Origin of the sequence: Aestuariimicrobium sp. G57, from assembly GCF_050110855.1 — a bacterium.
GTDB lineage: Bacteria > Actinomycetota > Actinomycetes > Propionibacteriales > Propionibacteriaceae > Aestuariimicrobium.
In genome coordinates, this window is the sequence record NZ_JBNINW010000001.1 from 56,737 (window position 1) to 113,475 (window position 56,739).

Annotated in this window: 50 protein-coding genes (2 of these 50 cut by a window edge); 33 read left to right on the plus strand and 17 right to left on the minus strand. The window is 67.4% G+C overall.

Annotation, left to right across the window (positions count from 1 at the left end; translation table 11 throughout):
* Positions 1 to 571, plus strand: the end of a protein-coding gene (locus ACQCX5_RS00280) for a hypothetical protein (protein ID WP_434540031.1). The gene continues 728 nt to the left of window position 1, outside the view; only the last 571 of its 1,299 coding nucleotides appear in the window; its start codon lies off the left edge, out of view; the stop codon is at positions 569 to 571.
* A gap of 23 nt (positions 572 to 594) precedes the next feature.
* Here ACQCX5_RS00280 and ACQCX5_RS00285 read toward each other — a convergent pair whose 3' ends face one another.
* Both ACQCX5_RS00285 and ACQCX5_RS00290 read right to left on the minus strand, forming a co-directional pair.
* On the minus strand, positions 595 to 1,842 hold the full coding sequence (locus ACQCX5_RS00285; RefSeq protein ID WP_434540032.1) for an MFS transporter: 1,248 nt from the start codon (positions 1,840 to 1,842) through the stop codon (positions 595 to 597).
* Between the two features lie 35 nt (positions 1,843 to 1,877).
* Positions 1,878 to 2,318, minus strand: coding sequence for a MarR family winged helix-turn-helix transcriptional regulator (locus ACQCX5_RS00290; protein ID WP_434540033.1), 441 nt, complete (start codon positions 2,316 to 2,318; stop codon positions 1,878 to 1,880).
* Positions 2,319 to 2,409: 91 nt separating this feature from the next.
* Here ACQCX5_RS00290 and rimO point away from each other — a divergent pair, with 91 nt between their 5' ends.
* The 4 genes from rimO (at position 2,410) to ACQCX5_RS00310 (ending at position 5,358) form a co-directional block, all read left to right on the plus strand.
* Complete coding sequence (gene rimO, locus ACQCX5_RS00295; protein WP_434540034.1) at positions 2,410 to 3,843, plus strand: 30S ribosomal protein S12 methylthiotransferase RimO; 1,434 nt, start codon at positions 2,410 to 2,412, stop codon at positions 3,841 to 3,843.
* Between the two features lie 3 nt (positions 3,844 to 3,846).
* Positions 3,847 to 4,461 (plus strand): CDP-diacylglycerol--glycerol-3-phosphate 3-phosphatidyltransferase, encoded by a 615-nt coding sequence (gene pgsA, locus ACQCX5_RS00300; RefSeq protein WP_434540035.1) that lies wholly within the window; start codon positions 3,847 to 3,849, stop codon positions 4,459 to 4,461.
* A 31-nt stretch (positions 4,462 to 4,492) separates the two neighbouring features.
* Positions 4,493 to 4,975, plus strand: a complete 483-nt coding sequence (locus ACQCX5_RS00305; protein ID WP_434540689.1) for a CinA family protein — start codon at positions 4,493 to 4,495, stop codon at positions 4,973 to 4,975.
* Between the two features lie 113 nt (positions 4,976 to 5,088).
* Entirely contained in the window at positions 5,089 to 5,358 is a 270-nt protein-coding gene (locus ACQCX5_RS00310) for a helix-turn-helix domain-containing protein (protein WP_434540036.1), read from the plus strand.
* Positions 5,359 to 5,456: 98 nt separating this feature from the next.
* Here the strand turns inward: ACQCX5_RS00310 and ACQCX5_RS00315 are convergent, their stop codons facing one another.
* Entirely contained in the window at positions 5,457 to 6,221 is a 765-nt protein-coding gene (locus tag ACQCX5_RS00315; protein ID WP_434540037.1) for a DeoR/GlpR family DNA-binding transcription regulator, read from the minus strand.
* A gap of 176 nt (positions 6,222 to 6,397) precedes the next feature.
* Positions 6,398 to 10,921: a DEAD/DEAH box helicase gene (locus tag ACQCX5_RS00320; RefSeq protein ID WP_434540038.1), complete on the minus strand. Its 4,524-nt coding sequence runs from the start codon at positions 10,919 to 10,921 to the stop codon at positions 6,398 to 6,400.
* Positions 10,922 to 11,008: 87 nt separating this feature from the next.
* Here ACQCX5_RS00320 and ACQCX5_RS00325 point away from each other — a divergent pair, with 87 nt between their 5' ends.
* From ACQCX5_RS00325 to rny, 4 genes are all read left to right on the plus strand, one after another.
* Positions 11,009 to 11,203 carry a DUF3046 domain-containing protein gene (locus tag ACQCX5_RS00325; protein ID WP_434540039.1) on the plus strand — a complete coding sequence of 65 codons (195 nt, stop codon included), beginning with the start codon at positions 11,009 to 11,011 and terminating at the stop codon, positions 11,201 to 11,203.
* A 296-nt stretch (positions 11,204 to 11,499) separates the two neighbouring features.
* Positions 11,500 to 12,558: a recombinase RecA gene (gene recA, locus ACQCX5_RS00330; RefSeq protein WP_434540690.1), complete on the plus strand. Its 1,059-nt coding sequence runs from the start codon at positions 11,500 to 11,502 to the stop codon at positions 12,556 to 12,558.
* A 110-nt stretch (positions 12,559 to 12,668) separates the two neighbouring features.
* A complete protein-coding gene (locus ACQCX5_RS00335; RefSeq protein ID WP_434540691.1) occupies positions 12,669 to 13,127 on the plus strand; it encodes a regulatory protein RecX in 459 nt (152 codons plus the stop codon).
* Between the two features lie 97 nt (positions 13,128 to 13,224).
* Complete coding sequence (gene rny / locus ACQCX5_RS00340; protein ID WP_434540040.1) at positions 13,225 to 14,880, plus strand: ribonuclease Y; 1,656 nt, start codon at positions 13,225 to 13,227, stop codon at positions 14,878 to 14,880.
* A 27-nt stretch (positions 14,881 to 14,907) separates the two neighbouring features.
* On the opposite strand, the gene ACQCX5_RS00345 is transcribed toward rny, so the two are convergent.
* The 4 genes from ACQCX5_RS00345 to ACQCX5_RS00360 form a co-directional block, all read right to left on the minus strand.
* Complete coding sequence (locus tag ACQCX5_RS00345; protein ID WP_434540041.1) at positions 14,908 to 15,795, minus strand: amino acid ABC transporter permease; 888 nt, start codon at positions 15,793 to 15,795, stop codon at positions 14,908 to 14,910.
* On the minus strand, positions 15,792 to 16,484 hold the full coding sequence (locus ACQCX5_RS00350) for an amino acid ABC transporter permease (protein WP_434540042.1): 693 nt from the start codon (positions 16,482 to 16,484) through the stop codon (positions 15,792 to 15,794). Before ACQCX5_RS00350 ends, ACQCX5_RS00345 begins: the two co-directional genes overlap by 4 nt.
* 101 nt (positions 16,485 to 16,585) lie before the next feature.
* Positions 16,586 to 17,401 (minus strand): glutamate ABC transporter substrate-binding protein, encoded by an 816-nt coding sequence (locus ACQCX5_RS00355; RefSeq protein ID WP_434540043.1) that lies wholly within the window; start codon positions 17,399 to 17,401, stop codon positions 16,586 to 16,588.
* Positions 17,402 to 17,485: 84 nt separating this feature from the next.
* Positions 17,486 to 18,313 (minus strand): amino acid ABC transporter ATP-binding protein, encoded by an 828-nt coding sequence (locus ACQCX5_RS00360; protein ID WP_434540044.1) that lies wholly within the window; start codon positions 18,311 to 18,313, stop codon positions 17,486 to 17,488.
* A gap of 126 nt (positions 18,314 to 18,439) precedes the next feature.
* On the opposite strand from ACQCX5_RS00360, the gene miaB reads away from it, so the two are divergent.
* Positions 18,440 to 19,912: a tRNA (N6-isopentenyl adenosine(37)-C2)-methylthiotransferase MiaB gene (miaB, locus tag ACQCX5_RS00365; RefSeq protein ID WP_434540045.1), complete on the plus strand. Its 1,473-nt coding sequence runs from the start codon at positions 18,440 to 18,442 to the stop codon at positions 19,910 to 19,912.
* Positions 19,913 to 19,987: 75 nt separating this feature from the next.
* Here the strand turns inward: miaB and ACQCX5_RS00370 are convergent, their stop codons facing one another.
* Positions 19,988 to 20,200 carry an antitoxin gene (locus ACQCX5_RS00370; RefSeq protein ID WP_434540046.1) on the minus strand — a complete coding sequence of 71 codons (213 nt, stop codon included), beginning with the start codon at positions 20,198 to 20,200 and terminating at the stop codon, positions 19,988 to 19,990.
* 126 nt (positions 20,201 to 20,326) lie between these two features.
* On the opposite strand from ACQCX5_RS00370, the gene miaA reads away from it, so the two are divergent.
* From miaA to ACQCX5_RS00390, 4 genes are all read left to right on the plus strand, one after another.
* Positions 20,327 to 21,250: a tRNA (adenosine(37)-N6)-dimethylallyltransferase MiaA gene (gene miaA, locus ACQCX5_RS00375; protein ID WP_434540047.1), complete on the plus strand. Its 924-nt coding sequence runs from the start codon at positions 20,327 to 20,329 to the stop codon at positions 21,248 to 21,250.
* A 67-nt stretch (positions 21,251 to 21,317) separates the two neighbouring features.
* Positions 21,318 to 22,151, plus strand: coding sequence for a diaminopimelate epimerase (gene dapF, locus ACQCX5_RS00380; RefSeq protein ID WP_434540048.1), 834 nt, complete (start codon positions 21,318 to 21,320; stop codon positions 22,149 to 22,151).
* Between the two features lie 78 nt (positions 22,152 to 22,229).
* Entirely contained in the window at positions 22,230 to 23,753 is a 1,524-nt protein-coding gene (gene hflX, locus ACQCX5_RS00385) for a GTPase HflX (RefSeq protein ID WP_434540049.1), read from the plus strand.
* A 135-nt stretch (positions 23,754 to 23,888) separates the two neighbouring features.
* Complete coding sequence (locus ACQCX5_RS00390) at positions 23,889 to 25,841, plus strand: ATP-dependent DNA helicase (protein ID WP_434540692.1); 1,953 nt, start codon at positions 23,889 to 23,891, stop codon at positions 25,839 to 25,841.
* Positions 25,842 to 25,854: 13 nt separating this feature from the next.
* Here the strand turns inward: ACQCX5_RS00390 and lexA are convergent, their stop codons facing one another.
* Entirely contained in the window at positions 25,855 to 26,703 is an 849-nt protein-coding gene (lexA, locus tag ACQCX5_RS00395; protein WP_434540050.1) for a transcriptional repressor LexA, read from the minus strand.
* Between the two features lie 487 nt (positions 26,704 to 27,190).
* Here lexA and ACQCX5_RS00400 point away from each other — a divergent pair, with 487 nt between their 5' ends.
* A complete protein-coding gene (locus ACQCX5_RS00400; protein ID WP_434540051.1) occupies positions 27,191 to 27,391 on the plus strand; it encodes a hypothetical protein in 201 nt (66 codons plus the stop codon).
* A gap of 104 nt (positions 27,392 to 27,495) precedes the next feature.
* Here the strand turns inward: ACQCX5_RS00400 and ACQCX5_RS00405 are convergent, their stop codons facing one another.
* Complete coding sequence (locus ACQCX5_RS00405) at positions 27,496 to 28,452, minus strand: RDD family protein (protein ID WP_434540052.1); 957 nt, start codon at positions 28,450 to 28,452, stop codon at positions 27,496 to 27,498.
* Between the two features lie 136 nt (positions 28,453 to 28,588).
* On the opposite strand from ACQCX5_RS00405, the gene ACQCX5_RS00410 reads away from it, so the two are divergent.
* The 3 genes from ACQCX5_RS00410 (at position 28,589) to ACQCX5_RS00420 (ending at position 32,690) form a co-directional block, all read left to right on the plus strand.
* Positions 28,589 to 29,020, plus strand: coding sequence for a DUF2752 domain-containing protein (locus tag ACQCX5_RS00410; RefSeq protein ID WP_434540053.1), 432 nt, complete (start codon positions 28,589 to 28,591; stop codon positions 29,018 to 29,020).
* A 221-nt stretch (positions 29,021 to 29,241) separates the two neighbouring features.
* Positions 29,242 to 29,706: a transcriptional regulator NrdR gene (gene nrdR / locus ACQCX5_RS00415; RefSeq protein ID WP_434540054.1), complete on the plus strand. Its 465-nt coding sequence runs from the start codon at positions 29,242 to 29,244 to the stop codon at positions 29,704 to 29,706.
* Positions 29,707 to 29,783: 77 nt separating this feature from the next.
* Positions 29,784 to 32,690: a vitamin B12-dependent ribonucleotide reductase gene (locus ACQCX5_RS00420; RefSeq protein WP_434540055.1), complete on the plus strand. Its 2,907-nt coding sequence runs from the start codon at positions 29,784 to 29,786 to the stop codon at positions 32,688 to 32,690.
* Positions 32,691 to 32,773: 83 nt separating this feature from the next.
* Here the strand turns inward: ACQCX5_RS00420 and ACQCX5_RS00425 are convergent, their stop codons facing one another.
* Entirely contained in the window at positions 32,774 to 33,091 is a 318-nt protein-coding gene (locus tag ACQCX5_RS00425; protein ID WP_434540056.1) for a DUF2853 family protein, read from the minus strand.
* 110 nt (positions 33,092 to 33,201) lie between these two features.
* Entirely contained in the window at positions 33,202 to 33,765 is a 564-nt protein-coding gene (locus tag ACQCX5_RS00430; protein WP_434540057.1) for a DedA family protein, read from the minus strand.
* 98 nt (positions 33,766 to 33,863) lie between these two features.
* On the opposite strand from ACQCX5_RS00430, the gene ACQCX5_RS00435 reads away from it, so the two are divergent.
* The 4 genes from ACQCX5_RS00435 to ACQCX5_RS00450 all read left to right on the plus strand — a co-directional run bounded on the left by ACQCX5_RS00435 (position 33,864) and on the right by ACQCX5_RS00450 (position 37,876).
* Complete coding sequence (locus ACQCX5_RS00435; protein ID WP_434540058.1) at positions 33,864 to 34,796, plus strand: AEC family transporter; 933 nt, start codon at positions 33,864 to 33,866, stop codon at positions 34,794 to 34,796.
* A gap of 662 nt (positions 34,797 to 35,458) precedes the next feature.
* Positions 35,459 to 36,400: a T3SS (YopN, CesT) and YbjN peptide-binding chaperone 1 gene (locus tag ACQCX5_RS00440; protein WP_434540059.1), complete on the plus strand. Its 942-nt coding sequence runs from the start codon at positions 35,459 to 35,461 to the stop codon at positions 36,398 to 36,400.
* A gap of 136 nt (positions 36,401 to 36,536) precedes the next feature.
* Positions 36,537 to 36,977: a pyridoxamine 5'-phosphate oxidase family protein gene (locus tag ACQCX5_RS00445; protein WP_434540060.1), complete on the plus strand. Its 441-nt coding sequence runs from the start codon at positions 36,537 to 36,539 to the stop codon at positions 36,975 to 36,977.
* Positions 36,974 to 37,876 (plus strand): universal stress protein, encoded by a 903-nt coding sequence (locus ACQCX5_RS00450; RefSeq protein WP_434540061.1) that lies wholly within the window; start codon positions 36,974 to 36,976, stop codon positions 37,874 to 37,876. The genes ACQCX5_RS00445 and ACQCX5_RS00450 overlap by 4 nt, the downstream gene beginning before the upstream one ends.
* A gap of 11 nt (positions 37,877 to 37,887) precedes the next feature.
* On the opposite strand, the gene ACQCX5_RS00455 is transcribed toward ACQCX5_RS00450, so the two are convergent.
* Positions 37,888 to 38,880, minus strand: coding sequence for a LacI family DNA-binding transcriptional regulator (locus ACQCX5_RS00455; protein WP_434540062.1), 993 nt, complete (start codon positions 38,878 to 38,880; stop codon positions 37,888 to 37,890).
* Between the two features lie 163 nt (positions 38,881 to 39,043).
* Between ACQCX5_RS00455 and ACQCX5_RS00460 the strand changes: the two genes are divergently transcribed.
* From ACQCX5_RS00460 to ACQCX5_RS00495, 8 genes are all read left to right on the plus strand, one after another.
* Positions 39,044 to 39,874, plus strand: a complete 831-nt coding sequence (locus tag ACQCX5_RS00460; protein WP_434540063.1) for an MBL fold metallo-hydrolase — start codon at positions 39,044 to 39,046, stop codon at positions 39,872 to 39,874.
* A 54-nt stretch (positions 39,875 to 39,928) separates the two neighbouring features.
* On the plus strand, positions 39,929 to 41,239 hold the full coding sequence (locus ACQCX5_RS00465; protein WP_434540064.1) for an extracellular solute-binding protein: 1,311 nt from the start codon (positions 39,929 to 39,931) through the stop codon (positions 41,237 to 41,239).
* Between the two features lie 2 nt (positions 41,240 to 41,241).
* Entirely contained in the window at positions 41,242 to 42,177 is a 936-nt protein-coding gene (locus ACQCX5_RS00470) for a carbohydrate ABC transporter permease (protein WP_434540065.1), read from the plus strand.
* Positions 42,174 to 43,004, plus strand: coding sequence for a carbohydrate ABC transporter permease (locus ACQCX5_RS00475; RefSeq protein ID WP_434540066.1), 831 nt, complete (start codon positions 42,174 to 42,176; stop codon positions 43,002 to 43,004). Before ACQCX5_RS00470 ends, ACQCX5_RS00475 begins: the two co-directional genes overlap by 4 nt.
* Positions 43,001 to 44,065: an ABC transporter ATP-binding protein gene (locus tag ACQCX5_RS00480; protein WP_434540067.1), complete on the plus strand. Its 1,065-nt coding sequence runs from the start codon at positions 43,001 to 43,003 to the stop codon at positions 44,063 to 44,065. The genes ACQCX5_RS00475 and ACQCX5_RS00480 overlap by 4 nt, the downstream gene beginning before the upstream one ends.
* Positions 44,066 to 44,138: 73 nt before the next feature.
* A complete protein-coding gene (gene hrpA / locus ACQCX5_RS00485) occupies positions 44,139 to 48,011 on the plus strand; it encodes an ATP-dependent RNA helicase HrpA (protein WP_434540693.1) in 3,873 nt (1,290 codons plus the stop codon).
* A gap of 97 nt (positions 48,012 to 48,108) precedes the next feature.
* Positions 48,109 to 49,365: a glycosyltransferase gene (locus tag ACQCX5_RS00490; protein ID WP_434540068.1), complete on the plus strand. Its 1,257-nt coding sequence runs from the start codon at positions 48,109 to 48,111 to the stop codon at positions 49,363 to 49,365.
* A 57-nt stretch (positions 49,366 to 49,422) separates the two neighbouring features.
* Positions 49,423 to 50,289 (plus strand): acyl-CoA thioesterase, encoded by an 867-nt coding sequence (locus tag ACQCX5_RS00495; protein WP_434540069.1) that lies wholly within the window; start codon positions 49,423 to 49,425, stop codon positions 50,287 to 50,289.
* 96 nt (positions 50,290 to 50,385) lie between these two features.
* On the opposite strand, the gene ACQCX5_RS00500 is transcribed toward ACQCX5_RS00495, so the two are convergent.
* Positions 50,386 to 51,312: a sigma-70 family RNA polymerase sigma factor gene (locus ACQCX5_RS00500; protein ID WP_434540070.1), complete on the minus strand. Its 927-nt coding sequence runs from the start codon at positions 51,310 to 51,312 to the stop codon at positions 50,386 to 50,388.
* Positions 51,313 to 51,483: 171 nt separating this feature from the next.
* The gene (locus tag ACQCX5_RS00505; RefSeq protein ID WP_434540071.1) at positions 51,484 to 53,667 is read right to left on the minus strand and encodes a S9 family peptidase; all 2,184 of its coding nucleotides are present in this window, start codon (positions 53,665 to 53,667) and stop codon (positions 51,484 to 51,486) included.
* Positions 53,668 to 53,801: 134 nt separating this feature from the next.
* On the opposite strand from ACQCX5_RS00505, the gene ACQCX5_RS00510 reads away from it, so the two are divergent.
* The 3 genes from ACQCX5_RS00510 (at position 53,802) to ACQCX5_RS00520 (ending at position 56,660) form a co-directional block, all read left to right on the plus strand.
* Positions 53,802 to 55,241 (plus strand): RNA polymerase sigma factor, encoded by a 1,440-nt coding sequence (locus ACQCX5_RS00510; RefSeq protein ID WP_434540072.1) that lies wholly within the window; start codon positions 53,802 to 53,804, stop codon positions 55,239 to 55,241.
* Positions 55,242 to 55,444: 203 nt separating this feature from the next.
* Complete coding sequence (locus ACQCX5_RS00515; RefSeq protein ID WP_434540073.1) at positions 55,445 to 55,642, plus strand: DUF7455 domain-containing protein; 198 nt, start codon at positions 55,445 to 55,447, stop codon at positions 55,640 to 55,642.
* Positions 55,643 to 55,748: 106 nt separating this feature from the next.
* Positions 55,749 to 56,660: a polysaccharide pyruvyl transferase family protein gene (locus ACQCX5_RS00520; protein ID WP_434540074.1), complete on the plus strand. Its 912-nt coding sequence runs from the start codon at positions 55,749 to 55,751 to the stop codon at positions 56,658 to 56,660.
* Between the two features lie 10 nt (positions 56,661 to 56,670).
* On the opposite strand, the gene ACQCX5_RS00525 is transcribed toward ACQCX5_RS00520, so the two are convergent.
* Positions 56,671 to 56,739, minus strand: partial view of a GNAT family N-acetyltransferase gene (locus tag ACQCX5_RS00525; protein ID WP_434540075.1) — the 3' portion only. It continues 447 nt past the right edge of the window; the window shows 69 of its 516 coding nt (coding positions 448–516); its start codon lies off the right edge, out of view; it ends in the stop codon at positions 56,671 to 56,673.

The window sequence follows — 56,739 nt, forward strand, 5'->3', positions numbered from 1 at the left end:
CCAGATGGCCCGGGCCGTGAACCCGTGGAACTGGCGCGAGCACCTCGTGCTCGTCACCTCGGGCGTCTCACAGTTCCTGCACCTGGATGCCGGCCAGGGGAGGGTGTGGGGCATGCGGCAGCGGTCGCTGGGGGAGCAGTCGATCGGTGTGGCCCTGATCGACGCCGACACGCCGCCACCCGCCGTCGTGCGGGGACTCAGTTCGGGAGTGGTCACCGAGTGGCCTTCGGGAACTGCCCGTGGGGTGCGGTTCGGCATGCTGGACATCTGGGCCTACCTCACCGACCGGCTGACTGCGGCCTATGACCGGGAGCTGGCCAGCGCCGGGGTGCCCCGGCCCGGGACACCGCAGATCGTGCGCTTCCGCGGCGGCATCCGTGTGTACTGCCTCGAGGGCCCCCAGCAGCCGCGGCCAACACTCGTCCAACCCCGGGATGCCACGGTCGAACTGCGGCGCACCCTCGGGCGTGAGGGGGTGTGGATGGCGCTGGTGGTGGGCCCGGCCGAGGCGACCCCGAGCGTCACGTGGACCGATTCGGACGGACTGGAACGCACGGTGTCGCTGGCCTGAGTTGCTGGCGTGAACCCTGCCGCTCAGGCGTCGCCGACGCTGATCGCCATGGCCTCGTCCGCGGGGGTCTCGACCAGGTGCTGGTCGATGCGGTGCAGGTGGGGACGGTTGACCGCCAGCACGATGCATGAGGCGGCCAGCGCCACGATGGCGACCAGGAACGGTGCAGGGGCACCGAACTGGGCAGCGATCGGGCCGGCCACGCCGGCCGAGACCGCACCGCCCAGGAAGCGGACACCGGAGTATGCCGAGGAGGCGACGCCACGGGGCAGGTCGGTGGCCTCCATGACCGACTCCGTGAAGACGGTGTTCAGCACACCGATGAGCAGGCCACCTGCCGCGATGCCGACGATGAGCACGACGAAATCGTGCACCGAGAGCGCCAACAGTGCCAGGTCAGCGGCGAACAGCACCATGGTGGTGACCAGTACGTTCGTGCGACCGAAACGGGCCATCAGCACAGGGGCGACCAGCACCGAGGTGATGGCGACCGACAGGCCCCAGCCGAAGAAGACGAATCCCAGCTCGCGTGGGCCGATGTGCAGGCCGGCCTCGGCGCCCGCTGCCTCGACGGGGAAGGGGGCATAGGCGAGCAGCGCGAAGAACGCGTAGTTGTAGAACACGGCGGCCATGGCGAGCGTGCGCAGGGCCGGGTGCCTGAGTGCCGAGAAGCTCTGCGTCAGCGTGGCCTGCTGGGCCGGACGAGGGGTGCGGGGCAGCAGGACGGCGATGAGCAGGAACCCGATCGCCATGAGGGCCGCGGTGCCGAAGAATGGCCCACGCCACGAGATGTCACCGAGCAGTCCACCCAGCAGCGGACCGGTGGCCAGGCCCACGCCCATGGCGGCCTCGTACAGCATGATCGCCCCACTGATACCACCGGAGGCCGAACCGACGATGGCCGCGAGCGCGGTCGAGATGAACAGCGCATTGCCCAGGCCCCACCCGGCGCGGAAGCCGATGATCTGGTTGACGGTGTCCGAGCCGCCGGCAGCGGTCGCGAACACCACGATCAGGGCGAGCCCCAGCAGCAGCGTCTTCCTGGCCCCGAGCCGGCTCGAGACCCAGCTGGTGAACAGCATGGCGATGCCGGTGATGACCAGGTAGCTGGTGAACAACAGCATTGCCTGGCTGGGCGAGGCGTCCAGCTCGTTGCTGATGGCGGGCAGGATCGGGTCGACCAGGCCGATGCCCATGAATGCGGTGACGCACGCGAAAGCGACGGCCCAGACGGCCTTGGGTTGTTTCAGGAAGCTGCCGGTGGAGCTCATGTGTTCCTTTCAGCGGGTTGCTGGGGGTGGTGGGGTCAGGCGTGATCGTCCATGAGGGCGGTCAGGATGGTGGTCGCCTCGGCGAGGATGGCGAGTTGCCCGGGCGTCAGGTCGCTGAGCAGCGGTGTGACCACCTCGCTGCCGCGGCGGCGGTGCTGGTGCAGGGCCTCGCGGCCGGCGTCGGTGAGCTCGAGCAGTGAGGCGCGACCGTCGTCCGGGTCGGGACGACGTGCGATCAAGCCGTCGGCGCCCATGCGGCGCAGCAGGGCGGTGGCGGTCGGCTGGCTCACCAGGTCGATGGCGGCGAAGTCGGTCACCCGCAGCGGCTGGTGCTCGTCGAAGATCGCCAGCGCCCGCCAGACGGGCAGTGACGGGGTGTCGATGGTGTCGCTGAACTGGCCGGCGCGCTGTCGCACGAGCCGGTTGAACCGGGCCGTCGCAGTGATCAGCGCGGTGGCAAGGTCGGACGTGGACATGTGACTAGATTACATAGGTAACCTATGTATCGCAATCCCGGGAGGCTGGTCGAGTGGCTCGATGCGGTTCGCAGGGCGCTCGTGGCGCATAATGGTTCAGATGTCCACGCTCACCAACGTCCACCTCGTCACGCTAGGCTGCGCCCGCAACGAGGTCGATTCCGAAGAACTCGCCGCCCGACTCGAGGCAGGCGGGTTCCGCCTTGTTGACGAGGCCGAAGATGCCGATGCCGTGATGGTCAACACCTGCGGCTTCGTCGAACAGGCCAAGAAGGACTCGGTGGACACCCTGCTCGAGGCCGCCGACCTGAAGGACCAGGGTCGCGCCAAGGCCGTCGTGGCGGTGGGTTGTATGGCCGAGCGCTACGGCAGCGAACTGGCCGACTCGATGCCCGAGGCCGATGCGGTGCTCGGCTTCGATTCCTATGCCGACATCGCCGACCGGCTCACGACCATCCTCAATGGTGGCCACCTCGAGGCCCACGCCCCCCGCGACCGGCGCACCCTGCTGCCGATCACCCCGGTGAAACGCCGCGAGGCCGCCGCCGGTGTCGCGGTGCCGGGGCATGCCGACCTGCCGTCGGGGGTGGCCCCGGCCACCGGCCCGCGCACATTGCGCAAGCGGCTGGGCAACAGCCCGTATGCGCCGTTGAAGATCGCTTCCGGTTGTGATCGACGGTGTGCGTTCTGCGCCATCCCGCGGTTCCGCGGGTCGTACCTGTCGCGCACCCCCGACGAGATTGTCGACGAGGCGCGTTGGCTGGTCGACCATGGCGTGCACGAAGTGTTCCTGGTCAGCGAGAACTCCTCGTCCTATGGCAAGGACCTCGGCGACATCCGCCTGCTCGAGAAGCTGCTGGGTGACCTGTCGAAGGTGGACGGGCTGGACTGGATTCGCGTGTCGTACCTGCAGCCTGCCGAGATCCGTCCGACCCTGATCGACGCCATGGTGTCGACCGACAAGGTCGTCCCGTACTTCGACCTGAGCTTCCAGCACGCCTCGGGGCCGCTGCTGCGCCGCATGCGCCGTTTCGGCGACGCGGACTCGTTCCTGGGGCTGGTCGAGCAGATCCGCCGCCAGGTGCCGCACGCCGGCATCCGGTCGAACGTGATCGCCGGGTTCCCCGGTGAGACCGAGCAGGACGTTGACGTGCTGAAGGGGTTCCTGAACGAGGCACGCCTCGACGTCGTGGGCGTGTTCGCATACTCGGATGAGGACCACACCGAGGGGGCGACCATGGACGGGCACCTCGACCAGGAGGTCATCGAAGAGCGTGCCGCAGAACTGTCCGACCTGGCTGCTGAGCTGTGTGCGCAGCGCGCCGAGGACCGGCTGGGTGAGGTGACCACGGTGCTCATCGAGTCCCGCGACGGGGGAGCGGCCGTGGGCCGCGCCGAGTTCCAGGGGCCTGAGGTCGACGGCACGGTCACCATCCCCGACTGTGACGCCGGGGTCGGCGAGTTCGTCATCGCAGCGCTCGTGGACGCCGACGGCGTCGACCTGACCGGCGAACTGGTGGGCTGAGCGATGGCAGACGTGCACCCGGCGGACGATGGGGCCACCAGGCCCAGCCAGTGGAACGTGCCGAACGTGCTCACGGCGATCCGGGTGCTGCTGGTGCCGGTGTTCGCGTGGATGCTGCTGTCGCACCCCCACGACCAGACCTGGCGGTGGTGGACGACGCTGGTGTTCATCGTCGCGATCCTCACCGACTTCGCCGATGGGCGCATCGCCCGCAAGTACAACCTGGTCACGGACTTCGGCAAGCTGTGGGACCCGATCGCCGACAAGGCCTTGACGGGGATGGCCTTCGTCGGGTTGAGCATCATCGGTGAACTGCAGTGGTGGGTGACCGCGATCATCCTCATTCGCGAATGGGGCATCACCTGGCTGCGCCAGTCGCTGCTCAAGTACGACTTCGTGATGGCCGCCAACAAGGGCGGCAAGTTGAAGACGCTGACCCAGTCACTCGCACTCATCCTGTACCTGACGTGGCTGCCGCAGCAGCCCGTCGTGGTGCAGTGGCTCGGCTGGTTGCTCATGGCCGCGGCGTTCGTGCTCACCGTCGTGACCGGACTGGACTACGTACGGGCCGCCCGCAGGCACCGCGCCGCCTGGCGCGCTGAGCACGGTCAGGGCTGAGCCCGCGGTGCCAGCGACGCCGGTGCTGTCGATGGACGACCTCGTCGCGCAGGCCCATCAGGTCGTGGTGGCGCTGGTGGCCCACGGGCAGACGGTCGCAGCCTGTGAATCATTGACCGGTGGACTGGCCGCCGCCGCGCTGACATCGGTGCCCGGCTCATCGGCGACGGTGCGCGGCGCGCTGGTGACCTATGCGACCGAGCTGAAAACCACGCTGGCCGGTGTCGATGAGCAATTGGTCGCACGAGACGGCGTGGTCAGTGAATCAGTGGCGCGCGCCATGGCCGAGGGTTGCCGTGTGCGGCTCGGCTCGTCCATCGGGATGTCGTGCACCGGGGTCGCCGGCCCGGGCCCCCAGGACGGCGCGCCCGCCGGGACGGTCTGGATCGCGGTGGCGGGCAGGAACGGGACAACAGCGCGCCGATTGTCGCTGACGGGCGACCGCGAAGCTGTGCGTCGGGGCACGGTGGCGGCCTTGTTCGACGAGGTGCTGCAGCTGCTGCGCGGCGTCTGAAGCGCGGGGCCCATGAGAGGCGTTTCGCGCGTCGGGAATGGACCGGGCCGGTTCAGCGTTGAGCCGAATGCGTCACGCGTACTCCGGGGTGGCGCAGGAAGAGGGGCGGACGAATGAAGCCTGTACTGGTTCGAGAACTGATTGGTGAAACGCTGCGCGAGGAGCGCTTCGCGCAGGGGCGAACGCTGCGCGATGTCAGCGGCGCCGCGCGGGTGAGCCTTGGCTACCTCTCCGAGGTGGAGCGTGGGCAGAAGGAGGCGTCCAGCGAACTGCTGGCCTCGATCTGCCAGGCGCTCGACGTGCCGCTGTCGTCCCTGCTCATGACGGTGGGCAACAAGCTCGCCGCTGCGGAACTCAAGACGCGCCTCGCGAAGGCAGCCTGATCGCATTCGTGCGCCGTTGAGGCGGACGCACGCGGCCGCACCACGTCGCCCTGATGGGCGCGTCGGGTGCGGCCGTTTTGCGTTGTCGGCGCGGTCGCTCAGGTGATGTCCGGCACGTCGACGACGATGACGTCGACACCCGCATTGCGGATGCGTTGGAGTTCGGCCTCATTGGCGGCCAGCGAATCGGTGATCAGCATGTCGATGTCGGTCAGCTGCGCGAGCCGTGCGAGCGTGACGACGCCGATCTTGGTGCTGTCGGCGACGCAGATGACCCGCTGGGCCCTCTCGATCATCGTGTGGTTCGTACCGGCCTCCACGTCGTCGTGCGTGGTCAGGCCACCCTGCACGCTGACCCCATCGCAGCCGACGATCGCCGTGCCCACGTTGATCTGTCGGAAGGTCGACTCCGTGAGCGATCCGACAAGTTCGAGTGAGGTGGCGCGCAGGATGCCGCCGGCGATGAGCACCCGGTTCTGGCCGTGGGCCGCTGCCTCGATGGCGAGGCCGACCGAGTTGGTGACCAGGGTGAGGTCGCGGCGGTGGTCCAGGGCCCGGAGCACCTCGGTGGTGGTGGTGCCACCGGTCATGGCGAGTGCATGCTTGCCCCGCGGCAACTGCTCGACCGCAACCCTGGCGATCGCCCGTTTGGCGAGCTGGTTGCGCCCGTCGCGCAGGTTCACCGGCAGTTCGCCGCCCGTGGGCAGCGCGGTGGCGCCGCCGTGGGTGCGGACCAGCAGCCCCTGCTCGGCCAGTGTTCCGACGTCGCGGCGGATGGTGGCAGCAGACGCGTGCAGTTCGTGGGCCAGGTCGCGCAGTTGCACGTCCCCACGCTCAGAGACCAGCTGCAGCAATCTCACCATGCGGTGCGAGCGCACGGCGGACGGGGACTGAGGGGAAGGGGTGTCAGGCACTGATGCTCCGGTGAATCAGGTCGGGCGGATGAAGTGATCGTAGTCCGCTCACCCGATGAGTGGAAGCGCTGAACGCATGTTGCTCACTCGTGCACTGCGTCCAGCAATACGCTCAGCCCACCTCGTCAGGCGGTGGGCACCACCCGGTAGCCACGCGGGGTCATCCTGAAGCCGGCCTGTTCGAGCAGCGGGCCGAAGTGCCGGTCGCCCAGCACGTCGACACCGTTCCAGCGTTCGATGCTGATCTGGCTCACCCGGCGCTGGTGCACGCAGTCGGCCAGCGCAGCGAGTGCACGGGCCAACGTGTCCGGGCTCGGGGATTCGAAGCTCAGCAGGGTGTGCGCGCCACGCTCGACGAACAGCACCGGATGGCCATCATGCAGCACGACCAGCGCGCCGGCCTTGCGGCTGGGGCGGTGCCCCGGGGTGGGGGGCCAGGGCAGGGCGGCGCCGTACGGGTTCGCCGGGTCGCAGGCCGCGAGCACCACGGGCGGCTGGGCGGGGTCCGACGGCATGGCCCGCAGCCGGTCGATGGCGCCGGGGAGTGCGAACTGGGCGGCACCGAGCCCGTCGACGATGTGGCCGCGGCGCACGGCGCCCTGGTCTTCCAGCTGCGCCAGCACCCGGTAGGCGGGTTGAAAGCTCGTCCAGAACGGTTCGCTGGTGACGGCACCCCGGGTGAGCACGCCGTGCCGGTGCAGTGCGATGGTCGCCTGTTGCACGGCTTCGACGGTCGCGGTGGCGTCGGGCTGGGATGCGCTGCTCGCTCGTACCAGCGACCAGCGCCCGGGCAGGGTCGGTGCGGCCAGGCGACCCGGACGAGGCAGGCTGCGGCGCTGCATCCGCGGGCGGCGGGGCGAGCGGAGGGCTGGGGCGCCCCGCTGGTTCTGTCCCCGGGTCGACCTGCCCAGTTCGCGCACCGCCTGCAGGCTGTCGGCCGTCACGACGCCACGCCAGACGAGCTCCCACAGGGCGTCAACGTCCTCGCCGGTGGGCAGGCCGTCACACAATTCGGCCAACGACCACGCACCACCGCCGGCCAGCCGGGCGGCGAGCGAGGTGGCCCGCTCGCCCATCGCCGGGGTGTCGGCGTCTGCCGGTGGCAGCACCACCATGTCGGCTGGCCACAGCGCCAGCCACCCGTCGCCAGTGCCGATCGCGCTGGTGCCGCACCAGACCACCTCGCCGCCGGCAATCGCCTGGTCGAGCAGGTGCGGCTGGTAGTCGGCCACGCGGGCAGGCAGCACGAACGACTCGAGCATCGAGGCCGGGATGGGCCACCCCGCGAGCGCATCGACGGTGGCCGCGAGGGCATCGGGCCCAGAGCCCGGTTCGTCCAGCTCATGCCAGCCGATCAGGAAGCGGGCGAGCTGGGGCTGCTCGACCGGCTCGACTTCGGAGCGCAGCAGCGCGAGCGTGCGACGCTTCACCCGGGCCACCACGTCGGGGTGCCACCACGTGTCGTCGAAGACGACCAGGCCGAGTTCGGGCTGCAGGTGCAGGAGTAGCTGGTGTGCTGTGGCAGCAGAGAGTCCCCAGCGTGCGGCGAGGTCGTCGGCACGCACACCGCAGCGGTGGCGCACCTGCCGGGTCACCAGCCGGGCCAGGGCGGCCTGTGCGCCGGGACCGGGGACGTCGCCGTAGCCGGGCGGTGAAGGCACCCCCAACGCGTCGCGCACCAGCCCCAGGTCGTCGACGGTGCAATAGAACTGCTGGGCGGCGATGCGGACAGCTGCCACCCGGCGGGCGGCCAGCAACTCGGCGAGCCAGTGGGTGGCCGCCCCCGGTTCGGCACGCTCGGCGCATTCCTCGGCGGTGAGCGGCCCCAGCGTGCGGACCACGTCCCACAGCTGCTCGGCCGTCGAGGCCCGTGCGCCCTGGGACGTGCGCTGCAGGTCTGCCTCGACCTGGGCGATGGCCGTCGGGTCGAGCAGTGTCTCGGTGCCATCGCGGCCGAGCAGCTCTGCCAGCAACCCGGCATCTACGTTGAGGGCTGCCAGCCGCCGTTCGGCCAGCGGCTGGTCGGTGTCATAGAGGAACTCGCCGACGTAGCCGAACATCAGGTTGCGTGCGAACGGTGAGGGGCGTTCGGTCTCACAGAGCACCACCCGGACGCGCCTGGCGGCGATGGCACCGAGCAGTTCCACGAGGCCTGGCATGTCGAAGACGTCCTCGAGGCATTCGCGCAGCGTCTCGAGGATGATCGGGAAGTCCTGGTGGCGGCTGGCGACCTGGAGCAGCTGGTGGGCGCGTTGACGCTGGCGCCACAGGGGCGTGCGTCGTCCGGGGTCGAGACGGGGCAGCAGCAGGGCGCGAGAGGCGCACTCACGGAAACGGGCGGCAAACAGCGCCGAGCCGTAGACCTCATCAGTGACCAGGGCAGCCACCTGGTCGGGGTCGGCGACCAGCAGTTCGAGCCCGGGCGGGTCATCGAGATCGGGAACGCTGATCACGATGCCGTCGTTCGCAGCCCAGGCCCTGACCTCGGGCCCATAGCGCCCCCGTGCGGTGGCTTCGACGGCCAGGGCCCATGGCGTGAGCACGGCAGCCCCCCAGGGGCAGTGCAGCACCACGCGCCAGTCGCCGAGCTCATCGCGGAACCGCTCGACGACCAGCGTCGAGTCGCTGGGCACCACGCCCGTGGCCCGGCGCTGTTCGGTGAGGTGGGCACGAAGGTTCGTGATGGCGGGTTCATCGAGCAGGGCGAGCGTTTCGCCCACCTCGGCCGGCTCGTGCTGCGCCTCGATGGCTCGCGTGAACGCGCCCATGGCGCGCCCCAGCCCGGACGGTCGCCAGGCCGAATCGCCCTTCCAGAACGGCAGCCGGCCGGGGGCACCTGCCGCGGGGGAGACCAGCACCTGGTGCGGTGTGATGTCCTCGATCCGCCAGCTGGACGTGCCGAGCGTGAACACGTCACCGACCCGCGATTCGTGCACCATTTCTTCGTCGAGTTCACCGACACGCCGCCCGGGGGTGCCCGGCTCGCCGACCAGGAAGACACCGAACAGCCCGCGGTCGGGGATCGTGCCGCCGCTGGTGGTGACGAGGCGACGCGCCCCCGGTCGTGCCCGCAGTTCGTCGGTGGCCCGGTCATGCACGAGCCGGGGTCGCAACTCGGCGAAGTCCTCGCTGGGATAGCGGCCCGTCAGCATGTCGAGCACGGCGTCGAAGACCGGCCGGGTCAGCTCGGCGAAGGCCTGGCAGCGGCGCACCAGGGTGAATGCCGACGTTGCCGTGACGGGGGTGTCGATTGCCATCGATACCAGGTGCTGGGCGAGCACATCGAGCGGGTTGCGCAGTTCGTGGACGGGTTCGATGTGGCCTGCCAGCATTTCGCGGGTGACCACCGCCGACTCGAGCAGGTCACTGCGGTGGGTGGGCAGGATGATGCCCCGTGAGACGGCACCGACCTGGTGGCCCGCGCGCCCGACCCGCTGCAGTGCCGATGAGACCGACGGCGGCGACGCCACCTGCACCACCAGGTCGATGCTGCCCATGTCGATGCCCAGCTCGAGCGACGACGTGGCGACGACGCAGGGCAGCCGTCCGGCCTTGAGGTCACTCTCGATTTCTGTGCGTCGTTCCTTGGACACCGAACCATGGTGGGCGCGGGCGATGACCGGGAAATTGGTGCCCTCGAAGCCTGCCGACGCCCCGGACTGCCCCATGACCCGGGCGGGGGGCGGCACATCACCGGGGTCGTCGGCGCCCAGGTCGATCGCGTGCAACTCGTTGAGGTGCGCCGTCAGCCGCTCGGCCACCCGCCGGGAATTCACAAAGCAGAGCGTGGTGCGGTGGGCCGTGATCAACTCGAACAGCCGTTGCTCGAGGAAGGGCCAGATGGAACGATTCGGGTCGGTCGCGCCATCGTCGGAAGGCAGGCTGAGGTCGGTCATGTCCTCGACGGGCACCTGGACGGACAGCTGCCACTGTTTGGCCGAGCCGGGCTGCAACACCGCCACGTTGCGGCCACCAGCCAGGAAGCGTGCGACTGTCCCGGGCGGGTTGACGGTGGCCGAGAGCCCGATCCGCTGGAATGGTCGACCGACCAGCGCTTCGAGGCGTTCGAGTGACAGTTGCAGGTGCACACCCCGCTTCGTGCCGGCCAGGGCGTGGACCTCGTCGACAATCACCGTCGTGAGCTCGTCGAAAATGGTGTGGGACTGGCTCGACAGCAGCAGGAACAACGACTCGGGTGTGGTGATCAGGATGTCGGGGGGATGTGCCACGAGCTGGCGGCGTTCTGCCGCTGTCGAGTCACCTGAGCGGCTGGCGACGGTGATGCCCGGCGAGGCCACGCCCAACCGTTGCGCGGCGAGCTCGACACCCCGTAGCGGTGCCGTCAGGTTGCGCTGTACATCGCTGGCCAGCGCCTTCAACGGCGAGATGTAGAGCACCTGCACCTTTCGCGCGGCACGTTGGCGGGCCACCTCGACGTCGGGGCGGGTGCTCAACCGGTCGATGCTGGACAGGAACGCGGCGAGGGTCTTGCCCGAGCCGGTGGGTGCGACCAGCAGGCAGTGCTGTCCCTGATCGATGGCACGCCACGCGGACACCTGCGCCTGGGTCGGCGCGTCAAAGGCGTCACTGAACCAGGCCCGGACGGGCTCGCTGAACGTCTGCAGGACGTCGTCGGGTGCACTGGTCATGGCACACATGCTGTCACCACCTTCGGACAATTTCGTGGGTGCGCGGCGCAGCCAACCGGCGCCGGAGGGCGGTTGTAGGATTCCGGGGTGCGGGAAGCGGAACTGTGGCAGCGGCTCGAGCGGCATCTGGGTGCGAACTATGCCCGCAGCTGGGCCGACCAGTACAGCCTGTCGGCGCTGGGGGGACGGACGGTGGCCGAGGCATTGGCCGCCGGTGTCGATGGCAAGAAGATCTGGCGCGCCGTGTGGCAGGCGCTGGACCTGCCATTTCGTGAACGCTGAGGCGACGAGCCGTCGAACTGCTGCACTGCAAGGGCGGACACGCTGGGCGGACATTGGACGATTCGAACGCATGTTCGGTAGGGTGTTGGCTGCAGGACGCGGAGGGCCAGCCGGGGTTATCCACAGGCAGGGGGTTGGGCGAAGCGTTTTGTCGGTGGTGTCGCCTAGTGTCGTCACTGCAGCACGGATCACGAACAGCTCAGATCACGACAGCCCGGATCACAGCACAACGTCATACCCACAACCCTCACCACCCCACCCACTTGCCGTCACCGCACGGCCGCTGAAAGGAATTCCTGATGGCAGTTGCAGACCGTAACAAGGCGCTGGAGGCAGCGCTCGCGCAGATTGAGAAGTCGCACGGCAAGGGCTCGGTGATGCGCCTCGGTGACGAGACCCGCCAGCCGATTGCCTTCATCCCGACAGGCTCGGTGGCCCTCGATGTGGCTCTCGGCATCGGCGGGCTCCCGCGTGGCCGCATCGTCGAGATCTATGGGCCGGAATCCAGCGGTAAGACCACCGTCGCCCTGCACGCGATCGCCAACGCCCAGCGCGAGGGCGGCATCTGTGCCTTCATCGACGCCGAACATGCCCTCGACCCCGACTATGCCAAGAAGCTCGGTGTCGACACCGACGCGCTGCTGGTGAGCCAGCCTGACAATGGCGAGCAGGCGCTTGAGATCGCCGACACGCTGGTTCGCTCGGGGGCGTTGACGCTGATCGTCATCGACTCCGTGGCGGCGCTGACCCCGCGTGCCGAGATCGAGGGTGAGATGGGCGACAACCACGTGGGCCTGCACGCTCGCCTGATGAGCCAGGCACTGCGCAAGATGGCCGGCGCGCTCAGCGGGGCCGGCACGACGGCGATCTTCATCAACCAGCTGCGCGAGAAGATTGGTGTGATGTTCGGCTCGCCCGAGACCACCACCGGCGGTCGTGCGTTGAAGTTCTATGCCTCGGTGCGGCTGGACGTGCGTCGCATCGAGACGCTGAAGGACGGTACCGAGTCGGTGGGCAACCGCACCCGGGTCAAGGTCGTCAAGAACAAGGTGGCCCCGCCCTTCAAGCAGGCCGAGTTCGACATCATCTACGGTCTGGGGATCAGCCGCGAGGGTTCGCTGATCGACATGGGCGTTGATGGCGGCATCATCCGCAAGGCTGGTGCCTGGTTCACCTACGAGGGTGAACAGCTTGGCCAGGGCAAAGAGAATGCGCGCAACTTCTTGAAGAGCAACCCTGATGTGGCTGCAGAGATCGAGGGACGCATTCGCAAGGGCCTTGGCCTCGACGGGGCCGCCGATGCTGAGTCGGTGCCCGATGGTGTCGACCCGGTGACCGGCGAGGTCGACTTCTGAGCGCCGATGACGACGGTGAGCGCCCCCGCTTCCGGCGGGGGCGCAGGCCCGACACACCTCGCGGCAGCGCCCCGTCGCCTGCAGATGAGCTCGAGCGCGCCCGCGAGGTCATCCTGCGCAAGCTGTCGTTGAGGGCCCACAGCAGGGCAGAGCTCGAGAAGGCGCTCGCCGACAAGCAGGTTCCGGACGATGTCGCCGAACAACTGCTAGGGCGGTTCACCGAGGTGGGGCTCGTTGACGACGCCGCCTTTGCTGCGCAATGGGTGCAGTCGAGGCACCGGGTAGGTCGGTTGTCCAGACGGGCCCTGGCCGACGAACTTCGCCGCAAGGGGATCGACCGTGACGTGATCGCCGAGGCCACTCAAGCCCTCGACCACGACGACGAGGTCGCCGCGGCGATGGACCTCGCTGCTCGCAAGCTGCGGTCGATGGCGTCGATCACCGATCCCATGGTCCGAAGGCGCCGGTTGGCTGCTGCCCTGGCCAGGCGCGGCTACGGCTCCGATGTCGTGCACACGGTGGTGACCAGGGTGCTCGCCGATCCCGCCGACCCGCTCGACACGGTCTGAGCGGTCTGCGGCACTAGGGTGGTGCCACGCGCCATGACCGGTGCGGTGACGTGGCGCATGTCGATGTGGCACGGCGTGGTGGCAGAAGGAGCGCAAGATGTCGGACGCAGTCTGGACGGCGATTGTCGTGGTGCTCGCGGTCGGCCTGGTGGCACTGGGCGCCGCGCTGTGGCGCCTGCGCCGCTCGGTCCCGTCCGCTGGTCAGTGGCGCAGTGAACAGGCCGACACGCTGTCGCGCATCGCTGCCGAACGTGATGCCCTCGCCAGCGATGCCCACGGACTGGCCACCACCAGCGGAAGTCTCGACGCCCGCGCGTCGGCCCTTGACCAACGCGCAGCTGAAGTCGACCAGCGTGAGGCGGCGCTGGCCAGCCAGACCGAAGCCCTGCGCCAGACCCGGACGGAGCTTGACGAGGCTGGTCGCCAGGAGCGCAACGCACTGCGTGACCTGCATGACCAGCTGAACCGACGTGATGCAGTGCTCACCCAGCGCGAACAGCGTGTGGAGCAGCTCACGGCAGAACAGCGCGCCCGTGACAAGCAACTCGGTGACCGCGAGCAGGAACTCGTCGTGGGGGAGCAGGCGCTCACCGTGCGTCTGGGATCCGTCGATGCCGAACTCGAGCGCATCGCGTCGCTCTCGGCAGAGGATGCCCGCACCGAAGTGCTCGCGCGGGCTGAGCACGACGCCAGACTTGCGAGCGCCCGGGTGATCCGCGACATCGAGCGGGACACCAAGCGCGAGGCCGATGCCATCGCACGCAGCGTGATCGTCACGTCCATCCAGCGCCTGGCTGCAGACCAGGCCGCCGACGCGGTGATCACCGCAGTTCACCTGCCGAGTGAAGAGATGAAGGGCCGCATCATCGGCCGTGAGGGTCGAAACATCCGAACCTTCGAACAGGTCACGGGCGTGAACGTGATGATTGATGACACCCCCGAGACCGTGCTGCTGTCCAGCTTCGACCCTGTACGTCGAGAGGTGGCCAGGGTCACGCTTGAGGCGCTCGTGGCCGATGGGCGCATTCAGCCGGGTCGCATCGAAGAAGTGCACGAGCGCAGCCTCGCCCAGGTCTCCGAGCGCAGCCAGCGTGCCGCTGAGGATGCCCTTGCCGAGGTGGGCATCACCGACCTCGCCCCAGACCTGGTGCCCGTGGTCGGGGCGCTCAAGTACCGCACCTCGTATGGCCAGAACGTGCTTCAGCACTCCCTCGAGACGGCGCACCTGGCCAACCTGATGGCCCATGAACTCGGTCTCGACGCTGCGACGGCCACCCGCGCCGGGTTCCTGCACGACATTGGCAAGGCACTCACCCATGAAGTCGAGGGACCGCACGCCGAGATCGGCGCCGACCTGTGCCGTCGCCACGGCGAGCACGAGGACGTGGTGCACGCCATCGCCGCCCACCACAACGAAATCGAACCACGCACGGTCGAGGCCTTGCTGGTGCAGGCGGCGGACGCCATCTCGGGATCGCGTCCGGGTGCCCGGCGTGAATCGCTCGAGGCGCACGTGCGCCGACTGACCCGGCTCGAGGAGATCGCCATGGACCAGCCCGGGGTCGACCGGGCCTTCGCCATGCAGGCGGGGCGTGAGCTGCGCATCATGGTGCTGCCCGAACTGGTCGATGACCTCGGCTCACAGGCCATCGCCCGCGACGTGGCGCGCACGATCGAGGAAGAGCTGACCTACCCCGGGCAGATCCGCGTCACCGTGGTGCGGGAGTCGCGGGCCACCCAGACGGCGCACTGACAGGGGCAGGTCCCACCGGGTCGGCGGTCAGGCTTCGGGGCGGATGTTCGTGTTCGCCGTCCCCGGCACGGGCACCGCGCCGACGCCGACCGACTTGCCTGCGCGACGACCGCGCAGGCGCCGCTCGACCCACGCCGCGAACAGTGTCAGGCCGTAGTTCATGACGATGTACATGCCGGCCGCGAAGATCAGGGCGACCATCACGCCACCACTCGAGAACAGCGTCTGCACCGAGCGCAGCAGGTCGGGGTAGGTGACGATGTAGCCGAGGGCGGTGTCCTTCAGCACCACGACCAACTGGCTCAGCAGCGAGGGCAGCATGGCGGTGATCGCCTGGGGCAGCAGCACCGACGTCAGCGTCTGGTGGTCGGTCAGCCCGACGGCATAGCCGGCTTCGCGCTGGCCCCTGGGCAGGGCATGCACACCGCTGCGCACCAGCTCGGCAATGACCGAACCGTTGTAGAATGTGAGGCCGACGACCACACCCACGAAGGGAATCTGGTCGGGGGCCACGATGCCCGGGTTGTAGAGCAGCAGGTAGTAGCCGAGCAGCATCATCATCAGCACCGGCACCGAGCGGAAGAACTCCACCACGATCCCCGCAGGGATGCTGACCACCTTGTAGGGACTCAGCCGCAGGATGCCGAAGACCAGGCCAAAAATGATGGACAGCGCCACCGCCACCCCGGCGGCCTTCAGCGTCGCCCACAGGCCGGGCAGGATGTACTCGGTCCAGGAGTCAGCTTCGAGGAACCGCTTCCAGAGGTCCCAGTTGAGCACCTGGGCGCGCAACAGGTACAGGGCCACCACGCCGAGCACGATGCAGATGAGGACGCCGACGATGCCGACGACATTGCTCCACATGCGGCCCCGAGGACCGGGGGCATCAAAGATGACCGAGGCGTCGCTGCTCATCGTGCCACCGTCAGCTTCTTCGACATGCGGGTGAAACCGATGCCGACGGGAAGGGTGAGCAGCACGAAGCCCAGCGCGATGATGAAGAAGCTCAGGAAGATGAGGTCTGGCCGGAACTCGATCATCAGCTTCATGGCGTTCGATGCCTCGATCGCGGCGACGGTGGCCACCACGGTCGTGTTCTTGGTGAGCGCGATGAGCGTGTTGCCGAGCGGCGCGATGGCGCCCCTGAGGGCCTGGGGCATGATGACCTCGCGGACCGAGCCGAAGAATGAGAGCCCGATGGCGCGGGCCGCTTCGGCCTGGCCCATCGGAACGGTGTTGACGCCAGAGCGGATGGCCTCGGCGACGAAGCTGGCGTGGTAGATCGCCAGACCGACGCAGGCCCAGGCGAAGTTGTGCCAATTGATGTCGGCGTCGGCGGGCAGAAGGTACCAATTCATCGACAGCATCAGGCCGAACACGCAGAAGAAGATCACGATCGTGAGCGGGGTGTTGCGTACCAGGTTGACGTAGGCGGTGCCGAAGAACCGCAGCGCCGGCACCGGGCTGATGCGCAGCACCGCGATGACCACGCCGATCAGGAAGGCGCCGATGCCGCCGAAGATGGTCAGCAGGATGGTGAACCCGAAGGCTTGGATGACGTCGAACTCCCTGATGAGTTCGGCGATGTCGCTGAAGAGGTTCATCGGCATCTCCTGAGGTGTTGAGGGGCCCGGGACGCAGACGCCGTGGTTGCGTCCCGGGCCTTGGGTGGGTGCGGGTCAGCGGGCCCCGCCGGTCAGCTGGATCAGCTGCAGGCGTCCTGCGTCGGTGCCGCGGGAACCTTGTAGCCCGACGGGCCGACGGTCTTCTCGATCGCCTTGGCCCAGTCGCCCGAGTCGATCATCTTCTTGATGGCGGTGTTCACCTTGGTGCACAGCTCGGTGTCACCCTTCTTGAGGCCGACGCCGTAGCGCTCCTCGCTGAACGGGGCGCCGACGACCTTGAGCTTGCCCTTGTATGCGTCCTGGGCGGCGAAACCGGCCAGGATCACGTCGTCGGTGGTGACTGCGTCAATCGAGCCGTTCGCCAGGGCGTCAACACACTTGGAGTAGGTGTCGAACTCCTGCAACTGCACGCCGGGTACCTTCTCCTTCACCTTGGTGGCCGAGGTCGACCCGGTGACCGAGCACAGCTTCTTGCCGGAGAGGTCATTGGTGCCGGCGATGGTGGAATCCTGCTTCACCAGCAGGTCCTGGCCGGCGATGAAGTACGGTCCGGCGAAGCTGACCTTCTCTTTGCGGGCATCAGTGATCGAGTAGGTGGCAAAGATCAGCTTGACCTGTCCGCCCATGATCAGGTTCTCGCGCTGGGCCGAGGGCGATTCCTTGAACTCGATCTTGTCCTCGGCGTAGCCCAGTTCCTTCGCGACGTACTTGGCGACCTCGACGTCGAAGCCTTGGTAACCGTCGCCGACCTTCTGGCCCAGACCGGGCTGGTCGAACTTGATGCCGATGACGATCTTGTCATCGGTCGCCCCGGTGTCCTCGCCGCCGCAGGCGGTCAGGCTCATGGCCAGGGCCAGCGCAGCGGCCGCTGCGCCGATCTTCTTGTAGAGCTTCATGGTGGAGCCTCTCTTGATTTTCAACGGGTTGTCCCTGCCGTGGGGTGGTGGGTCAGGGCAGCGTGGGTCAGTACTGGATGGGGGTCAGTGCAGGATCTTGGACAAGAAGTCCTTAGCACGCCCACTTTGCGGGTTGGTGAAGAATGATTCGGGGTCGGCTTCTTCAACGATCGCACCGTCGGACATGAAAATGACCCGGTCAGCGGCCTTTCGTGCGAAGCCCATCTCGTGGGTGACGACGATCATGGTCATGCCCTGCTGGGCCAGGTCGACCATCACATCGAGCACCTCGTTGACCATCTCGGGGTCGAGTGCCGACGTGGGTTCGTCGAACAACATGACCGCCGGGTCCATGGCCAGTGCACGGGCGATGGCCACCCGCTGCTGCTGGCCACCGGACAGCTGGGCCGGGTACTTGTGGGCCTGGTTGTCGACGCCGACACGGGTGAGCAGCTTCATCCCGTTCTCGTCGGCCTTGGCCCGCGGGATCCTGCGCACCTTGGTCGGCCCCAGGGTGACGTTTTGCAGGATGGTCTTGTGGGCGAACAGGTTGAACGACTGGAAGACCATGCCGACCTTGGCACGCAGGGCGGCCAGCGCCTTACCCTCTTCCGGCAGCACCTTGCCGTCGATCGTGATCGTGCCCGACTCGATGGTTTCGAGCCGGTTGATCGTACGGCACAGGGTCGACTTGCCAGACCCGGACGGGCCGAGCACCACGACAACCTCGCCCTTCCTGACCGAAAGGTTGATGTCCTTCAACACGTGGTTGTCGCCGAAGTACTTGTTGACGTCCTTGAGCACGACAAGGTCCTCGGTGCCGGGCGTCGTCGCCTGGGCCGGGGCGCTGGGGTTCTCGACGACTGGGATGTCTGCCGCCGTCTCGCCGGGCTCCGTGCTGCTCTCACTCATGCGATGCACACTAGGGGTCGCGGGTTCATCGTGGTTGGGTTTCGCGCCAGCTGTTGTAGAAGTGTTGCAAGCCCGTCACGAGGTCGATTGGGTCGTCGCGGGTGCCGCGCCTAGAATCCTGCCATCATGAGCGACCTGCTGACCGGCACCAACCCAGCGCGCAGCTACCAGGTGATCACCTATGGCTGCCAGATGAACGTCCACGACTCCGAGCGCATCTCGGGCCTGCTCGAAGAGGCGGGGTATGTGCGCCACGAGGGCGAGGAATCCGCCGACCTCGTGGTGTTCAACACCTGTGCCGTGCGCGAGAACGCCGACAACCGGCTCTATGGCAACCTGGGCCACATCGCCTCGGTCAAGGCCACCCGGCCCGGCATGCAGATCGCCGTCGGCGGCTGCATGGCACAGAAGGACCGCGATGTCATCACGAAGAAGGCGCCCTGGGTCGACGTCGTCTTCGGCACCCACAACGTCGGCTCGCTGCCCGTGCTGCTCGAGCGGGCGCGCATCGCCGAGGAGTCCCAGGTCGAGATCGTGGAGGCATTGCAGACCTTCCCCTCGAACCTGCCCACCCGTCGCGAGTCCGCCTATGCCGCCTGGGTCTCGATCAGCGTCGGGTGCAACAACACCTGCACCTTCTGCATCGTCCCGGCTCTGCGCGGCAAAGAGACCGACCGTCGCCCCGGTGACATCCTGCGAGAGATCGAGGCGCTGGTGGCCGAAGGGGTGCAGGAGATCACCCTGCTGGGCCAGAACGTGAACTCCTACGGTGTCGAGTTCGGCGACCGCGGCGCGTTCGCCAAGTTGCTGCGTGCATGCGGGGACATCGACGGCCTGGAACGGGTGCGGTTCACCTCGCCCCACCCGGCCGCGTTCACCGACGATGTCATCGCTGCGATGGCCGAGACGCCCAATGTGATGCCACAGCTGCACATGCCGCTGCAATCCGGCTCTGACAAGGTGCTGCGGGCGATGCGGCGGTCCTACCGCTCCGAGAAGTTCCTCGGCATCCTCGACCGCGTCCGCGCCGCGATCCCGGATGCGGCGATCACCACGGACATCATCGTCGGCTTCCCGGGCGAGACCGAGCAGGACTTCCAGGACACATTGCGCGTGGTCGAGCAGTCCCGCTTCGCCTCGGCCTTCACGTTCCAGTATTCGATCCGTCCGGGCACCCCGGCCGCCACGATGCCCGACCAGGTGCCCAAGCACATCGTCCAGCACCGCTACGAGCGGCTCGTCGACCTCGTCAACGACATCACCTGGCGTGAGAACCAGCAGTTGGTCGGCCGCGACGTCGAGGTGATGTTCGCCGATGGTGAGGGTCGCAAGGACGACGAGACGCACCGCATGTCGGGGCGTGCCCGCGACAACCGGCTGGTGCACGTGTCGGTCGAGGGCCTGGCCGAGCAGGACCGGCCCCGTCCGGGCGACATCGCGACCGTCGAGGTGACCCATGCCGCGCCGCACCACCTCAACGGTGACGCCGGGATCCGTGACCTGCGCCGTACCCGCGGCGGCGATGCCTGGCAGGCTCGCCGTGAGGCGCCGGTGGCCAAGGGCGTGAGCCTGGGCATGCCGAGCCTTCGTCGCGGCTGAACGCCCCGCAGACCGTGCACGCGACGCGGCCCGGAACCCTCACGGGTTCCGGGCCGCGCGCAAGCTGGGGATCGGTCAGAGGTTGCCGGTCTTGTCCTGGACGAAGCCTTCACCCTGCTCGATCTGGCCTTCGAAACGGCCACCAGTCTTCTCATTGGCGAAGTCGCCGGCCCGGTCAACGGCCGAGTCGATCCTCTCCTCGTTCGAGTTGACGGCGTCCTTGGCCCGCTCTGCCAGGTCGTCCTTGTTCTCGTCGAAGGCGTCCTTCGCCCCGTCAAGCAGTCCCATGGTCAGTCCTCTCGGTTGGTTGTCGGACCTGTCCAGTCTTGTTCGGCTCCACACAGATGTCAGGCATTCGGAAAGATTTGCGCAGCCAGCCTTCAGGAAACGTTGTCACGGTTGAGAGGGGGCAGAATGGACGCCGTGCAACCCCCGATCATCCAGCTGGTGGGCCCGACTGCCAGCGGCAAGTCGGGTCTGGCCGTCGACCTCGCCGAGCTGCTGCAGCGCCAGGGTCGTCCAGCCGAGGTCGTCAACGCCGACTCAATGCTGGTCTACCGCGGCATGGACATCGGTACGGCCAAACCCACCCCGGCCGAACGCCGGGGCATCGCCCACCACCTCATCGACATCATGGACGTCACCCAGACGGCATCGGTCGCCGAGTTCCAGACGATGGCACGCCGGGCGATGGCAGGTTTGCGGGGCCGCGGCATCATCCCGATCCTGGTGGGCGGCTCCGCGTTGTACAGCCGTGCCATCACCGACGTGTTCGAGTTCCCCGGCACCGACCCTGCGGTGCGCGCGCACTGGGAAGCCCGCCTCGCCGAGGTCGGGCCGCAGGTGCTGCATGCCGAATTGGTGGCCCGCGACCCCGCGGCCGCCGCCGAGATCCTGCCCGGCAACGGACGACGGATCGTTCGGGCCCTCGAACTGCTCGACCTCGACCAGGACCTGCGCCCGACGCTGCCCACCTGGACGTACGCACTCGAGGGCGTCACCACAGTGGGCCTGCAACTCGAACGCGCGGTCATGGACGAGCGCATCAACGCACGTGTGCAGCAGATGTGGCGCGACGGGCTGGTCGATGAGGTTTCGGGCCTGGTGCCGCTCGGGCTGCGCGAGGGACGCACGGCATCGCGGGCGATCGGCTACCGGCAGGTGCTGGGCCTGCTCGATGGCCAGATCAACGAACAGCAGGCTCAGGATGAGGTGGCGGCCGCCACCCGGCGGTTCGCGCGCAAGCAGTTGGGCTGGTACCGGCGCGACCACCGCGTCACCTGGGTCGCGGCAGGGCTCGAGGCGCGCGATCTGCTGCCCTTTGTGCCGGACGAGTAGCCTGTGCCAGCAAGAATTTCGGGGCACCCGCTTGCCGGGTGCCGGGGGTGATGACAAGGTGTCAGACATGCGGACGCTTTCATTCGCGAAGGGGCATGGCACCCTGAACGACTTCATCGTGACGGTGGACAGGCACGACAACAGGCCCTTGTCGGCCGAGGACGTGCGGCTGCTGTGCGATCGGCGCGCCGGCATCGGGGCCGACGGGGTGCTGCGCGCTGTCGTCGCCAAAGAGATCCCCGATTGGGGCGGCGACCCCGCAATCTGGTTCATGGACTACCGCAACGCTGACGGGTCGATTGCCGAGATGTGCGGCAACGGCACCCGGGTCTTCGGTCGTTACCTGCTCGACAACGACCTGGTGTCTGGTCGCGAGGTTGAGATCGGCACTCGTGCTGGGGTGCGTCGGTTGACCTTCCACTCCGATGGGTCCATTTCGACCGCCATGGGCCCCGTGATCATCGCCGACGAGCCGGTGCAGGTGGCCTTGAATCACGGCGCGGCCACCTTTGACGCCAGCAAGGTTGATGTGGGCAACCCCCATGCGGTGGTGCTGCTCGGACCTGATGACGACCTGAACGCGCTCGACCTGACCCAGCCGCCCGTCTGGACGCCGCCCGAGGCTTTTCCCCACGGTGTCAATGTCGAGTTCGTGCAGCGCATCGACGACGACCACCTGGCGATGCGGGTCTACGAGCGTGGCGCCGGCGAGACCATGTCGTGCGGTACGGGCGTGGTGGCGTCCGCGTCGGCCCACGCACGAGCCCACGGCAGCGGGTCCGGCCACATCCGGGTCGACGTCGCCGGGGGAGTGCTGTCGGTCGACCTCACCGGCGATGAGGCGATACTGCGCGGCCCGGCAGTGATCGTCGGACGCGGCGAGTTCCTGCTCCCGGACTGATCCTGGGCCCTGCGGACTGCTTCGCTCCGGCGAAAAGGACTGTCGTGGCACGCCCTGAGGTGGCAACATTGAGGGACGATGACTCACGCCCCCAAGCTCAACGAATCCGCCTTCTATGGTGGCGTCGCCGATGACGATGCGCCCTTCGACGATGTCGACCTGGTCGATCCCTGGTCGGAACCCGACCCTGAGGACGACGAACCCGACCACCGGGCCGGAGGCAACTACGACGGCGACCAGCTCGACCTCGCCGAGCGCCGCTCACTGCGGCGGGTGGCGGGATTGTCCACCCAGCTGGACGACATCAGCGAGGTCGAGTACCGCGAGCTGAAGCTGGAGCGGGTCGTGCTTGTCAGCGTCTGGACCAGCGGCAGCCAGGCCGACGCCGACAACGCCATGATCGAGTTGAAGATGCTGGCCGAGACGGCAGGCTCCCAGGTGCTCGAGGGGTTGGTGCAGCGACGCCAGAAGCCCGACCCGGCCACCTTCATCGGTCGCGGCAAGGTCGATGAGGTGCGAGACGTGGTCGTCGCCACCGGCGCCGACACCGTGATCTGTGATGGCGAACTCGAGGCCGCCCAACTGCGAAACCTTGAGGACCGCATCAAGGTGAAGGTGGTCGACCGTACGGCGTTGATCCTCGACATCTTCGCCCAACACGCCAAGAGCGTCGAGGGCAAGACCCAGGTCGAACTGGCCCAGCTGAACTACCTCAAGCAGCGCCTGCGCGGCTGGGGTGGCAACCTGTCCCGCCAGGCGGGCGGCCAGGCAGGTGGCGGTGTCGGCATCGGTGGCCGCGGCCCCGGTGAGACCCGCATCGAGACCGACCGGCGCCGCATCAACACCCGTGTGGCCCAGCTGCGGGCCCGCCTGCGCGACATGGAGTCGACCCGCGCCACCAAGCGCGCAGACCGGGTGCGCAACCGCATCCCCTCGGTGGCCATCGTCGGCTACACCAATGCCGGCAAGTCCTCACTGCTCAACAGGCTCACGAGTGCTGGCGTACTGGTCGAGAACGCCCTGTTCGCCACCCTCGACCCGACGACGCGGCGCACCGAGACCCGTGACGGGCGCGTGTTCACCCTCACCGACACGGTTGGGTTCATCCGGCACCTGCCGCATGACCTGGTCGAGGCGTTTGCGTCGACCCTCGAGGAATCGGTGCAGGCGGACCTGCTGTTGCACGTGGTCGATGGTTCCGACCCCGATCCCGTCGGTCAGGTCAACGCCGTGCGCCAGGTGTTGAGCGACATCGGGGCTGCAGATCGTCCCGAACAATTGGTCATCAACAAGATCGACGCCGCCGACCCCACGCAACTCACGATGCTTCGCGCGCAGTTCCCGGACGCGATCTTCGTCTCGGCGCGCACTGGCTCGGGCATTCGCCAATTGCGTGAGGTCACCGAGGACCGCCTGCCGCTGCCCGAGGTCGAAGTGCACGCGCTCGTGCCGTGGACGCGTGGCGACCTGGTCGACAAGGCACATCGGCTGGGCAGCCTCGTCTCGCAGGAGCACACGGGCGAGGGCACCCTGTTGGTGGCCCACGTGCATCCAGAACTCGCCGCAGAGTTCAGCGAGTTCCTGGTGGAGCCTGCTGGCTGAAGTGCCGCGGACCCTGTGGATAACTGACTGCTGTTCGTGGGCGACCACTACAGTGGCCGGGTGCCCACCCATCAGGATGTTCTTGCCGCTGCCGTTGCCGACCTCGGCGGCGCGCCCCGCCCCGGCCAGCAGCAGATGGCTGATGCCATCGCGGCGACGCTGTCAACAGGCACGCACAGCCTGGTGCAGGCCGGCACGGGCACGGGCAAATCGCTGGGATATCTGACGCCCGCGCTGACCCACCTGGCAGAGGGTGGCGCACCCATTGTGATTGCCACCGCCACGCTTGCCCTGCAGGCACAGCTGGCCACCAAGGACATCCCGGCCGCGCTCGATGCCGTCGAAGAGGTCACGGGGTTCAGGCCCACCGCAGCGATCCTGAAGGGCCGCACGAACTATGCCTGCCTCTATCGCACCCGCGAAGGCCTGGGCGAAGAGCAAGAGGCCCTGCTGGGCGGCACCGAACTGGCCGCCGCGACGCGCAACGCCGACCGCGCCTCGGCTGTGGGCGCCGAAGTGGTCATGTTGCGCGAATGGGTCGAGACGCAGGTCAAGGACAAGCAGCTGGGCGACCGGGATGACGCGCCGAGCCACACCCCTGCGGCCTGGGCGCAGGTGTCCATCCCGGTGCGCGAGTGCCTGGGGGTGAACCGCTGCCCCTTCGGCAGCGAGTGCCTCGTCGAGTTGTCCCGCGAACGGGCCCGGGCGGCCGACCTCGTGGTGACCAACCATGCCCTGCTCGCCATAGATGCCATGCACGGCGGCACAGTGCTGCCCGAGCATGGGGCAGTGATCATTGACGAGGCCCACGACCTGGTCTCCCGGGTCACCGGTGCTGCCAGTGATGAGTTGAGCCCGCAGATCATCGAACGGGTGGCGCGGCGCGCACTCGGTTGGCTCACCGATGAGGCGGGCGTCGAACTGCTCGAGGCCGCCGAGGCGCTCGAGGACACCCTGGCGGCGGCTGAACTCGCCCGCATCACTGAGGATGGCCCGCTGGTGAGGGCATTTGCGCAGGTGCGTGACGCGGCGCGCAAGGCGACCAGTGAACTGACGGGCAAACAGGACCAGGGCCGGACCGTGCGCGGCGATGATGCCGAGAAGTCCCAGGCGGCAGCGGCCGTCAAGGAGATCTTCGACATCGCCGAACGGATGGCGGCGCTGAAGGGCACCGATGTGGTCTGGGTCTCTGAACGCGAGCGTGCTGGTCGATGGGCGCATGTGGCCCCCCTGTCGGTGGCGGGGCTCATGCGCGAGAAAGTGTTCGGCCAGACGCCCACGGTGCTGACGTCCGCGACGCTGACGGTGGGCGGCGAGTTCGAGAACGTCGCTGCGAGCGTGGGACTCAGTCGCAAGCAGCGGGTGGCCGACCCGGGTGTGGTGCTCGACGAGGAGGATGACGACGCGCCGTGGGCGTGGGCGGGCATCGATGTCGGTTCGCCGTTCGACTACCGCAAGCAGGGCATCCTGTATGTCGGTGCGGGGCTGCCGAACCCGCGTCGCGACGGGATGGCACCCGAACTGCTCGCAGAGATTGCGGAGCTCGTCTGGGCGGCGGGTGGTCGCACGCTCGGGCTGTTTGCCTCACAGCGAAATGCCACCGAAGCGGCCAAACATGTGCGTGCCCAACTGCCGAACATGACCATCCTGTGCCAGGGCGAGTCGCAGCTGAGCGACCTGACGAGCAGGTTCATCGCCGATCCCTCGGTGAGCCTGTTCGGCACGCTGTCGCTGTGGCAGGGGATCGACGTGCCCGGTGAGACGTGTGAACTCGTCATCATCGACAAGATCCCCTTTCCCCGCCCGGACGACCCGCTCATGCAGGCACGTCAGCAGGCCGTCACCGAGGCTGGCGGCAACGGCTTCATGTCGGTGGCTGCCGCCCATGCCGCGTTGCTGCTGGCCCAGGGCAGCGGGCGCCTCATCCGGCGCTCGACCGACCGTGGCGTCGTCGCGGTGCTCGACCCACGGCTGGTGACGGCCCGCTACGGCGGGTTCCTGCGCACGTCCCTGCCGGAATACTGGATGACCACCGATCGTGAGATGGCCGTGCAGGCGCTGCGTCGCCTGCAGCAGGCGCGCGACTGAGGCCGCGCGGCCCTCAGACCTTGCGCAGCACCGCGACGACCTTGCCCATGATCGAGGCGTAGTTGCCGTTGATGGGCTCGTAGTCCTTGTTGTGAGGCAGTAACCAGACCTGACCGTCTTTGCGCTTGAAGGTCTTCACCGTGGCCTCGTTGTCGAGCAGGGCCGCGACGATGTCCCCATTGACGGCAGTGTCCTGCTGGCGCACCACCACCCAGTCGCCGTCGCAGATGGCCGCGTCGATCATGGAATCACCCTTGACCTCGAGCATGAAGTGCACACCGTCGCCCACCAACTGGCGCGGCAGGGCGAACACGTCCTCGACCCGTTCTTCGGCGAGGATCGGCCCGCCGGCGGCGATTCGGCCGACCATGGGGACCGCCACACCGACTGGGTTCGCGTCGTTGACGCCGGTCTCGTCGACCTCTACCTCGGTGGGCTGCGTCTCGGCCTTTGCGGCGATCGGGTGGGGGCGGGGTGGCGCTGCGGTGAGGGCCAGGGACGGGGGGAGCTGCACCTCGAGCGCGCGGGGGCGTTTCGGGTCCCGACGCAGGAAGCCCTTGGTCTCAAGCGTTTTGAGCTGGTGCGAGACGCTGCTGGGGCTCGCGAGACCGACGGCCTCGCCCATCTCACGAATGCTCGGCGGGTAGCCGTGTGCGGCCACCGCATCGCGGATGACTTCGAGGATTCGGCGCTGTCGCGGCGTCAGGCCGTCGGCATCGGCCGGCCCATCGGGCAGGGAGGTGATGGTGCCGAGCTCTGCGGCGACCTCGGCATTGGTGGGTCGCCCCGGACCGCGGCGGGCGCGGCGAGGAGCCTGGGGGGCCGGGGCCTGAGCGCGTCGGGGGGATTCATCGGCAACCATGCACCCAGCTTACTGCCATCCATGACGTGATTCAAACACCTGTTCGAACTGGCGTGTCGCGGGCGACGCCGTGCCGACTTTGGGCTACGGGCGGCATGGGTGAGCGCGGCCGGGGACGTGCGCTGGAGATTTTGTCAGAGGCGGGTGATCAACTGTTCGTGCGTGGCGCTGGTGGTCGGCGAACGTGAGTCGAACGTTTGTTTGGAACAAGTGTTTGAATCGCGAGCCGTCAGCCGCTAGAGTCCATCTCGAACAGGTGTTCGAAGCTCGCAGCTGTTCCCCGAAGTTCCACACCCGTTGCGCAGGATGTGTGCACGGCCACCAGAGGAGAATCCACATGAGCGCTGTCACCCTCAACTCATCGGTCCGCGTCCAAGATGGACGTCGCCCGCGCGCGCGGGCCACCCGCCAACCGCTACCTGTGCAGCCTGTTGCACCGGCGCGGCAGCGTCGCGATGCGGGTCGGCCCCATGGGGCCGCATGCACTGTGTCTTCGGCGCTCGCCCCGGCACGGGGTGCGCGACGGTCGAGCAACCCCGGCCTGGGTGATCGGGCATTGCTGGCGATCATGGTGGCATTCGCGTTGGTCTTCGTGGTGGGCGTGGTGGTGGTCGTCCAGGGCTTGTGGACAGTCAGCGCACCCGATGGCGCTGCTGGCGATGACGTGGCTGTCGTTGCGTCGCGCTGAGCAGGCACTGAGCAGGCACAGCCGAATGTGAACAGGGCCCCAGCCGAATGGCTGGGGCCCTGTGCGCAAGGTGGCCCTCGAGGAGGTGGACCGTGCTCAGCTCATCACTGCTGGGCGACGTTGACCGGACCAGTCTGGCTGACGTCGATCACGTAGGTCTTCATGATCTTGTCGGCGATCGTCTGGCGCTTCGAATCCCACAGCGGGAAGAGCCAACCGATGAGGCAGATGAACGAGTCAACATAGTGCAGCAGGTAACGGATGAAGCTCTTGGCCAGACCGATCGGACGACCGTCCTCGCCGACCAACTGGGTCTTGGCGATCTTGCGGCCCCAGCTCTGGCCGGTGTGCTGGCTGACGAAGGCAAGGGCAAGGTACAGCAGCAGGCTGAAGATGATGTTCGGCCAGTTGTTGGTCTGGGTGACGCTCACCCCACCGCTGGTCGAGGTGACTTCGGGGGCGAAGATCAGGCTCAGGATGATGCCGGCGATGAAGCCGGGCAGCACGAAGTCGAGCAAGCCACCGAGGGCGCGCTTGCCCCAGTCTGCGAGCGGAATGCCCAGCATCGGATGCACCTTGGCGCCCGGAGCAGCCTGGACGCCATAGCCGGGTGTGGCACCGTAGCCGGGGGCTGCACCGTAGGGCTGCTGCGCGGCTCCCTGGTCCCAACCAGCGGCCTGCTGCTGGTTCCACTGGTCGGCGCCGGGATGCTGCTGGTTCCACTGGTCGGCGCCGGGCTGCTGCTGGCCCTGGTCCCAGGTGTTGCCGGCCGACTGCTGCGACTGGCCCCACTGGTCGGCGCCGGGCTGCTGCTGGCCCTGGTCCCAGGTGTTGCCGGCCGACTGCTGCGACTGGCCCCACTGGTCGGCGCCGGGCTGCTGCTGGTTCCACTGGTCGGCGGCGGGCTGCTGCTGGCCCTGGTCCCAGGTGTTGCCGGCCGACTGCTGCGACTGGCCCCACTGGTCGGGCTGCTGGCCCTGGTCGGCGCTGCCGCTCTGGTCCCACCCACTCTGGTTGTTGTCACCGTGAGGGGCGTTCGGATCGTTCCAATTGTTGCTCATCAGGTTCTCCATCAATTCCGGCGAGGCCGGATGGGCGTACTTGCCGGCCGGGTGTGGCCTCGTCACAATCTAGACCACCAGCCGGTCACACCAACGCGAATGGCCCAGACATTTGACGAACTGTCACACTGGAGAGGTGGGAGCGAAAAGCCAAGTCGCGTCGGCCGTGGGCCATGCCCATGCCGAGTTCTCTGCGCCCGACGCGCTGCGTCGTGTGGCCGGCGTTGCGCTGGTCGGCCTCGCGCTGGGGGGAACATACCGGCTCACTGGGCTCGGAGTTCCCTGCCCGCTGCTCGCGACAACAGGCCTGCTGTGCCCATTCTGTGGGGGTACCCGCATGGTGGCGTCTGCGATGCAGGGCGACCTGGCGGCGGCGTTCGGCTGGAACCCCTTCCTCTTCGTGCTGGGGTCCGCTCTCGGCTTGGCCACTCTGGGCTGGGTTGTCGAGGTGTTGCGCGGCCCGCGATTGCGTCTGCCTGCTCGCTGGGGGCCGATGTCCCAGGAGCAGATCTACCTCGCGGTCGGATCGGTCGCAGTCGTGTTCGCCGTGCTGCGCAACGTGCTCTGAACGCCGCTCCGGCGTGTGCACGGGGCCTTCCTGAAGGTAAGCCGAGGTGTTCGGCGTGTCCCTCGCCCAACTGCTTGCATGTTGGTGAAGACAGGCATAACCTCTCTACATCTAGTAGTTACACCGATGTGGTTCGTCCACAGGTTGTGGTCGACAGCCCACAGGTTACCCACAAGTCATCCACAGGCCCGTCCACCGGTCAAGCAGGGAGGGAGTTCGTCATGCACTGTCCGTACTGCCGCAATACCGACTCCCGCGTGCTCGACTCCCGGTCGGCCGATGAGGGTGCAAGCATCCGCCGGCGGCGCCAGTGCACGGCCTGCGACCGGCGCTTCACCACCATCGAGCAGATGCAGTTGGTGGTGGTGAAGAAGAGCGGCGTCGTCGAACCCTTCAGCCGCGAGAAGGTCGTCCGTGGTGTCCGCAAGGCATGCAAGGGCCGTCCGGTCACCGAGGCAGACCTCGCCAAGCTCGGCCAGCGTGTCGAAGAGGCATTGCGCGCCAGCGGCCAGGCCGAGGTTCCCACCCAGGAGGTGGGGGTCGCCATCCTGGGCCCGCTGAGCGAACTCGACCCCGTCGCCTACCTGCGTTTCGCCTCGGTCTACAACCACTACCAGTCGGTCGATGACTTCCTCTGCGAGATCGAGCGCATGCAGTCTGACCAGCCGGCGCTCCCCGCCAACTGACCCCAACTCCGGTCACCACCTGTGGTGGTGCCCATTCGCAAACCCCCACACCCGCATCGAACAGGAAAGAGACACCGATGACTGAGACCACGCGGACGGCGCGCCGCACCTCCACCCGCAAGCGCGGCGGGTTGACCATCGACCGGGTGTTCACCACGGCCGGTGTGCACCCCTACGACGAGATCGCCTGGGAGAAGCGTGACATCGTCCAGACCAACTGGAAGACCGGCGAGACCGTCTTCGAGCAGCGTGGTGTGGAATTCCCCGACTTCTGGAGCGTCAACGCGTCCACGATCGTCACCACGAAGTACTTCCGTGGCGCACTCGGCACGCCGGCCCGCGAAGCGAGCCTGCGTGACCTCATCGACCGTGTCGTGAAGACCTACACCCGCGCCGGGGTGGACAACGGATACTTCGCTACCGATGCCGACGCCGAGGTCTTCGAGCACGAACTGACCTGGATGCTGGCCCACCAGTACTTCAGCTTCAACTCGCCCGTCTGGTTCAACGTGGGGACGAACTCGCCGCAGCAGGTCAGCGCCTGCTTCATCCTGTCGGTCGACGACTCCATGGACTCGATCCTGAACTGGTACAAGGAAGAGGGCTTCATCTTCAAGGGCGGCTCTGGCGCCGGCCTGAACCTGTCGCGCATCCGCTCGTCCAAGGAACTGCTCAGCTCGGGTGGCACGGCCTCGGGCCCCGTCTCGTTCATGCGTGGCGCGGACGCGTCCGCGGGCACCATCAAGTCGGGCGGCGCCACCCGCCGTGCCGCCAAGATGGTGGTGCTCGACGTTGACCACCCCGACATCGTCGAGTTCGTCGAGACCAAGGCGCGCGAAGAGGACAAGATCCGCGCACTGCGCGACGCCGGCTTCGACATGGACCTCGGCGGCAAGGACATCACCTCGGTGCAGTACCAGAACGCCAACAACTCGGTGCGCGTGAACGACGAGTTCATGCAGCAGGTCGAGGCGGGCGGCAAGTTCGGGCTGACCAGCCGCGCCGACGGCTCGGTCATCGAAGAGGTCGATGCGCGTGACCTGTTCACGAAGATCGCCACCGCGGCCTGGGAGTGCGCCGACCCCGGCATCCAGTACGACGGCACGATCAATGACTGGCACACCAACCCCGAGACGGGACGCATCACCGCGTCGAACCCCTGCTCGGAATACATGAGCCTCGACAACTCCTCGTGCAACCTGGCCAGCCTCAACCTGCTGAAGTTCCTGCAGGACGACGACACGTTCGACATCGAGAACTTCGTCAAGGCCGTCGAGTTGATCATCACCGCGATGGACATCTCGATCACCTTCGCCGACTTCCCGACCGAGGCGATCACCAAGACCACCCAGGACTACCGCCAGCTGGGTATCGGCTACGCCAACCTGGGCGCACTGCTGATGGCGCTGGGCAAGGGTTATGACTCCGAGGGTGGACGCACGCTGGCTGCCGCGATCACCTCGCTGATGACCGGCGCCGCCTACCGTCGTTCGGCTGAGCTGGCCGGTGTGGTCGGCACGTACGCCGGTTACGCCCGCAACGCTGATGCCCACAAGCGGGTCATGCGCAAGCACCGCGACGCCAACTCTGATGCCACCACCCTCAACGAGGTCGACAGCGCCGTGCTCGACGCCGCCAAGCTGGAATGGGACCGGGTCGTCGAGTTGGGTGAGCAGAACGGCTTCCGCAACGCCCAGGCTTCGCTGCTGGCCCCCACCGGCACCATCGGTTTCATGATGGACTGCGACACCACCGGTATCGAGCCCGACTTCTCGCTGGTCAAGTTCAAGAAGCTCGTGGGTGGCGGCTCGATGCAGATCGTCAACCAGACCATCCCGCGTGCGCTGAAGAACCTCGGCTACACCACCGAGGCTGCCGAGGCGATCGTGGCGTACATCGCTGAGCACGGCAACGTCGTGGACGCACCCGGCCTCAAGCCGGAGCACTACGAGGTCTTCGATACCGCCATGGGTGTGCGCTTCATCGCGCCCATGGGCCACGTGCGCATGATGGCCGCGGTGCAGCCGTTCCTGTCTGGTGCCATCTCGAAGACGGTCAACCTGCCCGAGACCGCGACGGTCGAAGAGATCGCAGACGTGTACATGCAGGGCTGGAAGCTCGGCCTCAAGGCCCTGGCGGTATACCGCGACAACTGCAAGGTTGGCCAGCCGTTGTCTGACGCCAAGAAGAAGGTCGAGCCGGCAGCTGCGGCACCTGTTGCCGCCGTCGAGCCCGAGGTGCGCATTGAGTACCGCCCGCGTCGTCGTCGCCTGCCCAAGTCGCGCAACTCACGCACGACGTCATTCTCGGTCGGCGGCGCCGAGGGCTACCTGACCTCGTCGAGCTACGAGAACGGTGACATCGGCGAGATCTTCCTGAAGCTCGGCAAGCAGGGCTCGACCCTGGCTGGAGTCATGGATGCCTTCTCGCTGGCGATCTCGGTGGCCCTGCAGTACGGCGTGCCGCTCGAGACCTACGTGCAGAAGTTCACCAACATGAAGTTCGAGCCGGCCGGTATGACTGACGATGCTGACATCCGCATTGCCCAGTCGCTGATCGACTACGTCTTCCGTCGCCTGGCGCTCGACTACCTCAGCTTCGACGAGCGCGCCGAACTTGGCATATATACCGCTACTGAGCGCGCCCACTACGTCGAGACGGGGCGCTACCTCAGCGAGGAAGACGCAGCGCAGATGCCTGAGGCCGAGTCGCTGGTCAATGATGAGGTCGACAACCGTCGCTTCGACGAGCCCGGTGCGAACCAGCCCGCGCTGCTCGACGCCGCTCCGGTGTTGGCCCAGCCCGTCGCCGCACCCCGGGCCGGCACGCCCACCACGACGGCTCACACCACGGCTGAGCTGATGGAATCAATCACCGGCATGTCGGTGGACGCACCGCTGTGCATGACCTGCGGCACCAAGATGCGCCCCTCGGGCTCGTGCTACGCCTGCGAGGGCTGCGGTTCGACCAGCGGCTGCAGCTGATCGACTGACCACGGACGACAGGGGCCCCGGCGGAATCCGCCGGGGCCCCTGTTGGCCGGGAAGCTGTTTCCTGGCAGCCGCTGCTACTTCTTGAAGAGGTCAAGCCTGCCGAACTTGTCGGCCAGCAGGTAGTAGACGGCGGCGCGTGACTTGGCGCGGTCACCCTTCATGGCCGCAGCCACCTCGTCGAGCGCGGCATCCCACTCGTCCTCGTTGGTCAGCCCGAGCTTCTTCTTGAGGAAGTTCTTCTTCACTGTCTCGCGTTCACCGGCGTCGGACAGGGCGACGACAGCGGCGTCGGGCTTGCCCAGCACCAGTGCGTAGGTGCGCAGCAGTCCAGCAACGACGGCCTCGTCGGCATTGGGTGCGTACTTCTTGATGGCGGCGGCGTGGTCTGCCATGGGGTGGCCCTTCTGCGTGTCAATACCGGGGGTGACCCGTTGCCGCCCCCTTGCGTGGTGCACTCCAGCCTAGGACGCTCGCGACACGGTGGCACGGGATCACACAATCTTCAACGGTGGTTCAGGCTTCCGCTGGGCTCGGCCGGCGCCGGGACTGACACCGGATCGACGGCTCGGTCATCGTCAGCCCCGGGCCCGATGCCACCGGCGCGTCCCTTGCGGACCCTGGTGGCGATGAGGACGACCAGGGAGACGGCCAGCACCGCCAGCAGGGACCAGGCCAGTACGGGGGAGTAGCGGTGCAGCGCCCAGAAGGACTCCCAGGTGAGCAGGCCGACCGTCGAGTAGAGCAGCGCCCAGAGCACGCAGCCCACGGTGACCGCAGGCAGGTAACGCCGCAATGGCATACGCCCCACACCGGCTGACAGGTTCACCAGCGTCTGCACCCCGACCGTCAGGAACGAGAGGGTGACGACCGGGGCGCCCCAGCGTTCCAGCCACCTGGCCGCGCGCTGGTAGCCCGGCGTCGAGAGCAGGTGCGCGAACCGCGAGCGGCTCGTGCGTGCGGCCAGGCCTCGCCCCAGCCAGTACGTGCCATTGGCTCGCAGCATCACGATCACGAACAGCGCGGCCGCGATGATGAACCACGGCGCATTCCACTCCAACGGATTCACAACTCTCCCTGAGGGGCCGACGTACTCAACCCATCCGGCTGCCGTCCACGCGACGGGCCAGACAGGGTTCGACCCAGCCCTGATTCTATGCTGTCCCGGTGAGTGGCGTCGTCAGCGGCTTTTTCACCATCTGGGTCGTGATCGGCGCCGGGTGGCTGGCGGCGCACCTGCGCGTGCTGAGCACCACCGGCCAGGAGGTGCTTGCCAAGGTCGCGTTCTTCATCGCCTCGCCCGCGCTGCTGTTCGTCATCGTGGCCGAATCGGACGTGAGCAAGGGTTTCTCGACGACCTTCGCGGTCAATGCGCTGGCCGCGCTGGCCGCGATGGGGCTGTTCCTCGTGGTCGGACGGGCATGGCTCAAGCTCGACAACATCAGTCTGCTGATGGGTGCCACGGCCTCTGGCTACGTCAACGCCGCCAACCTTGGCATCCCCATTGCCTTGTTCGTGCTCAACAACATCGACTGGCTGCCGCCACTGTTGTTGCTGCAGGTGGCGGTGCTGCAGCCGCTCGTGCTCACCCTGCTCGACATCGAGCGCTCACGCAGCGAGCAGCGCAAGATCTCAATGCTGGCGAACCTGACCCTGCCCCTGCGCAACCCGATGACCCTGGGCGTGCTCGCGGGGCTGATCGTGAACGTCGCCGACATCCGGGTGCCCGAGCTGGTGCTCGGCCCGGTGCGCCTGCTCGGCGACATGTCGGTGCCCGCCATGCTGGTGGCCTTCGGCATCTCGTTGCGGTTGGGGCCGTTGCCCGGCCGTGGCGAGAACACCCGGGCGGCGGTGGTGGCGTCGCTGATCAAGCTGGTCGTCCACCCGGTGATCGCACTGCTGCTGGCCCTGGCCTTCGGGCTCGACCGCTTCCATACCCTGGTCGCCATGGTGGTCGCGGGTCTGCCCACCGCCCAGAACGTCTTCGTCTGGGCCGTCCGCTACGGCCGTGCGGTGGTGTTGGTGCGTGACACCGTCTTCATCACCACGATCGGCTCAATCTTGACGGTGGGGCTGATCGCCGTCCTCGGGCAGGGCTGAGCCCGTCCGGGAACTTGTAGAACTGGCACCCGGGGCGCGTGTGCGCCCGGGATCGGCTGGATCGGTTGCGGACGTGGCACTGCTGTCAGGTGTGCATGTTTGGGTCGGCGCCGGGCCGGTGGACGGGCATGGGCGCGGTGTTCAGGGCTGAGCCCGTCCGGGAACTTGTAGAACTGGCGCCCGGGGCGTGTGTGCGCCTGGGATCGGCTGGATCGGTTGCGGACGTGGCACTGCTGTCAGGTGTGCAGGTTTGGGTCGGCGCCGGGCCGGTGGACGGGCATGGGCGCGGGTGTTCAGGGCTGAGCCCGTCCGGGAACTTGTAGAACTGGCCCCCGAGCGCGTGTGCGCCTGGGATCGGCTGGATCCGTTGCGGACGTGGCACTGCTGTCAGGTGTGCAGGTTTGGGTCGGCGCCGGCGCCGGTGGACGGGCATGGGCGCGGGTGTTCAGGGCTGAGCCGCGTCCGGGAACTTGTAGAACTGGCACCCGGGGCGGCGCGTGTGCGTCTGGGATCGGCTGGATCGGTTGCGGACGTGACACTGGTGTCAGGTGTGCAGGTTTGGGCCGGCGCCGGGCCGGTGGACGGGCGCGCGGCCCGCCCACGCTGATGTGCCCCGGGGGTGCACCGCTGCTTGTTAGGTTGGGAATGACGAAGGGGGAGACGTGGAGAGCACGGATCTGGACATCGACCGCAGCATCGCGACGGCATGGGAGTCGTTTGCCGATCGGCTGGCCGAGGTCGTTTCGGTCATCGACGATGGCGGTCAACTGACGATCGGCACGATGTCAGCCAGTGACGACCCGGCGCCGTTCATCCGGTTCACCCACGTGCACGACGACCCTGACATGATCCTGGTCGAGGCGGCCAGCAACGCCAGCCTGGGTGATGGCTTCCAGCTCACCGGTGAGCAGTTGCAGATGATGGAACGCGCAGGCTGGCAACCACCCACCAGCGTGGGGGACAACCCGACCGCCAATTTCTGGCGTCTGGTGCCGCAGGAGCACAGCGAGATCGCGGCGGTGGCGGCGACCAGCACCCTGTGGACGGTCTACGGCGTCCAGCACCCGGTTTTCCTCGCACCCGACCAGCTGGCCGAGATCCTGCGGCCGCAGGCACCGCTGGTGCCCGAGGACGCCGGCGCCAGTCCAGTGGCAGACTTCGACGACGACGACCTCGTGGCTGTCATGCCCCGCGACCAGTCCCACCTCGACGAGCTGGTCACCCGACAGCTGACCGACCTGTTCGGCCACCCGCCACTGCGCGATGCCGACGGTGACATCACCATCCGCGTCGGATCGTCCATGGTGTTCGTGCGCACGACCCCGGGTGCTGATGAGGTGGTGCTGTTCTCGGTGATGGTTCACGACGTCGAGAGCCGCACCCGGGCCGTCGAGGTGCTCAACGACCTCAATGTCGAGGCGAAGTACGGCCGGTTCGCGCTGTTCCGAGACCGTGTCTTCGTCACGATGTCGCTGCTGGCCCACCCGTTCGTGCCGGCGCACCTGGTGCAGGGCATGAAGGTCATCAGCCAGGTGGCCGACGAAATGGACGACCTGCTGGCCGCAAAACTGCGTGGCCGCACCACGTTCGAGGATGGGGACTGAGTGCGCGGCAGTGCCGTTTTGTGTGGTTCGCCACAGTTGCCGCGTGCAGGTTCAGCGGCGCTGGCCGGGGCGCGCATCGCTACACTGGAGGCCTGACCGAGCAACTCAAAGTCAGTAGTCAGAAGGGAAGGCCCTGATGCCAGAGGTCGCCATCGCGCGGGACGAGGATGTCCTGCCCGTCGCCCCCGACGAAGGGGTGTTCAGCGTGCTGGACGAGAGTGAATGCCAGTCGTTGCTGCACGACGGGGTGGTGGGTCGCATTGGTTTCGCCCAGCCTGACCTGACGATCCTGCCCGTCACCTATGACTGGGTTGACGGCCTGGTGGTGTTCAAGACGTCGAAGGAATCCTCGCTGTACCGGCTCGTCGGTCAACCGGTGGCCTTTGAGGTCGACGACATCGATGCCGAGACTGGCGTCGGTTGGAGTGTGATGCTGCGTGGGGTTGTCGAGACCGGCATCCCCGAGCAGGCTGAGGGCATCCGCCCGATGGCTGCAGGGCAGCGCAAAGAGGTGATGGTCATCCGTCCATCCGGCTTCAGTGGCCGGGTGGTATCTCGACCCGAGGAGGGGCGATGAGCAAGAAGAACACCGAATCCCGCGGCATCGACACGATTTCCCGGTATGTCGCAGGTGTCGACGGCTCGGCCGACGGACTGCGCGCCGTCGAGTACGCCACCCGCGGCGCGCTGGTGGTCAACGGCAGCGTGCACTTGGTGCATGCGGTGGACGTGGCCGTCATGGCTGGCGCGTGGGGTGCGATCCAGGACGTCGAGGCCATGGAAAAGGCGGGCCAACAGACCGTGGAGCGTGCCGTGGCGCGAGCCATCGAGCTGGGCATCCCGAGCGACCGCATCACCTCTGAGGTGGTCATGGGCAACCCGACCGCAGTGCTGAGCGATGCCAGCAAGTCAGCTGACCGCCTGGTCGTGGGACGACGTCGCATGGGCGGTCTCGAGCGCATGTTCGTCGGCTCGACCTCTGCATCGCTGGCGGCAGTCGCCAACTGTCCGTTGATCGTGATCTCGGCAGCGGTGAACCCTGACGAGACCGGCGGCCGCAAGGTGGTGGCCGTGGGCGTTGACGGCGAGGGTCACAGCGAGACCACGTTGCGGGCAGCGCTCACCGAGGCCCGCAGCCGCGGTGCCCGGATCATCGTCACCCACATCCAGCCTGCGGTGCCGGTCGGGATGTTCGGCGGCTACCAGCTCACAGCAGATGCCGAACGTGAACTGCTCTCCGACGCCCGCACCGCGATCACCGAAATGGTCACCCGGGTGGCGGGGGAACACCCCGACGTCGAGACCGAAGTGTTGGTGCAGACCGGTGACCCAGTCGACAGGCTCGTTGAACTCAGCCGCGAGGTCGACCTGCTGATCCTGGGCATGCGCGCCCCGACCGTGCTCGGGTTCGCCATCGGGGGCATGACCCGTGCCGTGCTCGCGCACGCCGAGTCGCCGCTGATGGTGGTGCGCTGACGGGACAGGCGTCAGGAACGGTCGATGACGCGTACCAGGCTGGCGACGTCGATCGCGACGGGCTCGCCACGGATCTGCGAGACGATCGCGTCGGCGAGACCATCGGTGTCGCGGTCGACGCTGCTCAGGTTGGGGTACATCAATTGGGTGTAGGGCAGGTTGCTGCCGCCGATGACCTCGAAGGTCTCGTCGAGTTCCGCTTCACGCACGAGGCGCAGCAGGATGAGGGCCACGTCATCGTTGTAGGTGATGATGCCCGTCACCCCGGCTTCAGCCAGCGTGACGATGACCTCGGGATCGGGATTGTCGGCGCCCACCCGAACCATGACGGGCTCGGGCAACCCCAGCGACTCGGCGGTCTTCAACACCGCCGTGCGGCGCGGGTGCGAGAAGGGGTCGCGACGGGGGTCGTCATAGGCGGCGTAGCCGAGCCGCTCGTGTCCCCGATCGACCAGGAAACGTGTCGCTGCTGACCCACATTCAGCGTGCACCTCATCGACGATCGTGAGCCGGTCCTGTTCGACGGTGGCGTTCGGGGCGAAGACCCGCAGGCCCCGGCTCCTGAACGCCTCCTGCTGGTGCACAGGCAGGGTGCGCAGCGCCAGCACCGTGTAGGCCATGGTGCCCACGCCTTCAGCGGCGTCCACGTCGTCGGCGCCGGCGAAATACGCGTGCAGGATCATGGACCTCTGGCGCATCGACCGGTGCAGGCTCTGGATGAAGCGCAGCATGTACAGGGTCATCGGCGCATCGGGCAACACCAGCAGCACGATGTTGGATCGTCCTGCTGCGAGTGACCGGGCAGCCAGGTGGGGAACATACTTCAGGTCACGGGCGGCCTTGAGCACACGTTCGCGCGTTGCCTCTGAAATGGTGATGCCCGGGGTGTTGTTCATCACATAGCTGACGGTTGCCCTGGACGTGCCCGCCCGCCTTGCGACGTCACTGCTCGTCGCCCGTCGCGTATGAGGGGTAAAGGAGTCGTGATCGTGTGGCATCCGCATAGGATTGCACACCCACGGGCCATGTCCATCACGATGTTACGACATGGCGGAACACGAGTTGTCCGGGCGTTCAAGGTCAGGTTGCCTGTCGTTCGCATGTCGTTCACCTGCCGTGGTTAGCGTTCCATTGACGCGCGTAAGTGACGCGTGGGAACGGAACGCAATGCCACTCACCATCACCCCACTGGGCCGGGTCTCCGGCATGCCGAAGCAGGGCAACGCTGCCTCGGGCTACGTCGTCACCGACGGCACGACCACGGTTCTTCTCGATGCCGGCCCGGGGGTCGCGCTGATGCTCTCGGGTGCCGCCCCCATTGAACAACTCGATGCCATCGTGGTCACCCACATGCACATCGACCACGTCTATGACCTGCTCGCCGTGGCCAAGATGGTGCTGGCGACCCGCCTGGTGCGCGGTCCCGAGGGCGTCTCGCTCGCCGACGGGCGCACGATCCCTGCATTCGTGCCGGCCGGCGGCTCTGCAGCCCTGCGCCAGCATGCCGCACTGTTCCCGGTGGTTTCGAACCCCCTGTTCGACCAGGCCTTCGACCACGCCGTCACGCTCACGGAGTACCAGCCGGGCTCCCGGGTCGAGGTCGGCAGCCTGACCATCGACCTCGTCGAACTTGCCCATGTGGTGACCGACTGCGGCGTCAGGGTCACCAGCAGGGACGGGCATGCCCTCGCCTTCACCGGCGACACGGGATGGACGCCGGCGCTGCTCGACCTCGCCCGCGACGTCGACCTGCTCGTCTGCGAGAACACGCTGACTGCACCCGACACCTCGGGGCACGGACATCTGTGCGCAGCAGAAGCGGGCCGTGCTGCCGCGATGTCCGCAGCCGGCCACCTCATGTTGACGCATTTCTGGTCGGTCGACCCGAGTCACCTGGCTGACCAGCGCGGCGCGGCCGCCAGCGAGTACGACGGCCCCATCACGATTGCCGTGCCGGGCGAACCGGTCACCACGTCCCACGCAAGCCCGACCCACTGACACCGACCAACCCACCGGATCCCCAACACCCGCTCCCATCTGGAAGGCTCACACATGCCCCTCGACACCTCCCGACTCGGCCGCCGCGGATTCCTCGTCGGCGCCACCGGCGCCGCCGCCATGACCTTGGCCGCCTGTGGCAACAACTCGTCCGGCACCACCGCCGACGGCAAGGTAGAGATCACTTTCGCCTCGTACTCACTGAGCGGCAAGGGCGCAGTGGCCAAGGGCACCCAGAAGCTGATCGATGACTTCATGGCCAAGAACCCGAACATCGTGGTGAAGGGCCGGGCGATTCCCAATGCCGAGATCCTGACCAAGACGCGCACCGACATCGCGTCGGGCGACTCGCCCCAGGTGGTGCAGATGGGCTATTCCAAGGTGATGGAGGCACTTACCACCCTGCCCGTGGCCTCCATCGAGAAGGTCGCCGGCGCCGAATGGACGGATGCCGTGAAGGGCCTGACCCCCGGCCCGCTGAACACGGGCATCCACGAGGGCTCCAACCATGCCGTGCCCTTCACCCTGTCGACCCCGACGATGTTCTATAACGCCACCCTGCTCAGCAAGGTCGGCGTGAACCCCGACAAGGCCCCGCAGAACATCGAAGAACTGCGGGCGGCGACACAGAAGCTCGTGGCGGCCGGCCACCAGGGCGCGTTCTTCGGTGTGGTGGGCGAGGACAAGTCCGACTTCACGATCCAATCGGTGCTCAATTCCACGGGCGGCGGGTTCCTCGACGCACAGGGCAACGTGAGCGTCGACTCACCGGAGTCGCAGAAGGGTTTCGAGGTGTTGCAGAAGCTGGTCAGCGACGGCCTGATGCCTGCATTGCAGACCCAGGAGGCCCAGGCCCCGTTCATCTCGGGCGACATGGGGTTCTTCATCAGCACCACCGCTTATTCGACCGCGCTCGCCAAGGGCGCCAAAGACGCTGGGTGGCAGCTGCGCAGCGCCGCCTTCCCGCAGCTCGTTGCCGACCATGCCCCGGCACCGACCCATTCGGGTGCTGCGTTGATGATGCTCAAGGGCACCGAGGCACAGCAGCAGGCCGCGTGGCAGTTCATCAAGTACCTCACCAGCCGCGAGGCCTACCTGACGATCGTGCAGCAGATGGGCTACCTGCCGCTGTACGCCGACATGGTCGACAAGGAACTCGCCGACTATTTCGCGAAGGACCCGCTGTTGATGCCGGCCATCGAGCAGCTCGACACGGTCGCTGCCTACCAGTTCTTCCCCGGCAAGACGTCGAACCAGTCGACGCGCATGTTCATCGATGAGGCCGTCGAGCCCATCGTGCTGCGCAACGCCAACATCGCCGAGACCACTGCGAAGATCGCCACCAAGCTCAAGGCGGCGGGCTGATTGTGGTCGTCGCGTCCCCTGCCCGGGTCGGGCCCCCGGTCGGCACGCCACGGCGTGCCACCGGGGGACGACCCCGTGGGCGGCTGGCCCCCGCCCTGTTCCTCTCACCGCTGGTGGTACTGCTGGTCGTGTGGATCTATGGCCCGGCGGTCTTCACCTTCGTGCTGTCCTTCTCGAGCTGGAGCCTGGTCGGTGACAACCAGTTCGTGGCCCTCGAGAACTACCGCTCCCTGTTCGCTCGCACCGAGTTTCCCCAGTCGGTCTGGCAAACCCTGGCCTATTCGGCGCTGCTGCTGCCGTTCGCGACCGTCGTGCCGATGGCGCTGGCGATCATGCTGTGGCAGCGGGTCAGCAAGTTCAGCCAGGGCTACCGGGTCGTGCTGTTCGTCCCGATGATGGTGGCCCCTGTCGCCCACGCCACCAGTTGGTCGTTCATCCTGCAGCCGCTGACGGGCCTGGCGACGAAGGTGGCCGAGGTCTTCGGCGGCACGGCGCCCAACTGGTTGGGCAACCAGAGCACTGCGCTGGTCACGATCGTCATGATCACCTCGGCCAAGCTCATCGCCCAGAACCTGCTGCTCTACACCGCTGCACTGGCCCCCATCACACGAAACACCCTGCAAGCGGCGCGCATCGAGGGCGCGACGTGGTTCGATATCACCCGCCACGTCGTCGAACCGCAATTGCGGCCGGTCACCCTGCTGCTGGGTGCGTTGTCGTTCATCACCGCCGGGCAGTGGGTGTTCAACAACATCTCGGTGCTCACCCAGGGCGGCCCCGCCTATGCGACCGACAACATCTTCTACACGATCTATCGTTTGGGCTTCACGTTTTTCGAGACCGGGCAGGCCTCGGCCGCCGCGGTGCTGTTGGTCGTCGTCGTGGTGCTGTTGTCGCTGCCCCTGCTGAAGCTGCAGACCAAGGCTGGTGGGCGATGACAAAGTCCCTGATGTCAAAGACCGCGTGGACGATCGTCTGGCATGCCGTGCTGATCGTGTTCAGCGCCTCGATGCTCGTCCCACTGTGCTGGGCGGCGGTGACCAGCTTCAAGTCGCCGGGGCAGATCTATTCGTCGAGCTTGCTCGGCGACCCCCCGACGCTCGCGAACTATGTCCACGCCTGGACGGTGTCCGGCCTGCCTCGCCAACTGGTGAACACCTTCGTCATGGCGCTGCTGATCGCCGGGGGACAGGTGGTCGTGGCCGCACTGGCCAGCTTCGGCCTGGCCTATTTCAAACCCCTCTACGGCAGGCTGGTGTTTGCCGCGCTGGCCGGTTCGATCGTCATCCCCGCACAGGTGCTGATCATCCCGCAGTTCCTGCTCACCAACGCGCTGGGCTGGAAGAACACGATGGCAGGCCTGGTGGTGCCGATGCTCGCCAGCTGCGCGCTGCAGGTGCTCATCACCTACCAGCACGCCAACGGACTGCCCCGCTCGCTCACGAAGGCCGCCCGACTCGAGGGCGCCACGTCGGTTGACGTGTTCTGGCATGTGGTGCTGCCCAACATCAGGCCCGCGCTCAATGCGGTGTTCATCCTGGCCTTCATCGGCGGCTGGAACGAGTACCTCTGGCCGCTGCTGGTCACCGACGATGCCGATTCGACAACCGTCCAGATCGGCCTGCAGATGTTCATCACGGCCGAGGGCACGAACTTCGGTGGCCTGCTGGCCGCCGCTGTCATCTCGACATTGCCCATCCTCGTGATCTACCTGTTCGCCTCACGCCAGATCACCGACGCTTTCCTCAAGGCAGGTTCTGCATGACCACCATTGACCCCATCGTGGCGACCCCCGCCACGCCGGACCAGTCCCGGACCGCGCCGATCACCCTGCGAGGGGTGACGAAACGCTACGGCGGCACGCTCGCTGTCGATGACATCAGCGTCACCATCCCCGCCGGGTCGCTCTGCGTGATCGTGGGGCCCTCGGGTTGTGGCAAGTCCACCGTGCTGAAGATGCTGGCGGGCCTCGAGGACGTCACCGAGGGCGAGGTGTTGCTCGGCGAGCGCGACGTGACCCATCGTCCCGCCGAACAACGGGACCTGGCCATGGTGTTCCAGGACTATGCGTTGTACCCGCACATGAGTGTCGAGAAGAACATCGGCTTCGGGCTGATGCTCGAGCGCAAGCACCGCAGGACCCCCGGCCTCACCAAAGAGGCCATCAAGGCCCGGGTGGCCGGGGCCGCCGACAGCCTCGGTCTTGCCGACCTGCTCGACCGGCGCCCGAACCAGCTGTCCGGAGGCCAGCAGCAGCGGGTGGCGGTGGCCAGGGCGATCATCCGTGACCCTGGGGTGATGTTGCTCGATGAACCGCTGTCGGCGCTCGATGCGCAGTTGCGGGCCGAGGCCCGCGCCCTCATCACCAGCCTGCACCGTCGGCTCGGCACGACGATGGTGATGGTCACCCACGACCAACATGAGGCGTTGTCGATGGCCACCCACCTGATCGTCATGAACCAGGGGCGCATCGCCCAGTCCGGTGAGCCGCGCGAGGTCTACCAGCACCCGAACAGCACCTACGTCGCGGGGTTCCTGGGCACACCACCCATGAATTTCTCGCGCCTTGACGGCCAACAGGTTGGTTGGCGCGCAGAGGATGCCGTGGTCGGTCCCGGCGACGCCGCGGCAGCGTCGGGAGCCCTGCAGCTCGATGTCGTCGTCGACAACGTCGAGTTCTCAGGGGCCACCCAGCTGCTGCACTGCACCAGCGCAGCCCACGAGCAGTGCACCCTCGTCCAGCATGACCCGGACACCTGGGCACGGGTGGGTGAACGACTGCGGGTGGGCGTGCCGGCGACGCGCCTGCACCGTTTCGGCGACTGAACGCCGTCGACCAGGGCGCCCGGTAAAGGACGGGCCGTGGCCAGTCCGGTGCGACTAGGCTGGACCGGCCATGATGACAACCCCCACCGACACTGCGGGCGCGCCCACCATCACCTTCGACGAGGCGTTGCCGATCAGCGCACACGTCGACGAGATTGCTGACCTGCTGCGTCGGCACCAGGTGGTCGTGGTCGCCGGTGAGACCGGGTCGGGCAAAACCACGCAGTTGCCCAAGATCGCGCTCGCGCTCGGGCGCGACCGTATCGCCCATACCCAGCCGCGGCGCATCGCGGCCCGCACCGTCGCCGAACGCATCGCCCACGAGCTGGGTGTGGGGCTGGGCGAGCAGGTCGGCTACCGGGTGCGCTTCACCCGCAAGACCTCGTCCGACACCCAACTCACGGTCATGACCGACGGTGTGCTGCTCGCCGAGATCACCCACGACCGTGACTTGCGCCGGTACGACACGATCATCATCGACGAGGCGCACGAGCGCAGCCTGAACATTGACTTCCTGTTGGGCTACCTCAAGCAACTGCTGCCCCGTCGGCGTGACCTCAAGGTGGTGATCACGTCGGCCACGATCGACACCGCACGCTTCAGTGAGCACTTCAACAACGCCCCGATCGTCGAGGTGTCGGGGCGCACGTATCCGGTCGAGGTGCGATATCAGCCATTGGACGAGCAGGGTGACCAGAACCAGGCCATTGTGGCCGCCGTCGGCCAGTTGATGGCTGCGGGCCCCGGCGATGTCCTGGTCTTCCTGTCGGGGGAGCGCGAGATCCGCGACGCCGCCGAGGCCCTGGGTGATGCCCGACTGGCCGACGTCGAGGTGCTGCCGTTGTATGCCAGGCTCTCGGCGGCCGAACAGAACCGCATCTTCGTGCCCCATCCCCACCGCCGCATCGTGCTGGCCACCAATGTGGCCGAGACGTCGCTGACCGTGCCGGGCATCCGCTATGTCGTCGACGTCGGCACCGCCCGCATCTCGCGGTATTCGGCACGCACCAAGGTGCAACGGCTGCCCATCGAAACGGTGTCGCAGGCCTCGGCGAACCAGCGTGCCGGGCGTTGCGGTCGCGTCGCCCCCGGCATCTGCATCCGGCTGTATTCCGAAGAGGACTTCGCATCGCGCCCGGAGTTCACTGAGCCCGAGATCCTGCGCACCAACCTTGCCTCGGTCATCCTGCAGATGGCCCAGGCCAAGCTCGGGGCGATCGCCGACTTCCCCTTCGTCGAGGCACCCGATGGTGCCCAGGTCAGCGACGGCATCAAACTGCTCGAAGAACTCGGGGCACTCAAGCCGGGGCACCGCAACAACCCGCGGCTCACCGGCACCGGCCACCAGCTTGCCCGCATCCCGGTCGACCCGCGGTTGGCGCGCATGCTTGTCGAGGCCCAGCGCCGCGATGCCTTGCGTGAAGTGCACATCATCGTGGCCGCACTGGCGATCCCGGACGTGCGGGAGCGACCTTCAGACAAGCGTGAGCAGGCCGACGCCCTGCACGCGCGCTTCACGACCGACGCCACCCCCCGCCAGGAGGCTCCCGACACGGACGCAGAGGGCAAGCCGCTGCGCCACACGGCCCATACCGGCACCCGCAAGGACGCCCCCACGCCCCACCCCGCCGAGGGCGGCGACATCATGGCGCTGGTGCGGCTGTGGAACTACCTCGAGGACCGTCGCGCCAACCTCAGCGGCAACGCCTTCCGCCGCTTGTGCCGTGACGAGTTCATCAACTTCCTGCGTGTGCGCGAGTGGGAGGACCTCGCCGCCCAGCTGCGCCAGATCAGTCGCGATCTCGACTGGCGCCCCAACCGGACCCCGGCCCCGATCAGCCACGTGCTGACAGCGGTGGCTTCCGGGTTGCTGTCCCATGTCGGGCTGCTGGACGTGCGTGAGGCCAAGCAACCCTCGGGCACCAAGGGCGCGCGACGGCGTCCCGGCCCCCGGGAGTACATCGGCGCCCGCGGTGCCCGCTTCGCCATCAACCCCGGATCGGCCCTGGCTCGGGTCAACCCGCCGCTGGTCATGGCCGTCGAGCTCGTCGAGACCACCAGGTTGTGGGCGCGGATGGTTGCCCCAGTCGAGGCCGGGTGGATCGAAGAGGTCGGCGCCCACGCCCTGAAGAAGCAGCATTCCGAACCGCATTGGTCGTCCAGTTCAGCGAGTGTCGTCGCCTACGAGAAGGTCAGCCTGTACGGGGTGCCCATCATCGCCGAACGTCGTGTGGACTACGCAGGCATCGACCCCGTGGCAGCACGGCAGATCTTCATTCGCCAGGGCCTGGTCGAGGGTGGCTGGGCGACACGGCATGGGTTCTTCGCACACAACGCGACCGTGCGTGACGAGGCCGAGGCACTCGAGGAACGCACGCGTCGGCGAGACCTCGTCGTCGATGACCAGTCCATCTTCGACTTCTATGACCGGCGCATCCCTGCCGAGGTGGTGTCGGGATCGACGTTCGACCGTTGGTGGCGACGGATCGAGCAGCCGCACCTGCTCGACATGACGATGGCTGACGTCATCCGCGACGATGCGGATGGGCCCGATGCAGGCTCGTTCCCGGACCACTGGCCAGTCAACGGCCTCGTGCTGCCGGTCACCTATGTGTTCGACCCCGGCTCGGGGCACGACGGCGTCACGGTCACCGTGCCGCTCACGCAGGTCAACCAGCTCACGCCAGAGCCGTTCAGCTGGCAGGTGCCCGGGCTGCGTGCCGAATTGGCCGCCGAACTGATCCGCGGCCTGCCGAAGGCGGTGCGGCGCGCGTTCGTGCCGGCCCCCGACCACGCCCGCGCCGCGCTGCGCTGGCTCGAGGACGAGGCCGTCGAGAATCAGCTTCCGTTGCACACGGACGAGCGTTTCGCCGACGAGCTCGCCCGGGCACTTCGTGCCATCACCGGTGAGGTCGTCGCCCCCGACGACTGGCACCCCGAAGACGTACCCAGTCACCTGCAGGTGTCCTTCCAGGTGAGCGGTGAGGGCGCACCGAAGCAACCCAGCAAGGACATCGCTGAACTGCGGCAGCTGCTCGCGGGCAAGGTCTCGCAGGTGTTGACGAGGGCGTCTCGCCGACAGGCCGTGACCGGTGCGACGGCCTGGACCTTCGACGAGGTGCCCACCCGGCGTGAAATCACCAGGGGCCAGACCACAGCAGTGGGGTACCCGGCACTCACCGACGAGGGCAACTCGGTCGGGGTGGTCGTGCTCGACAGCCCGCAGGCTGCTGCCGACTCGCACGCACGCGGAGTGCGCAGGCTGCTCGTGCTCACCAACCCGGACCCGACGAACTGGGTGGTCTCACACCTGCCGAACACCGAGAAGATCGCGCTGGCCCACAGCCCGTACGCGTCGGTACCGGCGCTGCTTGCCGACGCGCGGCTCAAGGCTGTCGATGCCCTCGCCCGGGCAAGCGACCCCGACCTGACCCGCACCCGGTCGGCGGCAGCCTACGACCAGCTGGCCCTTGAGGTGCGCCAGGGCCAGGCCGACCGGATGCGACAGGTCGTCTCGGCGGCTGCCCAGGTGCTGACCCAGCGCCTTGACGTGGTGCAACTGCTCGCCGGCATGCCGCCCGGGGCCGCCATTACCGACGACGTGCGCCAACAGCTCGACAACCTCGTCTTCACCAACTTCATCTCGGCCACCCCCGACCCGTGGTACGGCCACCTTCCCCGCTACGTGCAGGCGATGGCGCACCGGCTGCGTGCCTGGCGCGCAAACCCCGCGCGGGATGCCCAGCAGCAACAGGTCGTTGACGAACTCGAGGCTGACTATGCGCACCTGTGCGAGGCGCAGCCGCCGGGCCGGCTGCCGGATGCAGTCGAAGAGGTCGCGTTCCTGCTCGAGGAGTTGCGGGTGAGCCTGTTCGCGCAGCAGTTGCGCACCGCGGTGCCGGTCTCAGCCAAACGGGTGCGGACGGCGATGGCGAAGTTGCGCTGACCGGTCCGGGTCCGGGCTGCGGCCCGACAGCAACTCAGGGTGGATGTCGGGGGAGTCCTGAACGTGCCCACGGCCCCGGACGCACTAGATTCATCTCATGCACATCAGCCTGTTGGCCTGGGGCACCCGGGGGGACGTCGAACCGTTTGTCGCCCTTGGCATGGGGTTGCAGAAGGCGGGCCACGAGGTTTCCGTGGCCGCTTCGACCGACCTCTCAGACCTGGTGACGAGTCGGGGCCTCGACTTCCAGCCCTTCAACATCGACATGGCAGCCGCGTTCAACACCGAGACCAGTCGCCGCTGGGTCGAGAAGAGCCGCGGCCCGCACCGCGAGGGTGTCCACATCAACCGCGTCGTGCACGAGATGGCACCCGTGGCCGCCGAGGGGCTCGAACGCATCCTCAGCACGTCGGACGCCCTGATCAGCGGCATGCTCACCTACGAGTCGGCCCTGTCGGCAGCCAAACACCTCGGCCTCAAGCACATCCGTGGCCTGATGGCGCCGATGACCCCCACCGCCTCGGGTGAGGCGCTGCTCTACCCGGCCCTCAGCCGGCGCCACACCCGGGCCAACCTGGTGCTGTCGCTGTTGATGGAAGCGGCGCTCTTCCAACTGGTCAGGCCGGGCGGCGACGTCATCCGCGAGCGGCTCGACATGCCGCGCGGTACCTACCGCGGTTACGTGCAGATGTCACGCCAGACCCCCACCATCGTCGGGGTCAGCCCCGAAGTCATCCCGCCGCCTGCAGACTGGCGGGGGCTGGTTGACGTCACCGGGTACTGGCAGGTGCCCTGCCCCGTCGACTACGAGCCACCTGCCGACCTGGCCGACTTCCTGGCCGCCGACCGTCCGCCGATCTACCTGGGCTTCGGCTCGATGCCGAGTTCGACACCGCAGCAGTTGTGGCACACCGTGACAACCGCGCTGGCGCGCACCGGGGAGCGTGCCGTCGTCCGCTTCCGCTGGCAGGATTGGCAGCCCGAATCTGAGCCCGAGAACATCTTCGTGATCAAGGATGCGGTGCCGTTCGACTGGCTCTTCCCCCGCACCCGCGGTGTGGTGCACCACGGTGGTTCGGGCACCACCGGCACTGCGCTGCATGCAGGGGTGCCCCAGTGGGTCGTGCCCCACATGGCCGACCAGCCCTATTTCGGACGACGGATGCACCAGATCGGCGTCGGCCCCGCCCCCGTGCCGCTGCACAAGCTCAATGCGGACCGCCTCGCCGCAGGCATCACCCAGCTGACGAACGACCGGGCCTACCGCGCCACGGCTGCACGGCTGGGTGAGCGCGTCAACGCAGAGGACGGGGTGGGGCGCGCCGTGGCCGTGGTCGAGCGGACCCTGTGCTGAGGGCGCCAAGCGCGCATGCCCCCCGGCCACATGCCGATGCGCCCTAGGGTGGTCATCGTGACTGAGGACTCCCACACCAACCTGTCGCGCCTGCTGCACCTCGAGCAGGTCGATGAGCACCGGTTCCGCGACCCCAACCTGCTGCGCGGCACCCCCTGGGAGGGCCAACGCACATTTGGTGGCCAGGTGCTCGCGCAGGCCCTGATCGCAGCCCATCACACCACCCCGGACGAGCGGCGCTGCCACTCGATGCATGCCTACTTCCTGCGTCCGGGCAGCAATGCACTGCCGATCGACTACGAGGTCGACATCACCCGCGACGGTGGCACCTTCTCGCAGCGCCGGGTGACCGCGTTCCAGCAGGGCAAGTTGCTGTTCGGGCTCACCGCGAGCTTCCATGTCGGCGAGCGCGGCCTCGAGCACAGCGACCCGGTGCCGGGCGACGTGCCGCCGCCTGAGGACTGCCCGCCGATGGCCGAGGTCATGCGGGAGCGGTTCGGTGAGGCCGCTGCCCAGTGGGTGGCCTGGCATGGGCTCGAGGTGCGCTACGCGGGGGACTCCTCCGATGCCATCCCGCACGCGTCGCACTCGGCACACATGCGGGTCTGGGCGCGCACCGAGGAGCCGTTTCCCGATGACCCGAAACTGCACGTGGCGGCGGCTGCCTACCTCAGTGACCTCACCATCCTGAGCGTGGCATCCGTGCCGCACAATGTCACGATCATGTCGCCCAGGGTGGCATCGGCGTCCCTCGACCATGCCATGTGGTTCCATCGCGATTTCAGGGCGGACCGGTGGCTGCTGCACGACCAGATCTCGCCCGTCGCCTCGGGCGGGTTGGGGTTCTCGAACGGTCGACTCTTCCAGGACGGGGTGCTGCGCGCGTCCACCGCCCAGGAGGGTCTGATCCGGCTGGTCGACTGACTCGTCACGACCCGGCAGAACGACCCTGGACGGAGGCGGGAACCACACACGCCGCAGGCCCGGGGTGACGGACCTGCGGCGTGTGCCGTGGGTGGCTCAGGCTGCGGTGGTCAACCGCAGCTGGGCCAGGGCATTGCGTTCGATCTGGCGCACCCGCTCGGCGGTGATGCCCCAGACCGCGCCGATGTCGGCGAGTTTGGCCTGACGACCGTCGACCAGCCCATAGCGCCGGCGCACCACGTCGGCGGATCGCTCGTCGAGGCCCGACAGCATGTCATCGAGCATCGTCAGGTCTTCGGCGTCGAGCACCAGTTCGTCCGGGCCGGGCGTGATGTCTTTGGCGATCAGGTCACCCAGGGCAGTCTCGCCCTCTTCGTCGACTGGAGCGTCCAGGCTGATGTGCTCCCGCGAGTATCGGATCAGTTCAACGACGCGTTCTGTCTCGAGGCCCAGTTCGGTGGCGATCTCGTCAACACCGGGTTCGCGACCCAGCATGCGCTCGAGGTTTCGGCGCGCCGCCGAGACCTGGTTGACCTGCTCGGCGACGTGCACGGGCAGGCGGACGATGCGGCCCTGCTGCGCGATGCCGCGGCTGATCGCCTGACGCACCCACCAGGTGGCATAGGTCGAGAATTTGAATCCCTTGGTGTAGTCGAACTTCTCGACGGCACGGATCAGGCCGGTGTTGCCCTCCTGCACCAGGTCGAGCATCGGCATGGGGGAACGGTGGTACTTGCGCGCCACCGAGACCACCAGGCGCAGGTTGGCCCGGATGAAGTGCTGCATGGCCGCATCGCCATCCTCGGCGATGGCTGCCAACTCGTCCGGGGTGGCCTTGACCTTGCTCGTCACCTCGCCATCAAGGATGGCCCGGGCATAGACGCCCGCCTCAATGCGCTGGGCGAGTTGAACCTCGTCCTCAGCCGACAACAGGGCCGTCTTGGCGATGGAGTCGAGGTAGAGCCCGACCGAGTCCTTGCCGTCGATGCCCTCACTGGAGCGAACACGTTGCTTGGTATCCATGAAGTCCCTCTCGTGTGTTCCTTCACAGTGATCAACGCTTGACCAGCCCGGAAAGATTCATCGCAGTGGCCTTTTGGGCCCCAGGTATGCCAACGGCTGAATCGCATCAGACCGCAGTCGTACCGGGGACCCCCACCCGACTCAGGGCAGTGGCGTCACCGCCGGTGACACTCAGCGCCGAGCGGCAAGCGTGACCCTATCGATCAGCCAGGCCATCTCGAACGCAGCCTCGCGCCACTTCTCGTAACGACCCGTCACCCCGGCATGCCCCGCCACCATTTCGGTGCGCATCAACACCGGACGCGCCGGGTCGAGCGCAGCTTCGGCCCGCAGCCGCGCCACCCACTTGGCAGGCTCGACGTAGTACACCCGGGTGTCGTTCAGACCGGTCGTGGCCAGGATGGCCGGGTAGGCCACCCGGCCGATGTTCTCGTACGGCGTGTATGTCTTCATGTAGGCATAGACCTCTGCGGAGTGAAGTGGGTCGCCCCATTCCTCCCATTCGGTGACCGTGAGTGGCAGGTCGGGGTCGAGGATGGTCGTGAGCGCATCCACGAAGGGCACCGCGGCGTGGATGGCGCAGAACAGGTCGGGCGCGATGTTCGCCACGGCACCCATCAGCAGACCACCGGCACTGCCACCGACGGCCCCCATGCGGTCGGGCGATGTGTATCCCTCGGCCACGAGCCAGCGCCCGGCGGCGACAAAGTCGGTGAAGGTGTTCACCTTCTGCAGCAGTTTGCCCTGTTCGTACCAGGCCCGACCCATCTCGCCGCCGCCACGGATGTGGGCGATGGCATAGATGATGCCGTGGTCGAGCAGGCTGAGCCGCTGGATGCTGAACCTGGCCGGCACCGAGATCTCGTAGGAGCCGTAGCCGTAGAGCACCAGCGGGGCGGTGCCGTCGACAGGGGTGTCACGGTGGCGCACGATGCTCAGCGGGATCCTGGTGCCGTCCACGGCGCTGGCCCAGACCCGCTCCTGCACGTAGTCACCACTGCGGTAGGGGCCGTGCTCGGGATGGTCCAACACGGGGGTCTGCTTCAGCACCCGCTGCTCACCGGTGGCGAACCTGACCTCACGCACCTGTGGTGGGGTCACCATCGAGGTGAAGTCGACACGGATGCGGTCGGTGTCCCAGTCGGCCTCGGCCTGCGCAGAGACCTCGTGCACCGGCTCGTCGAAGACGAGCGGCGCAGCGTCTGCGGGGGCATCGCTCGGCGCCAACCAGATGGCCGGCAGGCCGTCACGCCGACCCTCGATGACCACGTGCGAGGCGTAGGCGTCGACGTCGGTGAAGCGGGTGCCGTGTTCAGGGGTGAGCACAGGGCGCCAGGCATCGACCGGCGCCAGCGGACCGGCGGCCCCGGCAGCCAGGTCGGCCTGGTCCAGGTCGACGACTGCCACCTCGAAGTCGGCGTGGACCCGGTTGTGGGTCACCCAGATGCGCTCGGCGCTCACTTCCACGTCGTAGTCGAGCCCCTCGGTGCGCGGACTGACCACCCGCGGTGCGGCATCGGGCGCCTCGGCCGGCACCAACCAGGCCTCCCCGGTCAGCTTGCTGCCGACGTGCAGCACGATCCAGCTGCGGTCCCGCGAGACCGAGACCCACGTCCAGAACCGCTCATCGTCCTCCTGGAACACCAGCTGGTCGTCGGCGACGTCGGTGCCCAGCGTGTGTCGCCACACCTGGAACGGCCGCCAGGCCTCGTCGACGCGGCTGTAGAGCAGCACCTTGTCATTCGCCCAGGTGACGTTGCCGGCGACCCCGCGCTGCAGGGCGGTGGTCTGCCCCGTGGCCAGGTCACGCAGGAACACGTCGTAGCGTTCGTCACCGGCGTTGTCGGTGGCCCACATGAGCAATTGGCCGTCGGGCGAGGTTTCGAGTGCCCCGAGCGAGAAGAACTGCTTGCCCTCGGCCTCGACGTTGCCGTCGAGCAGCACCTGCTCGCCGTCGACGGGGGAGTCCAGTGCCAGGTCGGGCACCTGGTCGCGGTCGGTGGCGGGGACGCGGCACCAGATCGGGTATTCCTTGCCCTCGATCGTCCGGGTGTAGTACCAGTAGGTCACCCCGGACGTATGGGTCTGCCAGGTGGGCACCGACAGGTCGGTCTCGAGGGTGCGGGTCTTGTAGTCATTGAACAGGTCGTCGCGCAGTCCTGCCAGGTGCTGCGTCATCGCCTCGGTGTAGCGGTTCTCGGTCTCGAGGTGCGCGATCACGTCGGGGTTGCTCTTCTCGCGCAACCACTCGTAGGGATCGAGGACGACGTCGCCATGGTGGCTGCGCTCGATGGGGCGACGGTCGGCGACGGGGGCGACGGGTTCTGCGGTCTGGATGGACTCTGCTGACGACATGTGGGTCAGCCTAGCCAGCCGGTCTGACACGGCCGTCACGCTGAGGTGGACACGCCCGGGGCAGGGGCCGCGTTGTGGGCATTTGGGGGGCATGGCAGAATAGTGCGGAGGCATTGACAACCGCTGGCTTGGCCATGCCCTGTTGGACCTTCATGACCCGAGAGGCACCTGTGACTGCGCGTTCCACTGGCAAGACTGAATCGTCAACCGAGGCAACCCCGGCTGACGACTCGCAGACCACACCCGCCAAGAAGACAACGGCGAAGAAGACGACCGCGGCGACCAAGGCCGCAGCTGCGACCAAGGCCACGCCTGCGAAGAAGACGACGGCCGCTGCGGCCAAGACCACGACCGCCGCCAAGAAGACCACTGCCAGGAAGACCACGGCGAAGAAGGCTGCGGCCAAGGCAGAGCCGACCGTGGCCGAGGCGGTCACCAGCGAAGCGGTACTCGAGGCCGACGTCGAACTCGACGGCGACGACCTGGTGATCACCGTCGGTGGCAAGAAGAAGGACGGCAAGGCCCGTCTGGACGAGGTGGACGACTCCGAGTTCGCGCCCGAAGAGGCGGAGAAGGACGAGAAGGAGATCACCCAGGAAGGCTTCGTGATGAGCGAGGCCGATGACACCGACGAGCCCGAGGTGCAGGTCACGGCGGCCGGTGCCACGGCCGACCCTGTCAAGGACTACCTGAAGCAGATCGGCAAGGTCGCGCTGCTGAATGCCGAGCAGGAGGTCGACCTCGCCAAGCGCATCGAGGCGGGCCTGTTCGCCGACGAGAAGCTGCACGACGATGCGATCAAGGTGAAGGTGGCCGACCTCGACGATTTCGAGTGGATCGCTGATGACGGACGCAAGGCCAAGAACCACCTGCTCGAGGCCAACCTGCGACTCGTGGTCTCGCTCGCCAAGCGCTACACCGGCCGCGGCATGCTGTTCCTCGACCTCATCCAGGAAGGCAACCTGGGTCTGATCCGCGCTGTCGAGAAGTTCGACTACACCAAGGGCTACAAGTTCTCGACCTATGCGACCTGGTGGATCAAGCAGGCCATCACCCGCGCCATGGCTGACCAGGCCCGCACCATCCGCATCCCCGTGCACATGGTCGAGGTCATCAACAAGCTCGCCCGCGTGCAGCGCCAGATGCTGCAGGACCTGGGTCGCGAACCCACCCCCGAGGAGCTCGCCAAGGAACTCGACATGACCCCCGAGAAGGTCGTCGAGGTGCAGAAGTACGGTCGCGAGCCGATCTCGCTGCACACGCCGCTGGGCGAGGACGGCGACTCCGAGTTCGGTGACCTCATTGAGGACTCCGAAGCCATCGTGCCTGCGGATGCGGTGAACTTCACCCTGCTGCAGGAACAACTGCACGACGTGCTCGACACCCTGTCCGACCGCGAGGCCGGCGTGGTCAGCATGCGTTTCGGACTGACCGACGGCCAGCCGAAGACCCTCGACGAGATCGGCAAGGTCTACGGTGTCACCCGTGAGCGCATCCGCCAGATCGAGAGCAAGACGATGAGCAAGTTGCGCCACCCCTCGCGTTCGCAGGTGCTGCGCGACTACCTGGACTGACACGCACGTCGGTGCGGGTCGAAGGTGTCTGCGCCGTCTGCTTGAATCCATCGCCTACGGTGGAGGTGTGGTCGTCCCACCCGGGACGGCCGAAGTGCAGGTAGCCCAGGTGTGAACGGCCGGCTTGGAACGAACTGGCTGGAACATTCGGCGCCCCTACGGCGTTGGTACCGGTGATCTACCTCGAGAAAGAGAGGCCAACGATGAGTTCTGCAACTATCGAAGAGTCCACGCTTGACGCATCTGACCGGTGTGATCGTTGCGGTGCCCAGGCCTACATGCGCGTCACCCTCAACGGCGGCGGCCAGCTGCTGTTCTGCGCCCACCACGGCCGTGCCCACCACGACAAGCTGCAGCAGGTGGCGCTGAAGATCCAGGACGAGACCGCTCGTCTGGACTGACCCTGCTGGACTGACCCTGACAGCACCCGACAGCACGTGAAGATCCCGTCGGCCATGCGGCCGGCGGGTTCTTCATGTCACGACGCCCTGCCGATAGGCTCCGGCCATGAACGAGCTGCTGACCCGCGCCAAGGTGTCATTCCGCCGGCACGCGCCACGGCAGGTCTCCTGGCCGCTGCTGCGGGCCCGCATGTACTGGATGTCGGGCCTTGACGATGTGCACAACTTCGGCGACCAGCTCAGCCCGTTCATCGTTGACCGGTTGTTCCGGCTGCAGTTCAAGTATTCCGGGATCGACGCGGCCGACCTGATTGCCGTGGGCTCGTTGCTCAACTTTGGACTGACCCACATGACGGGACAGACGAAGCCGGTCGTGTGGGGCTCGGGGTTCATCCTGGAGGGCGGGCCCTGGGCGGGCCATCCCGTGGAATGGCGGGCTGTGCGCGGCGAGCTCAGCCGGGCCCGGGTGCAACACCTGACCAGCCGCAGGCTGGCGGTGGGCGACCCGGGCGTCCTCGTGCCGCTCGCCTTTCCCGAACTCGCCTCGGTGCCCAAGCGCCACCGGATCGGTCTGGTGCCCCACCACAGCGACGGGCAGGTCGATGCGGTGCTCCGGGCAGCGGCCCATCCCGATGTCCACGTCGTCAACGCGGTGGCGCCTGCACGGCAGGTACTGCGAGAAATTGCCGCCTGCGAGGTGGTGCTGTCGTCCAGCCTGCACGGCCTGGTCATCGCTGATGCCCTCGACATCCCCAATGCCTGGACGCCGGTGAGCGACAACCTGCACGGCGGCGCCTACAAATTCGCCGACTACTACTCGGGTTTCCAGGCTGAGCCCAACCCGCAGGACCTGCCCGAAATGGTCAAGGGCAACGACGCCTGGGCTGCGTCCTGGCGACCGATGCCGGGGCGAGACGACCAGGTCAAGAACCTGATCGAGGCCTTCCCCGCTCCACGGCGCCCCCAGGCGTATGCGGCCTCACCGGATCGTCGAAGTCTCGTCTCACAGTTCGACTGAGCCCCACCGGCTACTGGCGCACCATCCGGATGTTGACCCGGGCGCCCAGGTCGTCCGGCAACTGCCGCCGACCGCCATC

What these genes read in the sequence shown, in the direction of transcription:
- ACQCX5_RS00285 (WP_434540032.1), bottom strand. Translation starts at nt 1,842, where the DNA reads ATGAGCTCCACCGGCAGCTTCCTGAAACAACCCAAGGCCGTCTGGGCC.
- ACQCX5_RS00290 (WP_434540033.1), bottom strand. Translation starts at nt 2,318, where the DNA reads ATGTCCACGTCCGACCTTGCCACCGCGCTGATCACTGCGACGGCCCGG.
- rimO (WP_434540034.1), top strand. Translation starts at nt 2,410, where the DNA reads ATGGTTCAGATGTCCACGCTCACCAACGTCCACCTCGTCACGCTAGGC.
- pgsA (WP_434540035.1), top strand. Translation starts at nt 3,847, where the DNA reads ATGGCAGACGTGCACCCGGCGGACGATGGGGCCACCAGGCCCAGCCAG.
- ACQCX5_RS00305 (WP_434540689.1), top strand. Translation starts at nt 4,493, where the DNA reads ATGGACGACCTCGTCGCGCAGGCCCATCAGGTCGTGGTGGCGCTGGTG.
- ACQCX5_RS00310 (WP_434540036.1), top strand. Translation starts at nt 5,089, where the DNA reads ATGAAGCCTGTACTGGTTCGAGAACTGATTGGTGAAACGCTGCGCGAG.
- ACQCX5_RS00315 (WP_434540037.1), bottom strand. Translation starts at nt 6,221, where the DNA reads ATGGTGAGATTGCTGCAGCTGGTCTCTGAGCGTGGGGACGTGCAACTG.
- ACQCX5_RS00320 (WP_434540038.1), bottom strand. Translation starts at nt 10,921, where the DNA reads ATGACCAGTGCACCCGACGACGTCCTGCAGACGTTCAGCGAGCCCGTC.
- rny (WP_434540040.1), top strand. Translation starts at nt 13,225, where the DNA reads ATGTCGGACGCAGTCTGGACGGCGATTGTCGTGGTGCTCGCGGTCGGC.
- ACQCX5_RS00345 (WP_434540041.1), bottom strand. Translation starts at nt 15,795, where the DNA reads ATGAGCAGCGACGCCTCGGTCATCTTTGATGCCCCCGGTCCTCGGGGC.
- ACQCX5_RS00350 (WP_434540042.1), bottom strand. Translation starts at nt 16,484, where the DNA reads ATGAACCTCTTCAGCGACATCGCCGAACTCATCAGGGAGTTCGACGTC.
- ACQCX5_RS00355 (WP_434540043.1), bottom strand. Translation starts at nt 17,401, where the DNA reads ATGAAGCTCTACAAGAAGATCGGCGCAGCGGCCGCTGCGCTGGCCCTG.
- ACQCX5_RS00360 (WP_434540044.1), bottom strand. Translation starts at nt 18,313, where the DNA reads ATGAGTGAGAGCAGCACGGAGCCCGGCGAGACGGCGGCAGACATCCCA.
- miaB (WP_434540045.1), top strand. Translation starts at nt 18,440, where the DNA reads ATGAGCGACCTGCTGACCGGCACCAACCCAGCGCGCAGCTACCAGGTG.
- ACQCX5_RS00370 (WP_434540046.1), bottom strand. Translation starts at nt 20,200, where the DNA reads ATGGGACTGCTTGACGGGGCGAAGGACGCCTTCGACGAGAACAAGGAC.
- miaA (WP_434540047.1), top strand. Translation starts at nt 20,327, where the DNA reads ATGGACGCCGTGCAACCCCCGATCATCCAGCTGGTGGGCCCGACTGCC.
- dapF (WP_434540048.1), top strand. Translation starts at nt 21,318, where the DNA reads ATGCGGACGCTTTCATTCGCGAAGGGGCATGGCACCCTGAACGACTTC.
- hflX (WP_434540049.1), top strand. Translation starts at nt 22,230, where the DNA reads ATGACTCACGCCCCCAAGCTCAACGAATCCGCCTTCTATGGTGGCGTC.
- ACQCX5_RS00390 (WP_434540692.1), top strand. Translation starts at nt 23,889, where the DNA reads ATGGCTGATGCCATCGCGGCGACGCTGTCAACAGGCACGCACAGCCTG.
- lexA (WP_434540050.1), bottom strand. Translation starts at nt 26,703, where the DNA reads ATGGTTGCCGATGAATCCCCCCGACGCGCTCAGGCCCCGGCCCCCCAG.
- ACQCX5_RS00405 (WP_434540052.1), bottom strand. Translation starts at nt 28,452, where the DNA reads ATGAGCAACAATTGGAACGATCCGAACGCCCCTCACGGTGACAACAAC.
- nrdR (WP_434540054.1), top strand. Translation starts at nt 29,242, where the DNA reads ATGCACTGTCCGTACTGCCGCAATACCGACTCCCGCGTGCTCGACTCC.
- ACQCX5_RS00420 (WP_434540055.1), top strand. Translation starts at nt 29,784, where the DNA reads ATGACTGAGACCACGCGGACGGCGCGCCGCACCTCCACCCGCAAGCGC.
- ACQCX5_RS00425 (WP_434540056.1), bottom strand. Translation starts at nt 33,091, where the DNA reads ATGGCAGACCACGCCGCCGCCATCAAGAAGTACGCACCCAATGCCGAC.
- ACQCX5_RS00445 (WP_434540060.1), top strand. Translation starts at nt 36,537, where the DNA reads ATGCCAGAGGTCGCCATCGCGCGGGACGAGGATGTCCTGCCCGTCGCC.
- ACQCX5_RS00450 (WP_434540061.1), top strand. Translation starts at nt 36,974, where the DNA reads ATGAGCAAGAAGAACACCGAATCCCGCGGCATCGACACGATTTCCCGG.
- ACQCX5_RS00455 (WP_434540062.1), bottom strand. Translation starts at nt 38,880, where the DNA reads ATGCGGATGCCACACGATCACGACTCCTTTACCCCTCATACGCGACGG.
- ACQCX5_RS00460 (WP_434540063.1), top strand. Translation starts at nt 39,044, where the DNA reads ATGCCACTCACCATCACCCCACTGGGCCGGGTCTCCGGCATGCCGAAG.
- ACQCX5_RS00465 (WP_434540064.1), top strand. Translation starts at nt 39,929, where the DNA reads ATGCCCCTCGACACCTCCCGACTCGGCCGCCGCGGATTCCTCGTCGGC.
- ACQCX5_RS00475 (WP_434540066.1), top strand. Translation starts at nt 42,174, where the DNA reads ATGACAAAGTCCCTGATGTCAAAGACCGCGTGGACGATCGTCTGGCAT.
- ACQCX5_RS00480 (WP_434540067.1), top strand. Translation starts at nt 43,001, where the DNA reads ATGACCACCATTGACCCCATCGTGGCGACCCCCGCCACGCCGGACCAG.
- hrpA (WP_434540693.1), top strand. Translation starts at nt 44,139, where the DNA reads ATGACAACCCCCACCGACACTGCGGGCGCGCCCACCATCACCTTCGAC.
- ACQCX5_RS00490 (WP_434540068.1), top strand. Translation starts at nt 48,109, where the DNA reads ATGCACATCAGCCTGTTGGCCTGGGGCACCCGGGGGGACGTCGAACCG.
- ACQCX5_RS00500 (WP_434540070.1), bottom strand. Translation starts at nt 51,312, where the DNA reads ATGGATACCAAGCAACGTGTTCGCTCCAGTGAGGGCATCGACGGCAAG.
- ACQCX5_RS00505 (WP_434540071.1), bottom strand. Translation starts at nt 53,667, where the DNA reads ATGTCGTCAGCAGAGTCCATCCAGACCGCAGAACCCGTCGCCCCCGTC.
- ACQCX5_RS00510 (WP_434540072.1), top strand. Translation starts at nt 53,802, where the DNA reads ATGCCCTGTTGGACCTTCATGACCCGAGAGGCACCTGTGACTGCGCGT.
- ACQCX5_RS00515 (WP_434540073.1), top strand. Translation starts at nt 55,445, where the DNA reads ATGAGTTCTGCAACTATCGAAGAGTCCACGCTTGACGCATCTGACCGG.
- ACQCX5_RS00520 (WP_434540074.1), top strand. Translation starts at nt 55,749, where the DNA reads ATGAACGAGCTGCTGACCCGCGCCAAGGTGTCATTCCGCCGGCACGCG.